The 57,671-nt window shown below is 45.6% G+C and carries 48 protein-coding genes, 1 tRNA gene, 1 other RNA gene and 2 pseudogenes (1 of these 52 running past the window's edge); 14 read left to right on the top strand and 38 right to left on the bottom strand.

Features of this window, described 5'->3' with window-relative positions; all coding sequences use genetic code 11:
* The 13 genes from L6H65_RS19705 to L6H65_RS19645 all read right to left on the bottom strand — a co-directional run.
* Nucleotides 1-1,277, bottom strand: the 5' portion of a protein-coding gene (locus L6H65_RS19705; RefSeq protein WP_236344368.1) for a transposase. The gene continues 223 nt to the left of window position 1, outside the view; the window shows 1,277 of its 1,500 coding nt (coding positions 1-1,277); its start codon is at nt 1,275-1,277; its stop codon lies off the left edge, out of view.
* A 303-nt stretch (nt 1,278-1,580) separates the two neighbouring features.
* Nucleotides 1,581-2,288 carry an HNH endonuclease gene (locus tag L6H65_RS19700; protein WP_236344367.1) on the bottom strand — a complete coding sequence of 236 codons (708 nt, stop codon included), beginning with the start codon at nt 2,286-2,288 and terminating at the stop codon, nt 1,581-1,583.
* Entirely contained in the window at nt 2,285-3,589 is a 1,305-nt protein-coding gene (locus tag L6H65_RS19695) for an AAA family ATPase (RefSeq protein ID WP_236344366.1), read from the bottom strand. Before L6H65_RS19695 ends, L6H65_RS19700 begins: the two co-directional genes overlap by 4 nt.
* Nucleotides 3,590-4,552: 963 nt before the next feature.
* Nucleotides 4,553-4,882: a helix-turn-helix domain-containing protein gene (locus L6H65_RS19690; RefSeq protein ID WP_236344365.1), complete on the bottom strand. Its 330-nt coding sequence runs from the start codon at nt 4,880-4,882 to the stop codon at nt 4,553-4,555.
* A gap of 138 nt (nt 4,883-5,020) precedes the next feature.
* Nucleotides 5,021-7,450: a DEAD/DEAH box helicase family protein gene (locus L6H65_RS19685; RefSeq protein ID WP_236344400.1), complete on the bottom strand. Its 2,430-nt coding sequence runs from the start codon at nt 7,448-7,450 to the stop codon at nt 5,021-5,023.
* A 29-nt stretch (nt 7,451-7,479) separates the two neighbouring features.
* Nucleotides 7,480-7,845 carry a helix-turn-helix domain-containing protein gene (locus L6H65_RS19680; RefSeq protein WP_236344364.1) on the bottom strand — a complete coding sequence of 122 codons (366 nt, stop codon included), beginning with the start codon at nt 7,843-7,845 and terminating at the stop codon, nt 7,480-7,482.
* A 101-nt stretch (nt 7,846-7,946) separates the two neighbouring features.
* On the bottom strand, nt 7,947-8,357 hold the full coding sequence (locus tag L6H65_RS19675; RefSeq protein ID WP_236344363.1) for a L5-gp82 domain-containing phage-derived protein: 411 nt from the start codon (nt 8,355-8,357) through the stop codon (nt 7,947-7,949).
* Nucleotides 8,358-8,439: 82 nt separating this feature from the next.
* A complete protein-coding gene (locus L6H65_RS19670; RefSeq protein WP_236344362.1) occupies nt 8,440-9,237 on the bottom strand; it encodes a phosphoadenosine phosphosulfate reductase domain-containing protein in 798 nt (265 codons plus the stop codon).
* A 23-nt stretch (nt 9,238-9,260) separates the two neighbouring features.
* The gene (locus L6H65_RS19665) at nt 9,261-12,602 is read right to left on the bottom strand and encodes a DUF6079 family protein (protein ID WP_236344361.1); all 3,342 of its coding nucleotides are present in this window, start codon (nt 12,600-12,602) and stop codon (nt 9,261-9,263) included.
* Nucleotides 12,603-13,478, bottom strand: coding sequence for a DUF4007 family protein (locus tag L6H65_RS19660; protein ID WP_236344360.1), 876 nt, complete (start codon nt 13,476-13,478; stop codon nt 12,603-12,605).
* Between the two features lie 27 nt (nt 13,479-13,505).
* Nucleotides 13,506-18,596 carry an FtsK/SpoIIIE domain-containing protein gene (locus L6H65_RS19655; RefSeq protein WP_236344359.1) on the bottom strand — a complete coding sequence of 1,697 codons (5,091 nt, stop codon included), beginning with the start codon at nt 18,594-18,596 and terminating at the stop codon, nt 13,506-13,508.
* On the bottom strand, nt 18,589-20,178 hold the full coding sequence (locus L6H65_RS19650; protein ID WP_236344358.1) for a hypothetical protein: 1,590 nt from the start codon (nt 20,176-20,178) through the stop codon (nt 18,589-18,591). The genes L6H65_RS19655 and L6H65_RS19650 overlap by 8 nt, the downstream gene beginning before the upstream one ends.
* Nucleotides 20,179-20,195: 17 nt before the next feature.
* Nucleotides 20,196-21,872, bottom strand: a complete 1,677-nt coding sequence (locus L6H65_RS19645) for a hypothetical protein (protein ID WP_236344357.1) — start codon at nt 21,870-21,872, stop codon at nt 20,196-20,198.
* Nucleotides 21,873-22,190: 318 nt separating this feature from the next.
* On the opposite strand from L6H65_RS19645, the gene L6H65_RS19640 reads away from it, so the two are divergent.
* Nucleotides 22,191-22,436: a hypothetical protein gene (locus L6H65_RS19640; protein ID WP_236344356.1), complete on the top strand. Its 246-nt coding sequence runs from the start codon at nt 22,191-22,193 to the stop codon at nt 22,434-22,436.
* Between the two features lie 115 nt (nt 22,437-22,551).
* Here the strand turns inward: L6H65_RS19640 and L6H65_RS19635 are convergent, their stop codons facing one another.
* Nucleotides 22,552-23,187 (bottom strand): FMN-dependent NADH-azoreductase, encoded by a 636-nt coding sequence (locus L6H65_RS19635; protein WP_236344355.1) that lies wholly within the window; start codon nt 23,185-23,187, stop codon nt 22,552-22,554.
* Nucleotides 23,188-23,557: 370 nt separating this feature from the next.
* On the opposite strand from L6H65_RS19635, the gene L6H65_RS19630 reads away from it, so the two are divergent.
* The 3 genes from L6H65_RS19630 (at nt 23,558) to L6H65_RS19625 (ending at nt 24,837) form a co-directional block, all read left to right on the top strand.
* Nucleotides 23,558-23,953, top strand: coding sequence for a VOC family protein (locus L6H65_RS19630; protein WP_236344354.1), 396 nt, complete (start codon nt 23,558-23,560; stop codon nt 23,951-23,953).
* A gap of 298 nt (nt 23,954-24,251) precedes the next feature.
* Complete coding sequence (locus L6H65_RS26845; RefSeq protein ID WP_371877740.1) at nt 24,252-24,509, top strand: hypothetical protein; 258 nt, start codon at nt 24,252-24,254, stop codon at nt 24,507-24,509.
* Complete coding sequence (locus L6H65_RS19625) at nt 24,499-24,837, top strand: hypothetical protein (protein WP_236344353.1); 339 nt, start codon at nt 24,499-24,501, stop codon at nt 24,835-24,837. Before L6H65_RS26845 ends, L6H65_RS19625 begins: the two co-directional genes overlap by 11 nt.
* Before the next feature lie 279 nt (nt 24,838-25,116).
* Here L6H65_RS19625 and L6H65_RS19620 read toward each other — a convergent pair whose 3' ends face one another.
* From L6H65_RS19620 to L6H65_RS19595, 6 genes are all read right to left on the bottom strand, one after another.
* Entirely contained in the window at nt 25,117-26,838 is a 1,722-nt protein-coding gene (locus tag L6H65_RS19620; protein WP_236344352.1) for an ABC transporter ATP-binding protein, read from the bottom strand.
* A gap of 582 nt (nt 26,839-27,420) precedes the next feature.
* A complete protein-coding gene (locus L6H65_RS19615) occupies nt 27,421-27,975 on the bottom strand; it encodes a hypothetical protein (RefSeq protein ID WP_236344351.1) in 555 nt (184 codons plus the stop codon).
* Nucleotides 27,968-29,248 (bottom strand): hypothetical protein, encoded by a 1,281-nt coding sequence (locus tag L6H65_RS19610; protein ID WP_236344350.1) that lies wholly within the window; start codon nt 29,246-29,248, stop codon nt 27,968-27,970. The genes L6H65_RS19615 and L6H65_RS19610 overlap by 8 nt, the downstream gene beginning before the upstream one ends.
* Nucleotides 29,249-30,049, bottom strand: a complete 801-nt coding sequence (locus tag L6H65_RS19605) for a hypothetical protein (RefSeq protein WP_236344349.1) — start codon at nt 30,047-30,049, stop codon at nt 29,249-29,251. It abuts the gene before it with no gap.
* 379 nt (nt 30,050-30,428) lie between these two features.
* The gene (locus L6H65_RS19600; RefSeq protein WP_236344348.1) at nt 30,429-30,707 is read right to left on the bottom strand and encodes a recombinase family protein; all 279 of its coding nucleotides are present in this window, start codon (nt 30,705-30,707) and stop codon (nt 30,429-30,431) included.
* A gap of 80 nt (nt 30,708-30,787) precedes the next feature.
* Nucleotides 30,788-31,639, bottom strand: coding sequence for a recombinase family protein (locus L6H65_RS19595; protein WP_236344347.1), 852 nt, complete (start codon nt 31,637-31,639; stop codon nt 30,788-30,790).
* A 356-nt stretch (nt 31,640-31,995) separates the two neighbouring features.
* Here L6H65_RS19595 and L6H65_RS19590 point away from each other — a divergent pair, with 356 nt between their 5' ends.
* Complete coding sequence (locus tag L6H65_RS19590) at nt 31,996-32,586, top strand: hypothetical protein (protein ID WP_236344346.1); 591 nt, start codon at nt 31,996-31,998, stop codon at nt 32,584-32,586.
* Nucleotides 32,587-33,221: 635 nt separating this feature from the next.
* Here the strand turns inward: L6H65_RS19590 and radC are convergent.
* The 4 genes and pseudogenes from radC to L6H65_RS19570 all read right to left on the bottom strand — a co-directional run bounded on the left by radC (nt 33,222) and on the right by L6H65_RS19570 (nt 35,417).
* Nucleotides 33,222-33,828, bottom strand: a pseudogene (radC, locus tag L6H65_RS19585) (RadC family protein).
* 296 nt (nt 33,829-34,124) lie between these two features.
* On the bottom strand, nt 34,125-34,508 hold the full coding sequence (locus tag L6H65_RS19580; RefSeq protein WP_236344345.1) for a recombinase family protein: 384 nt from the start codon (nt 34,506-34,508) through the stop codon (nt 34,125-34,127).
* Nucleotides 34,509-34,538: 30 nt separating this feature from the next.
* Nucleotides 34,539-34,757, bottom strand: coding sequence for a hypothetical protein (locus L6H65_RS19575; protein ID WP_236344344.1), 219 nt, complete (start codon nt 34,755-34,757; stop codon nt 34,539-34,541).
* 297 nt (nt 34,758-35,054) lie between these two features.
* Entirely contained in the window at nt 35,055-35,417 is a 363-nt protein-coding gene (locus L6H65_RS19570) for a helix-turn-helix domain-containing protein (protein WP_236344343.1), read from the bottom strand.
* A 167-nt stretch (nt 35,418-35,584) separates the two neighbouring features.
* Between L6H65_RS19570 and L6H65_RS19565 the strand changes: the two genes are divergently transcribed.
* Nucleotides 35,585-35,728 carry a hypothetical protein gene (locus L6H65_RS19565; RefSeq protein ID WP_236344342.1) on the top strand — a complete coding sequence of 48 codons (144 nt, stop codon included), beginning with the start codon at nt 35,585-35,587 and terminating at the stop codon, nt 35,726-35,728.
* A 104-nt stretch (nt 35,729-35,832) separates the two neighbouring features.
* On the opposite strand, the gene L6H65_RS19560 is transcribed toward L6H65_RS19565, so the two are convergent.
* Complete coding sequence (locus L6H65_RS19560; RefSeq protein ID WP_290370458.1) at nt 35,833-36,318, bottom strand: recombinase family protein; 486 nt, start codon at nt 36,316-36,318, stop codon at nt 35,833-35,835.
* A 115-nt stretch (nt 36,319-36,433) separates the two neighbouring features.
* On the opposite strand from L6H65_RS19560, the gene L6H65_RS19555 reads away from it, so the two are divergent.
* The 5 genes and pseudogenes from L6H65_RS19555 (at nt 36,434) to L6H65_RS19540 (ending at nt 39,404) form a co-directional block, all read left to right on the top strand.
* Nucleotides 36,434-36,805: a hypothetical protein gene (locus tag L6H65_RS19555; RefSeq protein ID WP_236344340.1), complete on the top strand. Its 372-nt coding sequence runs from the start codon at nt 36,434-36,436 to the stop codon at nt 36,803-36,805.
* 372 nt (nt 36,806-37,177) lie between these two features.
* Nucleotides 37,178-37,258 (top strand): annotated as a pseudogene (locus L6H65_RS26840) (hypothetical protein); the annotation flags it as partial.
* A gap of 33 nt (nt 37,259-37,291) precedes the next feature.
* A complete protein-coding gene (locus tag L6H65_RS26835; RefSeq protein ID WP_371877739.1) occupies nt 37,292-38,386 on the top strand; it encodes a hypothetical protein in 1,095 nt (364 codons plus the stop codon).
* Between the two features lie 122 nt (nt 38,387-38,508).
* Nucleotides 38,509-38,700 carry a hypothetical protein gene (locus L6H65_RS19545; RefSeq protein ID WP_236344338.1) on the top strand — a complete coding sequence of 64 codons (192 nt, stop codon included), beginning with the start codon at nt 38,509-38,511 and terminating at the stop codon, nt 38,698-38,700.
* A 59-nt stretch (nt 38,701-38,759) separates the two neighbouring features.
* Complete coding sequence (locus L6H65_RS19540) at nt 38,760-39,404, top strand: ankyrin repeat domain-containing protein (protein ID WP_236344337.1); 645 nt, start codon at nt 38,760-38,762, stop codon at nt 39,402-39,404.
* A gap of 333 nt (nt 39,405-39,737) precedes the next feature.
* Here the strand turns inward: L6H65_RS19540 and L6H65_RS19535 are convergent, their stop codons facing one another.
* The 5 genes from L6H65_RS19535 to L6H65_RS19515 form a co-directional block, all read right to left on the bottom strand.
* Nucleotides 39,738-41,453, bottom strand: coding sequence for a hypothetical protein (locus tag L6H65_RS19535; protein ID WP_236344336.1), 1,716 nt, complete (start codon nt 41,451-41,453; stop codon nt 39,738-39,740).
* A 342-nt stretch (nt 41,454-41,795) separates the two neighbouring features.
* Nucleotides 41,796-42,159, bottom strand: a transfer-messenger RNA (tmRNA) gene (gene ssrA / locus L6H65_RS19530).
* A 255-nt stretch (nt 42,160-42,414) separates the two neighbouring features.
* Nucleotides 42,415-42,894 (bottom strand): SsrA-binding protein SmpB, encoded by a 480-nt coding sequence (gene smpB, locus L6H65_RS19525; protein ID WP_219875078.1) that lies wholly within the window; start codon nt 42,892-42,894, stop codon nt 42,415-42,417.
* Between the two features lie 190 nt (nt 42,895-43,084).
* Entirely contained in the window at nt 43,085-46,213 is a 3,129-nt protein-coding gene (gene rnr, locus L6H65_RS19520; RefSeq protein ID WP_236344399.1) for a ribonuclease R, read from the bottom strand.
* 154 nt (nt 46,214-46,367) lie between these two features.
* Entirely contained in the window at nt 46,368-46,583 is a 216-nt protein-coding gene (locus tag L6H65_RS19515) for a hypothetical protein (RefSeq protein ID WP_236344335.1), read from the bottom strand.
* Nucleotides 46,584-46,630: 47 nt separating this feature from the next.
* Here L6H65_RS19515 and L6H65_RS19510 point away from each other — a divergent pair, with 47 nt between their 5' ends.
* Entirely contained in the window at nt 46,631-47,113 is a 483-nt protein-coding gene (locus tag L6H65_RS19510) for a DinB family protein (protein ID WP_236344334.1), read from the top strand.
* A 71-nt stretch (nt 47,114-47,184) separates the two neighbouring features.
* On the opposite strand, the gene secG is transcribed toward L6H65_RS19510, so the two are convergent.
* From secG to L6H65_RS19470, 8 genes are all read right to left on the bottom strand, one after another.
* Nucleotides 47,185-47,424 carry a preprotein translocase subunit SecG gene (gene secG / locus L6H65_RS19505; RefSeq protein ID WP_236344333.1) on the bottom strand — a complete coding sequence of 80 codons (240 nt, stop codon included), beginning with the start codon at nt 47,422-47,424 and terminating at the stop codon, nt 47,185-47,187.
* A 154-nt stretch (nt 47,425-47,578) separates the two neighbouring features.
* On the bottom strand, nt 47,579-48,352 hold the full coding sequence (locus L6H65_RS19500) for a sugar phosphate isomerase/epimerase family protein (RefSeq protein WP_236344332.1): 774 nt from the start codon (nt 48,350-48,352) through the stop codon (nt 47,579-47,581).
* 287 nt (nt 48,353-48,639) lie between these two features.
* The gene (gene eno, locus L6H65_RS19495; RefSeq protein WP_236344331.1) at nt 48,640-49,932 is read right to left on the bottom strand and encodes a phosphopyruvate hydratase; all 1,293 of its coding nucleotides are present in this window, start codon (nt 49,930-49,932) and stop codon (nt 48,640-48,642) included.
* Nucleotides 49,933-49,985: 53 nt separating this feature from the next.
* A complete protein-coding gene (gene gpmI, locus L6H65_RS19490; protein ID WP_236344330.1) occupies nt 49,986-51,527 on the bottom strand; it encodes a 2,3-bisphosphoglycerate-independent phosphoglycerate mutase in 1,542 nt (513 codons plus the stop codon).
* 1 nt (nt 51,528) lies between these two features.
* Nucleotides 51,529-52,281, bottom strand: coding sequence for a triose-phosphate isomerase (gene tpiA, locus L6H65_RS19485; RefSeq protein WP_236344329.1), 753 nt, complete (start codon nt 52,279-52,281; stop codon nt 51,529-51,531).
* Between the two features lie 45 nt (nt 52,282-52,326).
* Entirely contained in the window at nt 52,327-53,508 is a 1,182-nt protein-coding gene (locus tag L6H65_RS19480; RefSeq protein ID WP_236344328.1) for a phosphoglycerate kinase, read from the bottom strand.
* A gap of 285 nt (nt 53,509-53,793) precedes the next feature.
* Nucleotides 53,794-54,798 (bottom strand): type I glyceraldehyde-3-phosphate dehydrogenase, encoded by a 1,005-nt coding sequence (gap, locus tag L6H65_RS19475; RefSeq protein ID WP_236344327.1) that lies wholly within the window; start codon nt 54,796-54,798, stop codon nt 53,794-53,796.
* A gap of 111 nt (nt 54,799-54,909) precedes the next feature.
* Nucleotides 54,910-55,941, bottom strand: a complete 1,032-nt coding sequence (locus L6H65_RS19470; RefSeq protein ID WP_236344326.1) for a sugar-binding transcriptional regulator — start codon at nt 55,939-55,941, stop codon at nt 54,910-54,912.
* 227 nt (nt 55,942-56,168) lie between these two features.
* Here L6H65_RS19470 and L6H65_RS19465 point away from each other — a divergent pair.
* Nucleotides 56,169-56,243, top strand: a tRNA-Arg gene (locus L6H65_RS19465).
* A 356-nt stretch (nt 56,244-56,599) separates the two neighbouring features.
* Entirely contained in the window at nt 56,600-57,181 is a 582-nt protein-coding gene (gene clpP, locus L6H65_RS19460) for an ATP-dependent Clp endopeptidase proteolytic subunit ClpP (RefSeq protein ID WP_236344398.1), read from the top strand.
* The last annotated feature ends 490 nt before the right edge of the window (nt 57,182-57,671 follow it).

Below are 57,671 nucleotides of genomic sequence, written 5' to 3'. Positions count from 1 at the left end.
TCACTCGTTTTTTCTTTGTTTACCTGCCATAAAGCATAGGCAAGTAGTGTTTCGGCCGCGAAGAGCATTTCCAAATGGGCAAGCTGGTGAGCTTCGGACGTCGAATGGCACTGTTCAAAACCAAGTTCTTGTTTGGCTATCCGAAAGAAAACCTCAATCCGCCAACGTTTCCCGTAAACGGTAAGCGCTTCGAGCGGTGCATCATGACGATTGCTCAAGATCAAGTAAGCCCCTTTGTAGGCCGCTGCGTCCTCATCTCCAGCACCTTCCGTTGCTGCGTTCGTATCTTCACGCAATCGCATGGCGGCAACGACTGCGATCGGTACAAGACGTTGTTTGGTGACTACCTGTCCTTTGCGGCCATGCGTTTCATAAGGAAGTTTCATATAGATGCCTTCCATCGCAATCGCAGAGAGACCGCTACCAGCCACAAGACGCTTGTACGCTTCACGAATCAGCTGCCGTGGCGATACGGGAACATAGCGTTCCCAGCGACCAGCCTCTGTGACCTTGCGGTACAGGGATGTGTTTCGTTTTGCCTTGGTCACCCAATCAAAATTATGCGCCTGTAGAAAGACGAAGAAATCCTTGCACAAATACCAACGATCCATGGCCATCCATAGCCGGCAAGTGACGGATTCGCGCAGCATCAGCAGCATCTGCCGGGCGAGATCGAGCTTGGTCAAGCCTACCCCGTCCTGCTCGTGCTTTCGCCAAACGCTGTAGAAGAGCGGATATTCCAAGCCATTTCGCAGCACAGCTTGAAGTACGACGACATTCATGCACCAACCGAACGTTTTGGTGGAAGCGTCGAACAACCAAGACAGATAAGGAAGCTTTTTCGCATAGGGATGTGCGCAATGTGTATCGTCAAGATTAATAACGTCGCCTTCGCGCAGCATCGTATCCGGGTCGCGCTGAAGCCGCCGTACGCGTTTCTTCCCGAATGATCGCCAAGCATAAGGCGTGGTGAAGAAACGACTGAGGGTATATTGTGCCAGCTTGTAGGTCTTGAACATGAGTTCAAGAAGCGCATCCTTGCCCGCGAGTTGCGAGATTTGATTGACGGCTGTGCAGCCCGAAATGAGTCCAACGACATACATAAAACAGAGCATCCAAGCAGGTGCGCCGCTGCGTTTAAAGATGCCGGACTGCGTGAGAAGCAGAGAAAAATCGAAACGATCCCATAAGGTTCGCAGAATAGGCGCTCCAGCACATTCTCCGTGCATGAGTTTACGGAAACGCGGCTTTTCCAGTGATGGCTTCAAAAAAATCACCCAAAATTCTCTAAGATATACCCGGTTGAAAGGGGTATCCTTCGTGATTATTTGGGCCATTCTTAGTTGTCAAGATATTTATGTGATAATAGCGTACAATTTAGCGAATGTGTAAGAGGTTTCTAGTATTTGGAGTCAACTGCATAAGTCATGTTATATCTATAACGGAAGCTTATCCTATAAGGCCTCGCGGCATCTCATTGATTTCTTGTCCCGTTTAATATTGCCTCGATTTATTCTGTAATATTACTTTGGTCTACATTGTGTCCACAAAAATCGGACAAGGGTTTCGAACAAGTAGGATTATATAACTCCATTTGGCCTTGGTATTGGAACGCAACTTGCATCATAACAACAAGAGCTAGTTCCAGGAAATGCGCCTATGAATCTAGTCATTATATTAACATCATCTTTAAACACACTCATCCAAACTGAAAAGAAGCCAGTAGCAGTCGCTGATTCCACGATCTGTTCTCTCATTTCATTCGTATTACATGTTGCTAATCTTCTCTTTGCACGTTCCGCCATATCATATGCCGTTCTACGTTCTCTCCAACGGCGGTCTTTAGCTTCCGGGTTGATTAAAGGATCCGAACTTGGAACACGATCAAGACCAGTTAATTTAATTGTATTTATTGCCATTTGAGATTGCGGAGCATTAAGCGCTTGATTGGGGGATATGGTTGCTCCTGTCGAGTATTCAAATGCCCTTGCCGTATTGTCACTATCAGGCCAGAAATAATCAGTCATGACAATTTGTTTATCTGCTTTTATCGAATTACAATTACCACAGGCAAGGAGAAAGTTATTCCAGGATAAGGATAAACCTGGAGCTTTGGATTTAGGTTGGATATGCTCAACAGCAATATTCCCGCCAAGCGCTCTTTCACAATAAGAGCAATAGGTCCCCAGTCTTTCAATTAAGTGCCCTCTTGCCTCTTGGTATTTTGTTAGTTGAATTTGGAGACCGTTAGCACCACTAGGGATTGATCCTTTTTCTATTGGCCTCATTCACCATCTCTCCCTAATCCCGCAGCCAATCTTTCCATTTCTAAAAATGCGTAATACGCTACTTCCGAACTGTATAATGATTCTAAAGCATCTAATTGCTGCTTTAGTTCCTCAAGTTCCTTACCTGAGGAATTTTTGCCTCGTTCGAGTAAAGAATAATATAATTTTGCTACTCTATACATTTCATTCAGTTTTTCACTGCGTTGCACTCCTTCAATCCCCATAGCACTTTCCGAAATATCCTCAATACTTTTATTAACAAAATCATCACTCATAACCTCTTCATTATCATCCACCTCATGGAGACGACGAAGTTCTCCCTCCTCAAGGGATTGAATAATAAATGGAGAATGAGATGTTACAATAAACTGTACTCTTGGAAAAGTACGTTTTAAGTCATTCACTATAGTGCGTTGCCATTTTGGATGAAGATGAAGGTCTAACTCATCAATAAGCACTACGCCAGGAGTCTCTCTCACCACACTGGTTTCCAAGGCAGGGTTTAATTGCGCCATCCGATGTGCTATATCCGCTACCATCCCAATCATGTTACGAACACCGTCACTTAACAGGCGAAATGGTAATATTGTGCCATCTTCCCTTATAGCCCGCAGTTCTTCAGAATCTACATCAAACTCTATCGTTTTCCAAGTTTTCATGCATACACTTACTGCATCACGTACAGCTTCTAGAACAGATGGCGCTTGTTTCCTTTGCAGTTCGATATACGTCATCTTCTCCATCCATCGAGTAAAATGTTTTTCACTAGATGCGGGATCAAGACAAAATGAATAACCACCTAAACGATCAGTCCTTATTTTATATTCACTACGTTCCTTTTTTTGAACCCACAACCTTCCAGTTCCATAGTAAGATATAAGTGGTAATATTGCGGGCTTCCCCTCACTAACCATTTTTTGCAAGCTACTAGCGTACTCCATAATTGATTTTGCTTCTTTGCTAGTAGTAGCACCATGCTTTCCGTTTAGCGCTCTTGACCAAGTTATTTCCTTTCCATCAATATTCCCCAAACATGTGATTTTTACAGGGTATTGTAATTGAATGTCTGTTAATCCACCCTGAAGAAACGTTTTTCTGTGAACTTCATCTCTTCTAATATGTCTAGAGTGCACCCCATTAAATCCACTAAGAAAAGATCCCAAGGCAATTGCTAACCCATCCAAAACGGCTGTTTTCCCAGTACCATTATCTCCAATTAAGACTGTAAATTGATCAGAAAATGCTATCTCTCTTTTTTTAAAACCATGGAAGTTCTCCATTTTTAATTCGTGAATAATCACTCTGATCAACCTCCGTTGATACATATCTAATTAATAGTTTCTCCCTATTTCTTCAATTTCAATCACTAAGAATACACCGAACTAATTACTTTAATTATATCATATTTCCTTGTTTTTTGATTTCACGTATCAGTAATGGCTACTCCTATTTTTGCCCCCCGCAACGCTTTGCTCATCACGCTTAGAGTAGCCTTATGAGTTTTATCGAACTTACAGGCATATACGGCGATTCGGCAGCGAATTGACCTACAATGCAAGCTGCCTCATCTCGAACGGGCGCAGACTGGAGCGTATATTCAGCGAGATATGACGTATGCAGTAGCCACGCATGATGTTTTTTCTGACGGTGCGCAGAACAAACATCGCATCATCGACAATCATATGATCAAACGCGTCATCCAGGGGGGAATTGTCATGATTCCCTCTTCTTTCTTACTCAGACCGGACAGCCTATCCGTCATCCGCAGGACAACTTACGCCGTCAACCGGTGGACAAGATAAACACTGCTGTATGTCGAAGGTGAAAATCAAGAGCTGTGTTAGTCATGTTATTCCACTCACCTTATTTTCAGCTTTATTGTAGTGCGACTGGAGGAATATCACAATACAATAAATAGTGTACAAGAAAAAACAGAGAAATACCTGCATATTCATGCTGGTTTCTCTGTTTGAATGTGATTAGCTAGTTCTATTCTAGTCTGAATCGAACTAACTACATATTAGTATTGTGTTGATTCATAATCTTATGGATTGCAGGCACATCAGCGGGAGCCCAGTCTTATGTATCTAGCTCCGTTGTATGGTAACCACTTGATCGACGCATGCTCCGTCAATGTAGGTGTTCCTTCCATAAGTTTGCAAATTTCACGCTGGAGCGCATATCCAAATGTTTTACTGCTATTATCATACTTGTCATAAGAGATGGGAGCAAGTTTTTGAGGGAGAGAGGAGCCCGGCAACTCGTCAACCTCTATACTCGACAATCGACTTAATTATCTGTGTGATCAATTTGATTTTGGCGGGTGAACAGCCTTGAAGCATCTCAATAATTTCATTGCGCAGATAACCATCTGAAGAGGTACTCGTTCCGCTTAGAATAAATTCAATGGATGTATCTAGAACTTCACAAATTTTATCTAAATTATCAAGATTAACAGATGTTCTTCCTCGCTCAATTTTGCTAATATAGGCATTGGAAACATCCATCGATTCCGCAAGCAGTTCTTGTGTGATCCCCTTATCTTCGCGCGCCTTGCGAATCCTGCCGCCAATGACTTGATAATCAATACTCAATATTCATCACCCAACCCGAATATACCAAGCTTGCATTCTCCATAACATGCACCATAGGTCAACTTTAACCAATAGGTTTAAACTGACTGTCGATTTGTATATACGTCAGGCGGGATGTGAAAAAAACTCTACGGAGTATTATGCTTTACGCTCAAAGTATGTCTGCAATCGGTACAAACAGATTTCTCGTGTCCACTCGTAAACGACAACGGAATCTGTTGCTGCCTCTCTTGCCAATGACATCGTACCATTCTCGTATGTGATTAAACCATTCGAGCTTCCGCTCCAATTGGTCATCGGCATGCGTGCAATCAGCGCTGCCATTTTAATTTCATTATAATTTTCGGCCAACCGCCCTGTTTCTTTATCTGAAAAATCTATCCTTCTGCGATATTCTTTCTCCATCATGTATCGATAAAAAAGAGGTGCTGCCTCTCGAGAAGTGATTGGATCCCGCCAGCGTTCCGCTCCACGTTCAAGCATGATGAATAGAAGCACCATTTTGTAACTCCTACTCATAACTGTGCTCTCGACCTCTTGCAGCCATCTCTCCGATTGAATATACGCATTGCGTTCTTCAGCCGTTAGCTCATCTGCCCAGAGCAGAAATCCGATGTAGGATTTGAACTCCTGACGATACTCCCGGCTTGGAGCAGCTCCATACAAATGGAGTTCCATATAAGTTGGACGCCTTCCAAGCTCTCTTTTTAATTCCCTATAGGAAGTCAATAGCTTTTCTTTGCGTGGCTGCTTCCTCGCCAGTAACGTTTCAAACAAATTGACAACTCCGGTTTCAAGCTCAATGATGCATCCGGAAGGAGCATCCGTAACTGCTGTCGAAGCCACTGACTGCCGTCTGCTTGACGGCTCACTAGCATTTCGTTGAAAGAGAGACATCTTCAATTCAGCATTCCTGTAATTTCCAATCAGATCGATTATCACACAATGAGACTTTCCATCGGCAAGTCGAAGTCCACGACCTACCTGCTGGGTGAAGACTGTGATAGATTCCGTCGGCCGTACAAATAACAGCGTGTCGACGGTTGGAATATCTACACCTTCATTAAACAAATCTACTGTAAAAACAATCTCCAATTCACCTTCAGTCAAAGCATGTATAGCTTCTGAGCGTGTCATTTCTGTCGTCCGTGAATGCAAGCTGAGCGAGCGTATTCCCTGCTCTTTGAAAAACATGGCCAAAAAATCCGCCTGCTGAATCGACGAACAAAATCCGAGCGAACGCGTCTGTTTATATCTTTCCCAACTTTTCAAAATCATAGCCGCGCGGTCTTTCCTCAGCTGTGCAGCTATCAGCTCTTTCTCGTCATAACGTGAACCGAGCCAGGGTATGCTGGAATAGTCTATATCATCGTATACGCCATAATAATGAAATGGACTTAACCATCCACGTGATATTGCCTCGATAAAATGAATCTGATAGGCTACATTACCATCACATAAAGCATATACGTCTCGCCCATCCATTCGCTCTGGTGTCGCTGTAATGCCAAGAAAAAAATCCGGCTTGAAGTAGTTCAAGACTGTTGCGTAAGATTGTGCCGCAGCATGGTGGACCTCATCAACAATTATCAGATCGAAATCTTCAGGAGCAAATCGTTTCTGATGTTTCCTTATCCCCAACGTATAAATAGAGGCAAATACCAGGTCCGAAGAACTATCTTTCTCTGTTCCGTTGTAGAGACCACTGCTTCGGTCAGGCATGACTGACTGGAACGATCGCTGAGCTTGCAGCAATATTTCCTCCCGATGCGCTATGAACAACACACGTCTGAAGGATTTGGCGAAGAAGCCGGCTAAGTAAGTCTTTCCGAGACCCGTAGCCATAATTACCATTGCCTTATCATGGCCTTCTTCCCAAGTGGCATGAATGGCGTCCAAAGCCGCTTGTTGTGCAGGTCTTGGATGAATGATACTATTTACACCGAAATCATTGAAATCGGAGCTGGCCGCTTTAGAGACCTTGACCGGCATCATGAGCTCCGACTCTTCCGTCTCCGAAACCACTCGTGCGAGCTCCGGGAATTTACTGTGGTATTTCCAATAATCTCGTTCATACTCCTTCACGGATTCTGCATGCAACGTGCAAGTCTGATCGTGATAAAAGCTCTTCATAAATTGGCCAAGCGCTTGTTGGAAAGTAAAAGGTTCTGCCTCAGCGTTTACTGCCAGATTCCATTCATAGCCGAGCCGGAAAGCAGACAACGAGAAATTGGAGGAGCCCACGATCATTAAGCCCTGCCCCTGATCATAGTCGAACAGATAGGCCTTTGGATGGAAAGAAGCACCATAGCTTCTCCACAGACGCGCTTCTATCCGTTCATCAATTGCAAGCAGCCTTTGCAATGCTTGCGGCTGCGTCACAAACAAATAGTCTCCGGCCAAAACCTTAATATCCGCACCACGATCCGCTGCACTTTTCAGATGAGGCTGCAGCAGGCGCACACCCGAATCCATGACAAAAGACGTCAGGATATAAATTCCTGTCGCCTTTTGAATACCTGGTATAAGCTCATCTGCCAAATTTTCCGTGATCAATTTAATATCCATCACTGTGCTGCCTCATTTCAATAACGGCCCTAATCAAGTCTTCCCTTATAATCAACAATCGGCTTGATCACTTGTGCGATCAACTTGATCTTGTCAGGAGAACAGCCTTCAAGCATCTCGATGATTTCATTGTGCATATAGTCTTCTGCGGCCGTACTTGTTCCCGTTAGTATGTATTCAGTGGAAGTTTCGAGCACTTCACAAATTTTACTTAAATTATCCAAATTGATAGGCGTCTTGCCTCGTTCAATTTTACTTATATAAGCGTTAGATACCTTCATTGCTTTTGCAAGCATGTCCTGTGTGATTCCTTTCGCTTCCCGCGCCTTGCGGATTCGGTTGCCAATAATCTGAAAGTCGTATCCCAATGCTATCACCCAATCTGAATATACCAATCTCCCTGACTTCTTTACATGCACAAAAAAATAACTTGAACCAATAGGTTCAAGTTAAAGGTATAAAAATATAATTCGCCCTGAGCTCCGAACTCAGTTCGTCATCCATGCGCGATGGTATAGTAAACCCTTCCTTTATCGAGAATAGCTATTTGTGCATCATGTATCGGCGTCATTGTCCTTTTATCCACGAATGTAGAAACTTTATAAGGGTTGTAATAGGCCTCCATGATATTTTCGTAGGCGAGATAAGCATGCTGTAGATCAGCTTGATACTCACCTTGAACAAAAGCATGAATATTCTTCATCTTCTCACGAAGTACACGTGCTCTGCCGGAATGGGATACAAGAAAACGGGCATTGCCTACGATAATTCTATCCGCATAGCCAATAACTTTCCGGGTATGAAAGCAGCGAATTGAAAAACATTTTTTATATAAGTGATAAGCAATTAATAAGGGTTGCCCATCAACTAGATTAAGGGGCTTATGAATTACGCTTTCTCTCCGCATACGCTTCATCCATTCTTTCGGTATTACTACTTAGTATGCGGAGAATGTTCAATTTTAGACTATAATATTTCCATTTCGTTTCCTATATGGTGCATACGCATGGAATAGTGTCATCTTGCACACCCAGATATCTTTCTAATCCTTCCTTCTCCAGAGTCGCACGATATTCACGAAGCGTGTAAGGACCTCCATTACGCTTCAGAATAGAAACATTCTTGTCGAAGTGCTTACGAAATTGCTCCTCCATTTCTTCCTGTTCCAGGTAGACTTCTGGCCATACTTGATATAATTGAGCATAATGCTGGAATCCCCCTCTTACGCATCTGCCGCCGCAATTGGCGTGAGAGAAACCGAGATCATACATAATCGGCAGCTTAATACCCCAATTCTCCTGTATGATCCGCTTGGCATCGATTTCCTCCCGAAATGTGGAAATTAACGGAAACCGCGTTTCTACCGGTTCAAGCGGAACATGGGCATAAAATTCTTTGAGATTCTCTGCCCGGTGCTGCTCATGTCGGCCAATGCCAAAGTAGAGAATAGGCTCCAGTCCGTGCTCATCTCTAAGCTCCTCAAGGAAAATAATCGTCTGCCTAACCTTCAGCTCTTCCGAACACTTCGCCAGACGGGAGTTACCCATAAACCTGTAATCATAAAACACCTGCTCAGGAGTCCTTCCATCCGTACGATAAGTAATTTCCATGCCCAGGTAATCAGCCACCTCATGCATAAACCGATAGTTGTCCTCATGTTCCCACAACGTATTGGTAAAGAAGAGCATACTATTCTCTCTCCCATAAGTTTGCACCATATGATAGGCTACATAAGCAGACGAAGCCCCCCCACTATACATAGCTATATGCACAGGCTTCCGTGACATAACAGCCTCCCCCTTCTCGGATTCTATTCTGTTTCCTGAAGCAGTTTGATGAGCAACTGTCTTATCTCCTGAGCCGAAATATCTCTTCCCGCGTATTTCAATATATTTTTTACGTTGGCATACAAGGTTTGAGACTTTTTTGAAAGCTGGACGTTCGACTCCGTAGAGAAATCTGATGTCACAGCAGGCTCGTTACTCATATGGAGCAGTTGCCATTCATACTTGATCTGACCCAAGAACAGATCCTGCGTTGCATCCGACCATTCCGTGCGATCAACGCCAACTAGATGCTCCGCCAATCGATCTATCGCTCCCGTCTCGCCATCAACTTTCGTCAAAGTCAAGAGCTTGCTGTTCTTGCTTATTGCTTCATCACGAAGTTTATTCACAACATTGAATAATTGCGAGAGTGACTCCAGCCCTGTCAGGCTTAGCACACTATGCTCCAGCTCGGTCTCGTTCCGCATCATGAAGGTTTCGAGCTCCCTCTTAGCCTCAGCCAGCACAGCGCCATTCGCCGCCAACTGCTTCATGTGCGAATACGGATCAATCTCCGACGCACGAATGCCATCCCTGATTCGCTGGGTAGCAGGTTGCAAACGCGAGGTGATCTGAGCATACTTGGGCAAGGTGCGCAACCAAAGCAGCAAGCCATCAGCGGCATGCACGAAACTTGCGCAAGCCCCAACAGAAAGCTCGAAATGCCGACCCAGTTCTTGCAGTTGATGCTGCTCCTCCGCAGTCCAACTATAGTAACGGTACTCATAAGCTTCCGAGAGCTCAATTAGCTCTAGCACCGCCCCACCTTTTAAATGAGTCGTCAACATATCATGAGCATAAAAGAGAAGTTGATCCCATCGGTCTCTGAGCAAAGCGACAAATAACAAAGGCACAACCGCTGCCCGAATGCCATAAGGCGGCAACTCCATGATGGAAATGAGGTCCGACAGCTTTCCCACTGGACGTTCGTCCAAAATTCGCAGTAGCTGACCCCTTAGCACTTCAAGCATTCCGTCACATTGCACACCGCTGCCCGCATCGAAAGAATAGCCGTTATTTTTTAGCACACTCGCATAAATGAGATAGTTGGGCCCATAACCCATAATACCCAGATTCGGTTCATTCGGCTGGTGGATGACGCGATCAATGACATCGATGAGCGCCCTCCGTTGTATGGCAGAAATACGGTTGCGATTAAACGCTTCATTGCGAATAATCGGCGTATTCTGATAGGTTTCTCTTAACCGTTCGGTCACCAGCCCTTCTAGCCCCCGGAAGTCTGTAATGAACCTTCGTTCCATTCCCCATCGCCAATCCAGCTCTTCAAAGAGGAAATAACGTTCAACGAAAGCTTTAATCCTCATGCTTGTCTCATGAAGCATGTAGATCAACTCATTTTTGACTCTCGCATCCTCAGCTAGAAATACCGGATCATTCAACAATTGATCAATAATTTTGTAATGCAACAGATTAGATCGAATACTTTCTGCGGTAAACCTTGGGAATACCATGCAATAGGGTGCCGCTAGCTCGCCCATAACCGTGTCAGGGTTCTCGATCTCATCCGCATCCATATACAGAACTAGCCAAACCCGATCATCCGCTGAAAAATTGGTGTGAATACCGGATTTCAGCTCGGCAAGGTTTGTAAATCGAACATCGGCATAACGAAGCATGTCCATGTCATCATTGTATTCATAGGGCATAATATACGTCACTGGAAGGTGCCGATCCAGCAAGGCGAGCATATCCCTCATATTCAGGGATGTGGAGGATATCCTCGCCGCTACGACCGCATTGACATCAATCGAGCTGCCATCATACAGCTCCCATAGATCGCGTATTCTATTGTGCCTTACAATTTTGGCTTGTGATAGCTGTTCCAAAGCCAGCCTGGTATCCTCCAGAGATTCCCCTAGTGCAAATGCCAGAAACGAAAGATTCGCAGACTGTTTCTGAGTCATTCTGGTAACCGTCCATAGTGTTAGCAGCTCAATTAGCCGATGCTGCATGTCATGGCTTCCGTCTAAATAAGGCGCAATCGTATGATAAAGCTGAAGGCCTGGCTGATCTCTATCCTCCGCCGAATCGACATTAAAGAAACGGAACAGTTGGTCCGCATAATAATAGCGATTGCCATTCTGTTGAAAGTGGTCGATTAGACTGTGACGCCCATTGTCGGTCAGAAAGGAATATAAAGTGCGCTCATTCTGCCCGAATATATTCGATAGCTGGGGGAGTAACTGAACGGCAACGGGATGAAGCGGGTACAAGGTTCGAATAATGCCATGTTCAAGCTGGTAAGAGGTGAATTCTGCGAAAAGGGGATGCCCCTGAAGCACCTCTAGCGATTCGAACTCACTTGCTAACTCCAGACACTGCCTATTCACTGGGGCGATTGCTTCTTGGGCAAGCCGCAAAAAGGTAGCGGAATCCGTCTCTAGACTATAAAACCGGAATCGCTTCTCTACCTTCTCAAATTCTCCGCGAATGCTTTCTCTGCTGTTTACAGCATATTGCCGAATATGCTTATGACCAACAACGAGCAGATGAATGTGATCTGAACGATCAACAAACTCGGTGAAATCCTGTAGATCCTGCATATTCTTAAGCGTATCGGTCCCTCCAAGGGATTGAAGGAACCGGCCAAATTCATCAAAAACGATAAACAAACCCCTGTTCATTGCAGCAAGCTCCGTGGATAACCTCTCAAGATTATCTACAAAATAGCTGCCATGCTCAAAAACCCAAGATGTGCCTGAAGTAACAGAAGGATAGAACGAGATAAAATCACGGGTGACAGCCTCCTGACAGCCCATAATCAATGAACGCCAATCCGCTTCCTCCCAATTGCATTCTGCTAAATGCCTCAGGAACATGGCATACGTGTCGGGATACGTGCTTTTCCAACGGTCGACTGTGTTTATAATGGAGATCGCTTCATTAGGAGTCGCAATTTCAATTCCTGCCTGATGAAGCGAACGGTAGATGGCTTGGTTGATAATGGTTCGCAAGCTGCCTGTCCTGCCATTAATAATAACGGGAATAAAGGTGATAGTAGTGCGCTCAACTTCGCTCAGATGAGCAGCCAGCCGTGAATCCATTCGTTTTGCTTGAACAAGCAGCTGCGATTGCCATTCACCGGAGAACGGTTTCGACAGTATTTGGCATAGGATGGTTGCAAGAAGAGACTTCCCCGTACCGTATGGACCAATGATTAGGTGGGCTTGCGCGGTGTTCTGCGTCACCCCTTCCAGAACACTGCGGAGTACCTCACAGTGAGAAGAAGTTAGTACATATTTGTGAAGCAAATCCTCATTAAGCAAATCGAGCTGCAGGTTAATGCTTGAGCGGAATCCTTGCATTTAATAAGCCGCCTTCCGTGCATATGCGTTCTGCAAGAAGACATACGCATTCTCTACATCTATGTTCAGACTGTAAATCTGATTAGTACGAACGAATTTAACCGGATATAACGTATCCGCATGAAGTAGCTCCAGATACTCTAATATTTGATTTGACGACAAATGGAACAGCTTGCCCCATAACATGGGCTTGACCTGTATTTCTTCCAACGTCAAGCTATTCACTTCATATTTCCCACAGTAATATAGCAAATTGAAATAAAGAGCATCAAGATCAATAAGATTCGGTTCCGGATTGCGTTTCACAAATTGTTCTCTTATATCATAGAGCAGCTTTAATCCGGATAAAGGACTTGCCACAATCTCTTCCGGATCATCCTCGCTGCCAGCTTGCACGGTGTACATCAACTTAAGGCAATCCAGGTCCCTCTTCAGCGTATTAACTGACACTTCCCGGTTATGATGCTGTCCTACCCACTCTGACAACGCCGCAAGCATTTCCTCATTCGTGCTTGAATGGTGGCTATGCTCGTTGAAAAACCAATACCAGGAAGTAGCCTGCTCCCTGTTCGAAGCCAGCAAACAATGCAGCACAGCGGCTGTCAGCGGCAACCTTATGAAGCGGTCGTTATCGAATACCAACCTTCCGAACTCAGTCAACTGGTGATACGACTTCCGTTCTTCATTTTTTGCTTCCTCCATCACGGATGTTGCCACAGCCCAGTATCTGAGGGACTTGACCATATTTCTGCCAAGCCCGATTCTCTCAAAACTGAATTCATCAAAAAAGAACTGAGGATCTTCATTTCGCATTTTCATCGCTTTGGAAAGCCAGTTCACCCGAAGATAGAAGCTTTGATGATGACCGAATTTCATGTTGTGCCTCCTTCCTGTCCAGCGAAGCTATTGCTGACTCCCACTGAAATATCCAAGCAATGCTCTTTTGACGCGAGGCGTCAAATAAGGGCTTTTTCCCCTGACGACTTCCGGTAAATCAATCTTCATCATAAAATCGCCTTTGCCGCCAAGCGTTTCGGCGCCTTCTTCACTAATAATAATTTTGGAGGCATGATGGTCGGCTGTCTTGAGCGCAAGCCTAGCTGGCAAATTGTTACGAATATTCGTCGGAACAATATCCGCCTTCGGATTCTGAGTGCAGATTATCAGATGTATGCCTGCCGCACGAGCCTTCGCCCCAAGCCGCAAAATTGCGCTCTCTACCCGCCCGCTTAGCGCTTTCTCGTGCTCCATGAAATCAGCGAATTCATCGAATACAACTACCAGCCTTGGTAGAGGAATCCCGGTCATCTCAACATATTGATCAATACTTTGTACGCCCTCAGGGGCGAACAGCCTATATCGCTGCTCCATTTCTTCCACCAATTGTTCTAATGCTACAATCGCTTCTTCGATTTCGGTAATAACCAGTCTCGTATGACTGCGATTCTCATAAGCCATAAACTCGACCTTCTTCGGATCAACAAATATAAATTGAACCTCATCAGGTCGGTACATACACATCATAGCCAGTATAATTGCGTTCATCGTGACGCTTTTGCCGCTGCCGGTCGTACCCCCGATTAATAGATGCGGTGTATTCGGGCTAGAAAAATCGACCGAAATTAACTCACGCAATTGCCCGATACCGACAGGGGCAATAAGCTTCCCTTTAAGCCGATCCGGCGGAAATTGTTCCCGGGCTTGCACCATAAAATGCTCAAAATAGATCGTTTCCGGCGTATCGCGATTAATATCTATATTGATTCGTCCATTTCGCAGTTGAATAAGCGGAACCGACGATAGCTGCAACCACAAATAAATATCCTTTGCACGGCTTTCGATGCTGCTATACGGCTTGTCTCCCGGTATTTCCAGAACGATGCGAAAAACACTGATACCTACGATCGAATCCACAACTTTAACTTGAATACCATTCTGGTTAAAGCTGTAGCGTAGCTTCTTCTTATAGCCCTCCACCAACTCAGCAATATCCTCCGAAGGCTCCTCCTCCGGGAGAGCCACATCAGCTAACGCCTCTTGCTCCGGGAATGCGGTTGCGGTTGCCGCTTCGACTATTACCTCTTTTTCCACCTCAATGAACGGCATGCTGTATGTCTCATCCCGTATTGTCTCCGGCTGCAGTACAACCGTTAATTGATCTTCAGCGTCAGGACCTATCGCAATCCAAATATTCTCAGCAGATTGAGTTCCTTGCGTATCGCCTTGAATCTCTGCTGCTCCATCCTGCTCAAGCCCAAGCTTGTTCGTAACGAAATCCGTCGCTTCCGGCAATGCTTCAAAGGCTGGAATGTTTTGTTCCTGCAGAGCACCCAATGCTTTCAAAATATAAGTGCGATTATAGATGTGATTGACGAATGTGTTCTGAAGCTGCTCTGTCTGATAGCCGTTCACATGACCTTCCATTATGCTAAGCTCAAGAAGATTCGACGTATACACGAAGGTATCGATTGCGCCTGAAATCAAGATTTCGATATTGGCAATCGGAATATCCTGAAGCTCCTTCAACAGCTTCGCATCCTGTATATCGTAGGTGTTATGCTCCAGCAAATAATAAATGAGCTCCTTCCGCCACAGTTCGGCGCTCGCTGGGTGCTCACCAAAGTGGAACCGACTCTGGTACAGCTCTATTCCCGCCTTGACTTGCTTAATCGCGTCATATCTTTCTTGTTCAAAAATGGTATGCTTTATGAACTTCAGCTCCACCAATTCGAAATGTAGACAAATCTGATCCCCATTGCGTCGAATTGACGTTCTTACGAGGTCAGGTCTGCGAACAGACCCATGAAACCATGGTAGTTCGTCGCACAGGGAGTATATGACCAGTTCCCCCGCTCCGGCCGGTCTCGTTTCCGTAGACAAATAGATGGCCATTAATTCATGGGCAAAGTGGCCGGGGCCGATGGCGCGAAGTACGATTCCACCTGATATATCCTTCACACGCTCAATGGCCTTCACAATCTTCTGCCGATCAATTTGGTCATTCTTGAGCAGCAGCGCAAATTTGTGATACAGCCTGTCATAATACTCATGATCAGACTGCTCATTAGCCAGTTTACGGATATACTTTGACGAGGATACTAGCGTTCTGAACCCTTTATCCTTGCCGGCATTCGATTTATACTTAATAATTTGCGCTTTGGAGGATACCTGCCGCAGCAGCGTTTTGTCCAAATAACGATCGATTATGAGCGACCAGTTAAAGCGCTCGTGCATAAAGTTGATCAGTTCAGCATCCGACTGTTTGGTCAGTGAGATGACATTCCGCAGCAAATAATGCTCTTCAGGCGCAAGAGCCTCGCCATTATGAAGCATATATTGCATTCTATAATAATATTGCATCAGCTTGGGCAGCTTCTCGCTGACCAGACTAACCCGCTTAATTGCATCCTCTTTCTTCAACGGCTCCCGATAGATCGTATCGAACCAGTCATCAGAATCCTTCACCGTCACCTTTTCCTGTCTATACTGGACACTGGACGACTGACCGAAATAGTTGACCAGCACACCGATGTCCGCATCAGGCAGTGACTCGGTTACAAATCTCATTACGGCATTAATCGACTGCTCGGCAATGGTCTGTATTTCAACCTTCGGAAAGCTGTTATGTCTTTCAGAATACTCCTCCTCCTGATTGATCCAGCTATTCAGTTCTTCATAAATTGCTGCTCCTCTTGACTCGCTATGAACAGCTACTTTCACCTTGCGGACATTTGTATGCCTGAAAATCTGCTCGACAGCGCGTTTGACATAATCCGCATGAGAGCAGTAGAGAAAAACAATGTCCAGACCATCACGAGCATACGGATACACCTCAAGATAAGTTTTGACCGTAGAGAGAAGCTCCTCGGCAAAGGTACCGACAAGTTGCTCCTCTCCACTGCTCCGACCATTCAAAGCGAATGTTCCTTCGCCCATTCTCTCTTGTCGCTCAATCAGATACTGATCCGGCCCGCCATTAACGGCAAAATAATGCGGAGACAGTCGTGAAGTACGCTCTTGCAGTTGCTGAAAATAGGCGTCCATCTCGCTGACATCATTCAAGGATGCCTGCTTGGGGAAAATCCAATGCATCAGTTCGGTTCGAATTAGTGAAATTCGCTTGGAATAGCCGAGCAGCCTAAGCGGATTCAGCAATGTAACCAACCGTTCTTGGGCAAAGCCCACCCTGTCCGTAACCTTGCAATTGTAGCTATCATATGCACCAAGACAGTCCACATGCTGATAGATATGTACCAATAACAGCGGTGATTGATTTGCCTTCTCCAGAATAAGTTCCAGTCGCTCTTCCAGCACATCAAATGCTATGCTGCATAATCCGTTTTGCAGCGCGCTTAATAGTTCGGCTGTGAAGAATTCAACAAATTCCCCAAATGCAGCTGCCGCCTCACTCATCTCCGTTTGGCCAAGCATCACATCACCGCTTACTCGCGCTTGGAGGACCTCTATCACATTGACCGATCTCACATCATCGCCATAATACTTTTGAACATAGGGCACATAGCCACAATCCTGGAATCGCTCCATCATCCCGCACAGCATGCCGGAAAAGGCTTGTATAAGCTTGAATTTGCTTCTATCCATCTCTTTTCCATCTATATACAAGACAAGCTGAAAAGCGATGTCATTCCCTGTCTTATCATTTGACTCATTTATTGAAGTTTCATTAAATGCAATATATCCAGTTAGTCGCTCTAACTGGAATAGATGGAACCTGAGCGCCTTCGCATTCTGCTCATTGACACTGGAATCCGTAACGCTAAGTACAAATTTCACGTCAGGTCCCAGTTCCTCGGCATACTTCTCAAGCAGCAGAATACTCTCCCTAAGAAGCGCATCGTTCAGCTCCGTATATTCCGCATGCTGTCTCTGCCTGACAATCGTTCTCTCAAGATCCTTGCGCAGCTTCGGATTATCCTGCAATTCACCGATGAACTCATCAAGGAACTCTTGTATTTTGTCAGGATCAGGGGTGTCATCCATGGCCTCAAGCGTCTCTGAAAGCAAGCCATCCCGATCCTCCGACCAAGCCCCTTTTGTTTCAACAAACTCCTTGAATTCATTGACACGCTCATTCAGTTTTTTCTTACCTGCCTTGAAATTGAGTGCAGCGGCAACATCATCGTATTCGTATTGAAACAGCTCGGCCGATTGGTTATGAATAAACGCAAGGACCTGCTGTCGGAACAATTCCGGGGCCACCTTTTGCCAGAGCTCGTGCTCATCCTGCTCATCCGTCGTCTTTTCGATATAATCATCAAGACTTTCAATAAACTCATGCTTTTGCGATGCTCGGCCTTCCTTCTCCAGCCGTGATAGTTGAAAATTGCGCTTGAGCCTAACATATCCTTCAGTAGTCTTGATAGTAAGCTTGGCGTCACGGAACAATAACAACTGATTCAGATTCCTCTGAACCTTGTCTACCATCGATAGCTGCTCATCCTCAATAATGGCCGACAGAAATGCAAGCACATTCTGTAACTGCGGCTCTGAAATCCGGCCGTATATACCCATAAACGTCTGTAACGTTTCGAGTTCTGTCCCATAGTATCTGTACGTCTCCGAGAGCAGCCGGTATAGTACCTCCAGTCCTTCCGCACTCAGAAGACGGGCCTCATCAATTGTGAAAATATTTTCCAGACTTTGTGCCTCTGCCGACCTTTCATTCATGAAAATAATTAGTGCGTCACCTGATGCATTATTGTTCCGTAGCCAAGTGCTCGTCTCATGCTCCTTGCACTGATAGCAGTCGAAACCTTCGACTCTCGTTAACGTTCGAAGAATCGGCCGATAGTACCCCCCCAGCTTATCTTCCGCCTGTTGAAATGCATGCAGCACATCGCTCCATGCTGTATCATCAATACCCGCAATCCTTGTGAACAGTTTATCGCTGTGTACGCTCCTCTGTTGGCCGAAATAGCCAAGCACCAGCGCCACGACCCACTCACCCAACAGCTGCCTGGCGGAGCTATGCATATTGGACCTCCTTTGGGCACTCCGTATAAGGATTCTGAATCATTGCCGTAGCATCGGAAAATTCCATCAGAAGACCGTTATGCCGCAGCTTCTCACGAAGCGCCTTCTCATTGTCCTGAAAATAGCGAATATTTAGCCTGGATTTCACATACAGGCCCGATAGCTTCGCCTGCGTTTCTCCTATCACAACTCCGTAATCGCGATACAATACTTCTAGAAAGTCATGATATTCCATCTTCTCGCCTGGCTTTACCTTTGTGAATACGAGCATTTGCAGAAATGAATCGGATATCGTATACCGATAATTGGAAGCTGATCCGCGCCGATAAGTTGCAAACCCTCCATCTCGTGACAGGACGCGTGTAATTTGAAGCTGCTTTAGCTGGGCGGCTACCGCTTCGCGAATACTGCTCTTCAGCCTGCTTAATACATCCTCCGCATTGCCGCAACGCAACAATACACGCTTGATAGCTTCCTTTCGGCTGCGCATTTTGCCAAGTCCCAGCTTCTCGAAGAATACATCAGGATTAGCCTTCCAGTGCGGCAGTTGCTGCTCAATATTGTCAGGAGTCCCAAACACCTCCTCAGCCTTGCGCTCTAATTCATCCTCGAATCTCGCTTTAATCAGGCTCTCGTGCTGCTCATAGCTGCTGGCGGCAAGCTGCGAGATTTGGCGGTTCTTTCCATCCATGCAATCGAAGAAATAAATCAACGGCCCGGGCTCAAGAAGCGCCCGTTCATGCATGTAACGGCCCAGTTGAAAGCAAATGAGCGATATAAGCAGGTAGAACATTTCATGGATGTCCAGATCAAGGAGTAGCAGCCCTTGAAGTTCATCTCCGAACGCTTCGAATAAAGGACCGTTAGTCTGCGGGGCGTTTGCCGGCAATATGGGCACATTCCCATCTTGTGTTGTGGTACGAAGCTTGCAGGGACGATCATTATAAGGTTCTGATTCTTCGAAAACGGATGTAATTTTATTAACCACTTTCTCAATAATCTTGTTTCTCGTCAGCAACTGTCGGAAGCGGCTCTCAATAAATTGCCTTCTCTCTCTGTGCTTATCTGTGCCGTGGGCAAGCATTAGAAAATACAGTTCCCCGCCTCTAGCAAAAAAATTGCGTTCGAACGAGAGATTGTCACCCTTCTTACGAAGCTCGACGTATAACAACGATTCATGTAGCGGATAGAGCGACCTCGCAAACCAGGAACGATCGGCCTCCTTACCATCCGTGTCATACAGCACAACTTCTAAATTGCGTAGAAATTGCTTTAGCACTAAATAGTTGCTTTCCTGAACCGACTGAACCAGCTTCTCTTTCTTCTCTTCTGCCACAGCTAGAATAGTATTAGATCCCTTGCCTTCCTTAACGCCTTCAAAAATAAACTCCCGTAAGCCTACCGACCGCTTGCGGCTGTATTCATCGTCATCAAAGGAATACTTGGCGCCAAACAACACGTTCAAGAATTCCAGTACATACTCAGGCCCACGCTGTCCATCTTTAAACCGATGTCCCCAAATATCTGACGATAGCTGTGAAGTGAAATCTTCCCGCTTATTTGTAGCTTCAACTGTAGACATATCGCAGCGCCTCCGCGTCAAATATTAATATCGTGGCGCTTGTATACGCCTTTGTTCGAATCCATAGCCAGCACTTGCAGCATGAACTCATCCAGTTCACTGCGGTTAATCAGATCATTTCTGAATGTACCCAGCAATATATCCACTTCCTGCTTCAGCGTAACGTACAGCCCGCCACTTGCCAGCCGTAGCAAATATTCAAAAACCGGCAGCTTCACTTCCAGCTTCGGTCCATGGTTGACCGTAATAAACAACTTTGATGGTTTATAATCAATATCCGAGCGTTCCGGTTCAACATTTAAAACTGTCTGACTGGTCGAAAAGGACTCGTGGATCAGCAAATTTTCGTTTACCGCGAACAACTGGCTTTCAGCCCGATCAATCAGCTTTTTGGAAAAAGCATGATTTAATCCATGAATCAATTCCTTGCGAATAGCGGATTGCTTCTGACGATTGATGAGACTTTCTGTAAACGTGTGAAAGTGCAGATATGGAACCAACTTCCTACGGTTGCCGACATCCCCCTCATCAGATTCAAAAAAATATTTGCGTCTGAAACCAGGCATCAGCTCCACGATTTTGCCGGAATCTCTGTTCGCATCCTGACTGCGGTACATCTCAATCTGCTTGCGATAATAGCCGAACAACAAGTCGATCTCTTCATCAAACAGCCGGGCATGCTTGTCTACAATCTCACCCTCACCGCTAATATCTCCATTAAGTAAATAATCGTCAATGGAGGATACAGATAACCGGCCGGGATCTAGTTCTCGGAAATATTGTACTGCCCCCTGCTCAATTGAACCTCCATCCGGAAGCTCAGCCCCATAAAAGTTATTATAGTAAACACGCTTGGCTTGCTTCTCAATCGCTTTGTAGTCCGCATTCAGTACTTGATCACAAGTTAGACCGCCTGTCAGGACGTAGCTCATATGAATGAGAATCTCGCGCATCGTAACATGAACGCCGAGACAGTCCAGCAATCGGTACTGTTCAGCAAGCCTTTCTCTAACACTCTCTTGGGACATTCTGCGATGATTCAGGCGGATGACACAATTAGCCGATTTTCTGCAAGTGTCGCAATCCGCCCAATTCTCCTCCCGATTCCATTCCTCCATAATACGAGCGGCGTAGATAGAAGAGGTTACATCCTGCAAATTGACAAGATATAGGTTCTGGTCATTCTTTGTATGATCCATGAACCGATCTTTGACCAACCCAGATAAATCCTGAAGCGAACTATTCTGGGATAGAAATTTTGTTAGCTTCCCCTCATTAGCTGCGATGAGATAATAGATATTTCGAGCATGATCTCCCCTAATCTCGTTCTGTAGCTGAGTCAGATTCTCGTATATAACTGCCTCTGTAAGCTCAGACAAATCCTTCACGATAATAAGCGTGCCCTGATTAAATGAAATTTCCATCATTCCACTTTCCGGCCATTGCTGCAGGGGCTGCCCGGTTAATGACTCATACACCGTTCTGCACAATCTGGTCTTTCCGTCACCCGCGTTCCCGGTCATAATGATGCTGCGCGGCGCATCCTTGAATATCGACAGCAGAAATTGCTCTATTCTCGTTTGGATAGAGAGTCGATAGGCATCCGCGCTACTTGTATATTCATCGTATATTTTGGCGTGATTTGGCGACAGAACGTTAAATTGGTCCAGGTATTGAACAAATGAATTCATCATTTCCCCCCAATTAGCTACTCAAGTCCTAAATCTATGAATCAATAGTCACCTTTTCCATATTTTCTATCATACATAATTTAACCTATAAGTTCAATTGTATGAATTGAATAAATCTGTTTTGAAGTTTTATTCTAAATTACAGATAGACTACGAAAAATGTTGAGTGATTTGGCAATAAAAAAGAACAGCATCGTGCAGGAGATTCCCCCCAAGCTGTTCGGATAGCAAAATTATTAGTACACCTGGTTGACCGTTCAGGACTGCAGCACGATCGCCTCTCGTATCGGATATCTGAAACTCATTATTGGAGGAACCTTCATGGAAGGAGTTCGCGTCCTCTTTCTTACAGTACTAAAGGAGGGGAGCGGGTACCTCACGTACGTTTGGTCCCTTGCACTCGTCGGCATCGGTGCTTCTTTCATCGGAGCCGCTTCGACAATCGCGCTCATCGATGCCGTTCCGCCTAAACGCGTTGTCGCTGCATATGGTGTCACTAATGGCTCCAGAAATATTTGTCTTCCTAAGCTGTTCTATATGCCCCTGCATTCCGAACGAGGATCGTGAACAATGAATCATCTGTCTACAGAATGTTCCTTCAAAATATGTGCAGCAGTCTTAATCTAAAAAAACTGCCAAGACAATATCTTGGCAGTTTTTTGTATGCTATCCATTATAGAACTTAGAAGCTGGCTGCAACCTCTTTTGCTTTAACAATCGCTTTCTCTTTGATCGCTTGGCCTTGATCTTGCGATAAAGCCATACCTTCTACAAAAAGGGGTTCAAAGGAAGGAATTCCGTAGAACAGCGAGATTTTCTTCAGGTAGCTAAAACCGCTTTCCATCACAGCAGCAGGCCCCTCCGAATATACTCCGCCACTAGCTTGAATATGCAATCCTTTTTTGTCAGTAAGCAGACCTACAGGACCCTCTGGCGTATATTTGAACGTTTTACCCGCAACGGAAACAGCATCAATGTATGCTTTCAAAACTGGCGGGAATGAGAAATTCCACATTGGGGAAACAAAAACATACTTGTCCGCAGCAACAAACTGATCCACGATTTCACCTAAACGTGCTACTTTTGCTTGTTCAGCATCTGATAGTTGGTCAAATGCACTTCCTGATTGAAGTTTTCCCCAACCACTAAATACATCAGCATCAATTGCAGGAATATCCAGATTGAATAGATCAAGACGAATGACTTTATCTGTAGGGTTTGCTTCGCTATAAGCGTTAATAAACTCCTCACCTACAGCGAGACTAAACGATGTTGAGTGATCATGCGGGTGTGCAGTAATATACAGTACAGTTGACATAATTATAACTTCCCTCCAAGTTTAATGGTTACAGTAATATTTACTTACTTATCTATTATAACTTTTTTTAAGTTAATTTCAATTAGTAATTTGCTAATTTAACTTGTCGTTCGAATTTGACACGAATTTAACGTTATCTCCAATAAGACCGGGTATAATGGGTATAACGGTATACCCCTGCAGTACTGGACACTCTCGTTCCCCGCGATAACAAGGACAGCCTCGACCAATGATGGAAATGATTCCGTTTCCAATGGACTATGTTATGAAAATGTATACTTCACACAAAACCAAAATACTAAAGCAGGAAAATCCAATGGAAAACAAAATTAATTAAAGGGGTACTAAAATCAGTACACAGGAGGTAATTATGGGCAGATTAGTTCATTTTGAGATTCATGTTGATGACATGGAGCGTGCCAAGACGTTTTATGGAGAGGTATTCGGATGGACGTTTGAGGACTGGAGCAGCTATGCGGGAATGCCCTATTTTGGAGCTGTGACGGGTGATGCCAACGAGCCGGGAATTAACGGAGCTTTGGTGAAGCGCCAAGGCCCTTCCCCGGAGCCAGGCCAGCCCTTGAATGGCTATGCATGCACCTTGGGAGTAGGGGACTACGATGCTACGGAAGCGAACATTGTTAATCATGGAGGCAAAGTCGCATTACCCAAGTATGCCCTTCCTGGAATGGCGTGGCAAGGCTATTATATCGACACGGAAGGCAATATTTTTGGCATCCATCAGCCAGATGAGAACGCCAAATAGACTTTCTTTCCTTGTATCTTTCTCACCAAAACCCAGTCCGCATATGGACTGGGTTGCTCTTTTTCAAATTCTGATATTTGCATGAGTAAGTCCTCATTTCGACTAAAAATTGTTGTTTTATCGTACCCGCACTTCACAAATATGCTATCAATGGTCTCCTTCAACTCTCTTGCGGGGATCTTGTAATTCTCCATTATATTTTCTCTACTGTAGCCATCAATAAACATCTAAATGACTTTTTGCTCTTGTTGCGACGCCTCGTCCTTAATTTCAATTTGAAAATAATCCTAATAATCCTTTGGAAAAGGGTTACGACCACGAAAGAATCAAGGAAGAACTAAACAAGCTAAATTCACTAGTATATTATTGCATGGCAGATGAAGCCGGACAAACGCATCATACCCACATTTATATTGTCTGCTCTAGTGCAATCCGATTTAGCACTTTGAAGAATAGATTCCCTGAAGCGCATTTAGAGATCGCTAGAGGAACCTCCGAACAAAACCGGGACTATAATACCCGGCACTTTCGAGGAGTATGGAGAAATGCCCGTTGAGAGGCCTGGTGCAAGAAACGACCTTGCCGATCTTTATGACCTTATAAAGTCGGGAGCATCAAACTATGAAATCATGGAACAATCCCCTGAGTACCTCCTTCATACAGACAAGATAGAGAGGGTCAGACAGATTATCAAAGCCGAACAATTTAAAGAAGTCTTTCGAGAATTAGAAGTGACATACATGTGGGGCAAAACAGGCATCGGCAAAACAAGGCATGTGATGGAGAGTATATACATCCCTTCGATAGTTATAAAGGCGAAGATGTTATTTTATTCGATGAATTTCGTGGTCAATTCAAAATCCATGATATGCTCAACTATTTAGACGGTTATCCGCTGGAACTGCCTTGCAGATATAGCAACAAACAAGCCTGCTACACCAAGGTCTATATTATTTCAAATATTAGATTTGAACAACAATATCCAAATATAAAATCTGAACAGCCCGAGACTTGGCTTGCATTGAAACGCAGAATTCATAACTATTATTCGGACAGCAAGCAGCAAAGGATATCTTGGAAATGTTATCAAAAGGCAACTTGGAAAACTTATTAAGAAGAAGTGAGGAAAGAGATGATGTCACGAAACATCATCTCTTACTACATCAACAATCATTCGATTCTGACTTGTTTTGGACTCCTCTATTCCATAGCTCTTGGAAATAGACGCTACTGTTGATTAAATATTCAAAGTCACCTTCATCTACAATTTGCCCGTCTTTAACCAGTAATATCTTGTCCACATGTTTGATGAAATGCAATCTGTGTGCGATGACAATTAACGTCTTACCAGTAAACATCTTTAACATACTGTTCATAATACTTTTCTCGGTAATATTATCAAGTGCCGAGACTGGTTCATCAAGTATAACAATGTTTCTTTGCTGAGCAATGATTCTAGCGAAAGCTAACCGCTGCCTCTCGCCTCCGGATAATTTTAATCCTCTTTCTCCAACCATAGTGTCCAGTCGGTTTGGAAAACTCACTACTTTTTCCTTCAAGTGAACTCTTTCCAATATCCCGTAAATCTGATCATCAGCTATTTCATTATCAAAGACAATGTTTTCCCTTATGGTTGTATCAAATATCGGTGCTTCTTGAGATATATAGGATACATGATCGTATAAACTGTTCAGTTTTATCTCATCAATATCGATTCCATCATATAATACATGTCCAGATTTTTTCTTTAGGAGTCCTAGCATTAATTTGATAATTGTTGACTTCCCACTACCACTTAATCCAACAATTGCAATGTAACTCCCTTGTTTCACAGAAAAAGTAATATTGCTTAATTGCCTAGAATCTCCGTAACTAAAATCCACATTTTTAAACTCGATATTTCCATTTAGGGATTTAACTTCTCTTCCCTTTTCTAAGTTTAAGTCTTCTGGTGCATTCAAAAACTCTTCAAATCGGGTATAGGTAACCCGATTCAGCTTGTAATCCACATAAAGCACGTTAAATATTGCTATAGGAGTATAGACTTGATCAATTAACATGATCAGCGCTATAATAACGCCTATTGAAGATTCACCGGACAAAACACTTTTAACCCCATAAACTAAAACGAATATCTTGATAATATTCACCAACAAAGCAAATATGGAGAAAAATGATTCATGGATCATTCTAATTTGTGTACTCTTCTTGACGATGTCATCCGCCTTATTGTGTAAACGCCTAATCTCTTTCTCGTATCTCTTATTTAGCCTAAATACAACTAACTCCATAAACCCTCGGATTGAGTATTTAGACATTTTCTCTTGACTTTCAAGTAAAGATGACTTTATTTGATATAACATTCGTAGAAGTAAATTATTTAAGAAGAAAATGACAACATAGCCAGCCGCAATAATTAACATAGCATTCAAGTTATAAAGGCTTATAAAAAATAAACTGAATATGATAGTCGGCAACAATTCATGCAGTATTCTCAAGTAGAATGAATGGATGATATTCATTCCAGCTGATGCACCATTTTCGATAACTTTGATCATTTCTCCTGTGCCAATGTTTTGGTACGCAGAGTAGTCGATCTTAGAAACTTTAGAAAGTGCCATGACCTTTAACTTTTCCAATATACTGTTTGACAAATAGGTGTGAGGATATTCCAAGAGATAGTTAACTATTACCGCCCCTGCTAACAACGCTCCATATAATACGATATACGATGCAACATCGTTGAAACTTACGGACAAAACCACTTTGTCGACAAGTTCTTGAAATGTCCTGATGCCAAAAGCAATAAAAAACTGAACCAGAAAACCCAGTACTACATATATCAATATCATCCATTTGAACATAAATAAGCATTTTTTCAACATAATTCTGCCTCCAAAAAGAGATAATTGAAAAAGCCAAGAGGCACTTGTTTGTCGTGAACAGGAATCAATGAGCATTTCATTAATCCCCGCCTCAGACAATCGGTGTGCCTTTTGGCTTTATTAAGAGAAATGATGTCGATTGATATCGTTCATAGTATAGTTTTCGTATACTCAAAAGGGCAGACTCCTCCCCTTGATAGCCGGTACGCGTTTTTTCCGGCCCGAAAACTACCTACCTCGAACGATACGGAATGACATCCATTTCACCTCATTTTGGAAGATGTAACAATTATATCGCCTTATCTAAGATCAATCAAGTTTCAGCTAAAACGACAAAAAGGATGGCAAAGTTGCCATCCCTATGTAAAATACTTTGAATTTCATTCAGAACCAAACAGTAACTGAAAATCCTTGACCACCAAAATATATGGTGTTCGTTTTTAGTAAGGTTGGTGGAGGCGAGGGGATTTGAACCCCTGTCCGAAGACATCGCCACATAGGCATCTACGGGTGTAGTCACGGATTTGATGTCACCCGAGGGACTGCTTACAATAACCCTTAGTGTGAACTATACATAGACGACTATATATCATTCATTTCTTTAACTAAAGATACTAAGCAATTCATGCCGAGTTCGATCAGAATATACGATCTGCTCTCCCATTCTAAATATTTTTCATCATCACAACCATGAAAAGCATCATTTCTTAAATTCTTTATATCAATAAGATATGTGTAAACTGCATCAGTAATATACTTCTTTTTTAATTTTAGTTTGTGACCGTTCTTAGTAACTTCCTGCTGGTTAAGAAAACTCAGCCTATCTTTTTGATTCCCCTCAACTAGTACTCTTCTAATATTCGAAATAGGCCAACTAGCAGTATTTACCGACAGTTTTCGTTTATTGCTTATTTTTCTTTCACAGTACTCTTTAGTACAGTTCTCCAATGCTCTCCCTAAAATACCAGCGGCAGTGACTGGATAATCAATATCCAAAATGTTGAAGCATTCTGTAACATCTTTCGCGTAATTGTCACCAACGTAATCCTCAATTGATTGAGCAGCACCAAGTCTCTTTTCTAATCTGGCTCTAATAACAGCTGAACTATAATAGTTGGGCTCGGGTATATTAGTCATTATTCGAGTTATCCTCATCTATTTCATATGTTCTAGGTCTAGTTGCATTTATTTTAATTCTACCTTCTTTTTCAAGTTTGGTCAGTAGTGATGTTGGTGGTGTTTTGGGATAAATGTCTTTTAAATTATCATCTTCCTCGAGGATCTCATGCCATGTCATCGGCGAAACAGTATTCTTTAATACACTCACAATCAACTTAGCTGGATCCAATTCGCTTTTAACAGAACGCATTGTTCCATTTGATGATCTAACATTAGAGATAACATCAGCCCATGTCTTTAGTTTATTCTCATCAATCTGATCAATTAACGATTCTACCAGAGCTTGATCGCCGGGTTGAAGCAAATAATTTATTTCCTCAAGTCGATCTATACAAAAGTGAACACTGTCTTCTTTTGTCTTTGGAACCTTTAAAACAATCATTCGGTCTTTAAACCGTCTTTCAAATGCTGTTTGATTAGATAGAACATCCCATGCTTCCGGAGTTGCACCAACAGTTATAGCACCCGATATTCCTCTTCGGTTCAGACTATCAAACAGACTACGATAAGCAGACAGAATCTTTGTTCCCACCCTCGTTATAGTTACGGTATTTGTTTCAGAAGAATATACTTTATCAACTTCGTCAAAGAACAATAATATTGATTTACTCGTAACAATCTGGATAAATTGAAGTGCATCACCGATATATTGAGAAAAATCATTTTCATTATTAATAAAATTTTTCTTAGCACCGAATTTAGTCCGCAAATACTTTAATTGATCTGGAAATAAATCTTTATTGGAGAAGTAATCAAGTACTAATTCCATTTCTTCTGAATTGTCACATGCTAATAAGTACCTGATCAATTCATTCGGAACTTCTTCAGGCATTTTTGCTTCAGGATTTTTGGTATACTCTTTCCAATCAGAAAGATAGTCCTTTAATGATTTATTTCCTGAACCTACAAATAATGATTTATAAATACTATTTAAAGCATTAACTAGAGGGCCTCCAACGAACATATCTGGCACATATATACCTACGTAGTTCTCTTTTTTTTCAATATATTCTCGTCGCATGTACCGAAGAAAGTGTGTTTTACCATTTCCAACTTGCCCCAAGACAACCGCACCAATAATTCCATTTTCACCGCTCTGTATATTATTCACCCAAGAATTAAACACCGCTATTGAATTGTCTTCACCTATAATATAGTTCGGATCGGTAATAGGGACTGTTCGATTTAACGCTCTTTTCAAGATATCAATTACATTTTCAGTGTGGCTCATTTAAAATCTCCCCTTCTTAATGATAAGCGTCATAATGTACTCTCCATACAGATTTTTTATTTCTCCTTGGTTTTTATATAAACTACTCTTTGTCCAGATGTATCTATCTATTTCATATGACGATACACAGCTTAGAATATCATCAGCAGCAGGCTTATCAAAAAACTTCAGCATGTAATTTGTGACACTTTTTATATTAATTACTTCAGTATCAAACAATTCTTCTATCCCAATAATATCATTGGTTAAAAAATCAGAATGTAATGATGATTCAGTTAAAACAAGTTCATCTTTTTCTCTTTTTACTAATCCAAGCATAGTAAGAAATGAAAAATAGGCTCTTAGATTCCTACCTACTGAAGATTGAGCACTTGGATCTATGCGATTCTTTCCAAGTAGTGAGAAGATCGTATACAATGTCTTCATTTTTAAGGAAGGATTAAAAATTTTAAGTAAATAAATGATGATATGCATGGTTTTGTATACGTCCGAGTTTCCAACAATTAAATTATGCATGAACTCAGTAAAATCAATTCTCTTATGAAAATAACTTAGTGAAACAGATGATAACCTATATACATTGTCGCTCCTGTCGAGTACTCCCACAAGAAAACTGTGATTGAGCATTTTTCTAAATGTTTCTCTTGAGTAATCAAATATACTGTTGAATTCACGATGTACCATCTCATCATTTGAATAGTATTGTTCACCAAACATGTTTATAAGAAGGTCCATTCTTTCTTCACTAGAAGGTATGTTTGAAATATTCAGAACTTCAAAATCATATTTATGAAATGTCACTTCTCTCACTCCTCTACATAGGATCCAGTATTAACAATTACTATTGAGAATATTCTGGATCCTATATTATTATTACATATCTTTTTTCTTATGCATAGTTAGATCTACATAGTGAAAACCCCTTTTTTTATTCCAAGATCAATTTTAGACTAAGATTCATGAACACTAGAACTTCCACTCTGCAACAAGTGTTCTGTCGAATATGGCTGTATCGTCGGATTTGAACTGTATTGTAAAGTACACCTTCTTTGTTTCTCTCTGAATGAACATTGTTAACACGAATCTACTTATCAGTTGATGTAACATCTTCGGATTCTACGAACATCAGATGCTGTCAGCCGAATTGCATGAGGTCGATGTGTCGGAAGAGTACATAGCATCAGTGAAGTATGACATTCAAACGCTGATCGGATTGCTGGATGCAGAGGTGCACAACAGCATCAAATGGTCGATTGGAACGTTTGGCTAATGTAATCATCTTCTGGAACTCAGGACGATCATCCGTCTTTGCCGACTTCCCTTTTTCAATGAACTCATTGACGATGATCCACCCTTTGTCCAGACAATATTGCTGAATGGCCTTAACCTGTGCTGGAATGGACAATTCCTTCTCTGCTTGACGATCTGAAGACACACGGGCATAAATAGCTACTTTCATTAAATACCTCTCCCTTTTCTTGTTTTTGGGCATAAAAAAGCAGGCACACCGTTTTGGCGTACCTGCGATGAAACTGCATGTTATTGTGGTTTATTGATCTTTCGTGCGGTCAACGATGCCTGAGCGGCATCCCAAAGCTGTTGATCGACAATAGCTGGATGTACATTCTCTGCGATGATCCATTCAGACGCATCATTCCGCTTTCCATTCGCATCTGATTTCTTATTCCATACACGCTTGCCGAGATAGACTGGATTGCTGAGAATAGCAAGCACCGTGGACGGAGCCCACCTTTTTCCTTCAATAATGCTTTGTTGATTCAATTGACGGGCAATTCGCTTGCCTCCATGGCCTCCTGCGGCCATCTGGAACATCTGCCGGACTAATTTGACCTCATCGTTCGTTCCAAGCCCATACGCAACCTTTAGGCCCGTCTGAATACGCCGATAACCGAAGGGCACTCTGCCGCCGCAATGAAATCCTTGAGAGGCATTTTCCCGCATCCCCTTAAACGTCTCGTGACGCAGATTAACGTTGTAGAACTCGCTGATGACTTCGAGCATCGACTCCAACAGAAAACCATGTGGCGTATCCGCATCAACAGGCTCGGATGCAGATACAACGGTAACACCATGTTTTTTCAACAGTGCTTTGTATACAGCATGATCTGCACGATTGCGGCTGAACCGATCAAACTTGTGGACGACAATCGCATCAAAGTGTGTATCTGTTTTCTGAGCATCTGCAATCATTCGTTGAAAATCTGGTCTTGCATCTGTCTTTGCAGATTTCGCTTCATCTACATATTCACCGACAATAGACCATCCACGTTCATCCGCATATCGTTGCAGTGCTTCCCGTTGAGCCGGGATGGATAATTCACGTTCTGCTTGTTGCTCGGATGATACACGAAGATAGATAACAATGTTCATTGTTGATATTCTCCTTCTGTTCAGTTGAGTTGATTGGTTTTTTAAAACTCAAAAAGCCCGATCCGTGTTGGATCAGGCGAATCAATGAAGTAATACTGTTGCGAATTGTCAACCAGGCATGGTAGCCTATAAGATATACATTAAACTTTAATTTCTGATTTATATGCTACACATAGCTTAGAATCCTGTTATTCTGCTAGGTCGTAGATATGGTATAGCGGCTTCCATGCTTAGTAGTGTGTTGTACATTAGACCCTCTGTGTTCACACTATGATGCTTGCTGTACTACAAGGGGGTTAGGCTACAACAGTCAATCCAAGGCCCACTGGGTTCACCCAGTGGGGGAAGTCTTCGCATTGATAATATCTAAAGCATGGAAACGTAAAGTTCAGAACAGCAAGACATTACTACGACAATACCGCCACCTATTTGAAATGAGTACTCCGTATCAGACCAGCGTAATTGATGGTCTGCATCTGCTTTCCTATAATCCGCTAGAGCCTGCCTTCTTATCTTTGATGCAATCATACGGGAAGCACAACTACCCAACTAAAGGTCCTTACGCTGAAAGCTACAGCCTTGGTTGTGTTACGCTATTGTTTGGCCCGCGATTCCCTAAGGTCGCTCCCTACAAGATTAAGATCAATCCATCTGAGGGTGGACTTTCCCTACAACAAGTGTTGGATTGGGCTACATTTGCATCGGGCAATGCCAACAACCTGCATGTACGACGTGTTGACTTCAAGGTGGATCTTTTCAATTATAATCCAGTCCATTGCATGAACCGCATATGGGCATCTGGCTTCAGAACTTTGGACGACCGCTTCAAAGATGAATCCTTATATCTGGGGGCAAACGTAGTGCCAAAACGATTCTCATCTATGATAAAGCTACTCAGCAGAAAATTCCGAAGAACATCCACCTTGATTGGACGAGAGTCGAAGTAAGGGAGAAGTACGACAAACAGAATCAACTATCGCTCCCTGTGTTCTTGCAGAATCTTAGGTTAATTTGTCCTTTCCAGGACCTTGTCATGATTGATGCAGATCAAGCAGAACTGGATGCCCTCCTCGTTAAATACAAAAAGTCAGTTATTGCGGATAGTGTAGTGAAGACACTAAAAGCACTGAACACTTACCAAAAGAAAGTTATATTGAAGAAGCTCGATGGTATGAGCAAGTTATCGTATCTTACAACCGACTATGATAAACAGTTACAAGATTGGCTCATCTACTGACCTTCACTATCCGCCACAAGCAACAACGAGCTAACCTCATGTCCTTAGCAGTAATGTTTGCCTTGTTTGCTGGTGACGAGTTCAATGTCAGCGTCAAGGCCGAGGCGAAGCCGAGCTTGTTTCAGCCTTGACGCTGCTCGTTACACCAACACTGTATTCTGTCCTCAGCGTTAGCGAGGACACGCCAAACGGCGAGTGAAGGGTGCAGGGCGTTAGTCTTGCGGGCCCCTCAGGGGCGGTGGGGTGGCTTATAAATTGCACGCATGATGCCGGGCCGCGAGCGAAAGCGAGCGGCCAAATCACTCCATCGTACTTCAAGTCATACAATTAATTCGTCTATACGGTCTACATGAACCCTTGTTCTTTCAGGGACATAAATCTACCGTCACCCAGCACAAGATGGTCCAGAACGTCCACCCCAACAATACTTCCACTCTCCACCAAGCGTTTTGTTAGCTGGATGTCCTCAGGTGATGGGGTAGGATCACCTGACGGATGGTTATGCACGCAAATAACAGAAGCCGCAGAACGCTTCACAGCGGCACGAAATACCATATGAGGCGTGACTATAGCGGCATTGAGTGAACCGATAGAGAGCGTCTCTGGCTGTCCTATGAGGTTGTTCTTGGTCGATAAGAATAACCCGACGAACCTCTCCTGTTGCAGATATCTCATCTCCGTCATCAGCAGGTCAACTGCATCCTGCGGTCTGCGGAATGGTGTCGGCAGGTCTGCCCAATCTGCGAGCTAATTGCAACGCGGCGATGATCTGGCGAGCCTTTACTTTGCCAATACCCTTAATGGATAACAACTCAAACTCGGTGACGTTCATCAGTTCCTGTATGGTGGGGAAGCGGTCAAAGATTTCATCAACAATATAGGAGCCGGGCCTTTCAGCGAGTGTGTCACCCAGCAATGATTTGATTGTAGACAGTTCGTTGGTAAAGATCATATTTATTCCCTCCTGTAAACGCAAAAAGGAGAAGCCAGATTCGACTTCTCCCGTTGCATGATATGATGTTGTTCAGTATGATGAATACAAGGTTATTTTTCTTGAGTCGCCTCATTTGTGGGCGGCTTCTTTTTCTATTTCCTCAATCCGCATGTTAATCAGAACAAGCCTTACAAGAGTTTGAGCGTATATCCTACCATCCTCTGAATCGAATGGGGCATCTGCGTCCATCATCTGCATTGCGGCCTGTAGACGGGCTTTCTGAGTGAATAAGTACTAGAGCTTTTCCAAGTTGTTCACCTCCTTTCGTAGCAATAAAAAAATAGCCTGCTGTCGTCCTCAGACGATGCGGCCATCTGCAAGAATCCCTGTTTTGCGTTCTGCGTCATCCCCTTCCTTACCTCAGTCGCCAAATTTGCATTGAAAAACTCCGAAATGACCTCCAGCATCCCTTCCAGCAACATATCCTGCGGTGTCTCCGCTTCGGTCTGCTCCGTAACCGAGATGACCTTCACCCCGCATTGATTGAGTAATGCTTTGTAGATGACATGGTCGTCCCTCTTACGTGAGAACCGATCAAACTTGTAAACAGCCAACTGCACACTGTAGATGAATCCCTTCTGCTCGCAAAACCCTAAAAACTTTTTGGAACTGTTGCTCTTAAAAGCCTTATAGCTCATGATTCAATCTTCCTCTCTGAATGTAATGGGTCACACCTTGAAAATGCGATCTTGATGCCGTTGTAACTTTTGTGGAAACTCACGACGAAAGTATGCTGTCATCCAGCGTGCGGCAGTGTCTTCATCCACCTGATACGTCCGACGGCAATACACATACAACACCGTTCCAGCCATGCGGAGGCCTCCATTCATTACCAGTTGTTTCAATAACTCTTCCATCTCCGAAGACAGACCTTTCTTAACAACCATCTGCATTCATCTCCTTTGTCCGGCATCATCTCACAGCCGATAATTTTGTCTCTGTCGGGCAACGACGAATAGCCCACTCATCGTGTGAGAGGGCTTCTTTGCATGTGTTGCTGTTCGAGGTAATGATTTGGATCACAGCCAGCAACAGCAACATGAATGAAAACAAAAAAAGGACTGCTACTACTGTATCAACAGCAGAAGCAGTCCATATGGGGAGGGGTGGGGCATGAAACGGCGGGCCCACCCCTTTGTTATTTAAGGCGTGGTGCCTCGGGGAAATTTGTATATTTTTTTGGCCTATATGCGGCGGCTATCAACTTTTTCAAAGGTATCCACGAACTCTTGAACAATCTTAAGCAAAAACCTGATTTCTTGAATATCACGATCAACGAGTAATGGCTGAAACATTTTAATTAACTTTTGCTTATCCTCACTTATTGTGTTGGTGTCTTCATAGAGAAAAAGTTCATGTGGTTTGATCTTTAACGCCTGCATAATCTTCTCAAGCGATTCCAACGAGATATTGCGTGACCCTCGCTCTGTATCTGATAGATACTTCTCACTCAATCCCGACAATTCGGAAAGTCTCTCTTGTGTTATTCCCTGTGCCTTACGGACAAGCCTGATCTTCTCACCTACCAGTTTCACAAACTCCGACATATCATCACCTCTACTATCAAGGGTAGAGGACATATCAAGACAGCATAACACCATTAAAGTTCATGTTAAGTACATTTATAAGTGACCTTTTGGGGCTTATATAGTAAAATATGCCTGATGATACTCATCAAAATAGATTTCAACATTAGTTGAGGGGGTACAACAGCATGATTAGAAAGCTTTTTATCGGAATGGCTGTAACGGCATTAGCTACAGGATTCATAGTAACCACCACTGTCTCAGCCGCATTGCCAACCTACGGAGAAGAATGGCAGAATGCAATGAAGGCAGATTTGCAGTTGTTGCACTGAACAACGGACAAGTGACGATGTTGATTCAATTCACTGTCCAGCCAAGTATCGTGCGGATGGAGGGTTAATCCATGCAATGCTTTGGCAACTGATTGTCCCTATGCTTAATCATCGTATATAGGAGTTGTGTAATAATATCGTTGACCGCCGCTCTTGGTACGTGTGGATGTTGAGTTGCCGACCATCCGTGATCCGCATTTATCGCATACCATAATTCCACGCAACCAGAAGGGCGAGATGGGCTTGGAGCCAAAAGGTTTATGCGTTTCACCCCCGCCGTTGTTGCGTTGCTTAGCGACGGTCTGACATTGCTCAAACAGTTCCTTGGTGATGAGAGCTGGATGAGCATTCTCCGTGATGATCCATTCCGAACGATCCCGCCATTTTTTACCCTTGGTCTGATAGTCCTGCTTGTTCCACACCTTGCTTCCGATGTAAGCTTCATTGAAGATAATGGCTCTTATTGTACTTGCCGACCATGTCCGCCCCTTCTGCGTCGGTATCTGCCTCTGATTCAGCTCAGACGCGATCTTGTGGTATCCCATCCCTTCATACGCATACTGATTGAAAATCCAGCGTACAACGTCGATTTCCTCCCTTGGCCCCGGTACCCATGTCGCCTTGGTGTTCTGATGCCCCAGAGCAATATGCTCCGTCCGGTATCCATACGGCGGCGTACCACCGTTACTAGTATGTGGTGGTTACATGCGGAAAGGTAAGGAGTTTTGTTCTTATGTAGGCTGGCGTAAAGAACGGGTTGAGGAAATTTTCACCAATAAGCTCAGAACGATTCTGTTACGGCTGTCGATGGGCAATCACTTGGAGGAAGAGATTCACATGTACCATAATGAGAAGAACAAGCATCTGATTACACAGGTATCCAGCTTAGCAGCGGAGATCGCATTTTTAGAGAAGCATGTGTATGCAGTTAAGAGTGATGTACAGGCTGGCAAAGGCAAGTCATTTCATCAAGAGATGTTGGATGAGATGCAAACAGAATTGATTGAGAAGAAGGAAAGAAACAACACAATCAAACGTCAGCTTCACCGATCTTCCATCGACGCATTGGGCCTATAGCTTTATAGCCGAGATGGTAAATCGTAAAGTCATCAGCGGCTATCCTGATGGCAAGTTCAGACCGAATAACACCATCACCCGGTCAGAGTTCGCCAAGATCATGATTACTGCATCCGGCATCACGCCCAAAAAGGTGAATTACTCTTCCTTCTCTGACATCGAGGCAACAAACTGGGCTTCTCCGTTCGTGGAATCCGTGAAGGACTACATGATGGGCTATCGTACCGCAGACGGCAAGTACATCTTCAATCCATCCGCACCAGCAACCCGTGAAGATGTGGCTGTCGCCCTCGTCAAGCTCAAAGGCTATGACGTCAATCGTCTGCCCGATCAAAGTACCATTGAAGCAATGTTCAAAGACTATGCTGGTATATCCGAATCCGCAAAGAGCTATGTTTCATTGGCAGTAGAGAATGGCTTGTATCTGGCTTCCAAGACGAGACATTCCGTCCACAAGCGACAATCACCCGTGCAGAAGCAACAGTTATGCTTTGGCGTGCCTATCAGTATGGCAATGACAACAAGGAGATTGGTGGAGGACAGACAACAACGAATCCAACACCCACAACTCCATCCGCACCAAGTCCAGCTACACCTGGTTCATCTGCACCGACCACACCTGTAGATCAAACACCTTCATCCACACCATCTGCGAAGTTTACGGTGGAGACATTGGTTGGCGGCTCAGGTGCTGGTGATGTGGATGGCCCTGTGCGGACAGCGAAGATTAACCAAGTTGACAGCATGATCGTGGACAAGAACAACAATGTCTACTTCCTCGACAGTCAGAAGTTGAAGATCCGCAAATTCAACAGCTCTAAAGGAACGGTAGAGACGTTCAAGACGATCAATCAGGACTTCAATTGGGATTACAAGGATGCGAATGGAAATGCAAAGCACTACGACTACAAAAATCTCATGCCGCTGAAGCTGGCTTACAATGTGGCTAGCAACAAGCTATACCTTGCGGCGAAGGTATCCGCACAAACAATCATCTACGACATCACAGGGGGAGTCAGCGTAGCGGCCTATGACTTTGACCATGAAGAAACCCGCTTCGTGGATTTTATCGCTTTTCCTGATGCGGAGAGTATCCTGTATGGCGTTACAGGCAGCCATGAGTCCCATGTCTATGAAGGCAAGCTGAATCAATCTCAGGTTGAGCGTATCGCCAGCAGTACAAGCTATACCGCTCTGGATTTGTCCGATTACTACGGCTACCCTCCTGTTGCCGCCGCTCATGCAACTGCGGACAAGCTATATGTGTTTGGTCGGAGCAAAATGTACAGTCTTCAACTATTTCCTGTGAAGGTGGACAAGGTTGCCGTGTATGAAGATACCCGATTTGATAGTGCATCTGCTCACAACGGGACTCACAACGGGAAATTGTATATGAGTATTGCAGGAACGGTCTACGAAATGGGCGAGGCCGGAAACATGACCACCTTCATCAACGAAAATGACTTGATTTACAAGGATGGATTGCAGATAAGACAAATGAAGCAGATGGTCTTCGACAACAACGGCAATGTCATCTTCTATGATGACAACAGCAAGTCCATCCGCAGAATCAATTTGTAATCATTCAAGAGTGGAGTCGAAGCTACTTGATCGACTTCGCTTTCTTCATTAAGGAAGATACGGCAAGGGGAGCAGGATAGATTTCATTACAACAGTACAAGGGGAAAGGACTGGATAAGCATATGGAAACAACCGCATTGATGCTGAAGATTATCGGAGCCATTATACAGATTACGAGCATTGCCTACACAATCACCGCGATAGCGAAGAAGAAACGTAAACACATCTGGATCGGCATTGCTTTGTTCGTTGTTGCATTCCTGTTGCTGAATCAGGCAACGCACATGGAGGATCGACTTCGCGGCGGCTATTGAGCCAATAAGGCTAATACAATGACTCTGCGAATAATCAGAGTTGGTCTGGAGGTGAAATGATGATGCGGAGGATATATGCAATTGGAGTCCTGTTACTTTGCCTGGTGGCTCTGACAGGATGCTCCATTGTAGAGCGTGTGTTGAATTCTCAGCAATCTGAACAGGTTAGAACGGATGGCATATTTACGGAGCTAAATGCGGCAATCAGGAAAGGCAATCTGAATGAGGTACAACGATTGCTGGATGAAGGAGCCTCGCCCAACATCGCGGCTGATTATGGAGTTGGAGCGGAGTCGATTCCTGTAGGCAACTTATCGTTGGCGGTCAACTTCAATGAAGACCCGGGGCCGATGGTGAAATTGTTGTTGGAAGCGGGGGCTGACCCATCAGAAGACTTTCCTGCCATGCATGATGCCATAGAGAAGGGTAATCTGGAGGTTGTGGAGTTGCTCATCCAATATGGTGCGGATGTAGATAGCGGTCTGCAATCGGCAGTAATGTTCGATCAGGTAGCTATTGTACGTCGGTTGCTGGATTATGGTGCTGATCCGAATAAAGGCGTGACGATAGCGAAGACGACCTACAACACAGATATACTGAAACTACTTGAAGACGCCGGAGCTACAATCGACAACAGGCCAAGGCATGAGACACATCCAGAGGATTATAAAACAGAGGACGGCGTGAGGGTGCGGATACGGTGATTCGGATGAACAATATGAACAGCGGAGAGGATGCAGTTGTCCTTTCCGCTGTTTGCTGTTTATTGTCTATCGCCGCGAGGCTGGGTATCCTGATTAACACATTTACAAATTGCATGTTACAGAATCACCATTTTAAGAATATATAGAATAGCTGACTAAACTGTATAAACCGAATCCTCATTGTTGGCTATAATAACCTGAGCAAATCCCAGCTAAAGCACTGATTAGACAAGGTACTGCGACAAAACTAAGTGTATTGACCAGAAGAACGCCCAATGTAAATTCCAACGTGTTAGGATAGACCATCTGCTTGAATCATTCCTTTGCAATAATTCAGGATTCTTCGCCTGGTGCATTGCTTTTCATAACTTCAATTACATAATCAAACCAATCATGAAATCGCTTCTTAGCTATAAAGGAGTGACTATGAGGTCTTCTAGCATATGCAAGGTAATCATGAAAAGAAATATATCTGTATCTGGAAGAGGCCTTTTGTGAAAATGTATTTACAAGGTTACATCCCTGCTCCATTAAACTCACTAATTCCTCAAATTCATTTACATCGAGAAGATGCCATTCAATCAAGGAGCCCCTATCATATAAGCCCTCATCACGTAGCCTTTGCTCTATTCTCTCATACACAATTTTCACACCCGATAGCGAACCTTGCGTGACTATGACAGCATGAATTTTTCTTGCTTTTGTAAAATCAATCGGCACATTCTCAATAGGTGCCTCGATAAACCTCTGAAGATGAGCATATATTTTCTTAGCAGGTTCAATAATTAATTGAGAAATATCCTTCTCAAACGACTCGATATTACCAGCTACAAGAGTTGTCTGCATGTTTAATCTTTTAGCTTTATAATCGAACACAATCAAATCGTTTTTATACTGAATAAAACCATCAGGCGATAGCAATTTATTTTTTGCATACTTATATTGAAACTCAGGAATATACCTAGCCATTTTTAGTGATGGCTCTGCATTAACTAGTAAATCGTGGCAATACAACTCAAATATGCGACCAACAAATATTCTAAACTTATTTGCTAGTTCTGGACTTAAACCATCAATAATTCTCCAATATAAGCCATCCCATATATTCTCAAGCACTAACTGACTATCAAGTGGATAAAAAACCTCCCCCTGACGTATAACTGGCTTCTTCCTAAAATAATTAAAATCCCATCTATGACATGTCGATTCTGCAAAACTCTGCTTAAATTCCTCCATGGAGATTGTCGTCATTTGAAATAGGTTGTGAATCTCATCCGTGTCTATACCAAGATATTGTACATACTTATTAACATCGTTCACCATTCTATTTGTCCATATAAAATCTCTGACATCGCCACTTGGATGAAATGATGCATTAATTGCAGTCATAAAAAATAAGTAAGCCTTTATGCTAACACCAGTATTGTTATAAAACAATTCTGCAATATCTACATACTCTTTAGTTTGAAATCTGTCCCTTTGAGAAGCTATATTCAAATAACATTCAATGCTTCTTTGTACAGTGTGCAGATAATTAATATTTCGATTAAAGTTCCCATTTTGCACACTTTCAAGTTCAATGATTTTCATGTCTGTAGGAATTTGATAAAAGCTAGAGAGCATGGTGGAAAGATGAAAACAATGCATGAATGCACTAGGGTTATTTATTTCAGGCACATCATTATAAGTTACCTCATCTGCTTGAACTAGTAACCACTTGACAGCATTTAATAGCATTTGCCTATTATTAAAAAACACATTAGGTTGCTTATATTGTAATATTCGTTCAATATAATCTTTATGTATTCCTTGTTCCCAGCACCGTATGATGACTTCATTTAAAACAGTATCAGTATCATCCATATGAGACGAGGCTATCAGCCGAGAGATCGCAGGCAAGAGGTTTCCTATACTTGCTTTTTTAAATTGAGCAATTATTTCTGTCTCTGTTGGAGAATATTGCATCATCTCATTGAAATCAGCAGATACCATTAAGTTCATACCTGTAGCAGGGACATCTAACCGTCTTTTCTTTTTACTGTGTGCCAAATGATCACCTCCCAAGTAAAGCAAACAATATGCTGCAATACTAATAATAGGTAATTATATATTAAATCTTGTGTTCACGCAGTGGGATACGCCGTCACCTCTCCGCCTGTGGCGAACGGAAGAAGACAAGCAGTCTGGCCTAAGAGAAAGCCGGTTGCAGGGCGTTTGCTCAGGTGACAACAAAACTGCTACATAGATAGGTACCGCCATGTACATCATCAGAAATATGTCGTATTCGACGTCAGAGAAGCCCGAAGCCTTAGAGCCGAAGCGGTTTACCCCACCCCTTCGAGTCCGAATGAGCAAAAACGGACACCGAATGGTGTCCGTCACTGATACTGCATATGGAGGCGAGGGGATTTGAACCCCTGTCCGAAGACATCGCCACATAGGCATCTACGGGTGTAGTCACAGATTTGATGTCACCTTAGCAAGCGCCCCGTAACCGGCTATCGCTAAGGTCAGCCTGATTGTCTTCTTCAGCACACCGCAGGCGGAGATGTGACAGCGTATCCCACTAAGAGTGAGCCCCTACATCTGGCACATGGGCGATGCAAGAGAGGAGCTTAGCATACAGTTTCTTAGGCTGCTGCTAAAGTTGTACGTTGGTTGCCGTTTAATAGGCTTTAGCGTTGATGAAGCGGACGCGTCCCCACTACCCGCAACCCATGCTCGAACTATCCCCGTCGAATCCATAAACGCCCCCAATTTAGCATAAACGGCCTCGGTTCCACTTAGCTCTAACAAGCTGTCATCGCGGTCGTCCGTTTAGCAGGTCTGACGTTAATCGACGCAGTTACCGACAAACTCCAAGCTTCATCGGTCATAAGCGTTTCGAGCAAAAGTTGTTGTTTCTTACTGCTCACTTAGTATAACACAGGATTGAATCAACAGGCGAAAGTCTTTCTGGAAGGAATGGCGGTGTTCGCCACATGAACCAGTTAGCAAGCTCGCTTGAAAATTACCGCGCTACCTTCTGCTTCTCACGCAGAGCACGCTGAATGTCACGCTGTGCATCTTTCTTCGCAGCGCTCTCGCGCTTGTCGTACTGCTTCTTACCTTTACCAAGTCCAATAAGCAGCTTGGCGTAGCCGTTCTTCACATAGATCTTGAGCGGCACAATCGCATATCCATCCTGCTTGGACAAGCCCAGCAGCTTATGAATCTGCTCCTTGTGCAGCAGCAGCTTGCGCGTTCTGGTCGGGTCAGTCGGATTGTGACGGTTGCCCTGTTCGAACGGGCTGATGTGCATATTGTGTATGAACATTTCACCATTCCGGATCGTTGCAAACGCATCGCTTATATTCGCTTTTCCCGTGCGCAGCGCCTTGATCTCGGTCCCCATCAGCACAATGCCCGCTTCATACGTATCCTCGATGAAATAGTCATGGGAAGCCTTCTTGTTCTGGGCGAGTTGTTTCCCGTCACTCTTCTTGCCCATGCCGATCACCTCTTTGTTTGTAGCGTTTGCATTACTGTCTGGAGCAAGCGGATGAAAATACGGACTCCTGACAGGCTTTGTCAGGAGTCCATTGTAACAACTTTACAAACCGAAATCAAGAATACTCTGTCTGCAGCGCCTTTTGGCCTGTAATCAACGTTCCTTGAACTCACGGTGTTTGCCTCAGCTTCTATTTCCGTTTCTTTCTGACAAAAGCAGCCGTTGCGTTACCGCCGCTCTTTTTCTTTCTTAAAGAGCCGGTTCCAGAATCGGGTTTCGCCGTAGCGCTCGCTCCACTTGCCCCTTCACCGGTTGGTGCTTTCTTTCTGCGGGAGCCTTTGCCATCACTACTGCTGCTCGCACTTGTTCTTCCTGCACCGCCGGATGAACCTTTGAAACCGCGATCCCCGCCGTTTCGGCCTCGCCCAGATCCACCATTCCTGCCTCTGTTGGAGGAGCGATCCGGGTCTTCACCATCATCGATAATGCCACCCGTGCCTCTGATTGGCAAACCCCACATATCCGTGCGAAGCGCACCACGGCGCGTTTCGCCTCCATTACCGCCGCCTTGCTCTGCGGATGCATCGGTACTGCGGGCATTGCCATCACCAAGAATCCGATCCAGATTGTAATCATCCTCAGGCTTCCACGCCCGTGCATCTGAACCACTTGCCTGTCCGCCACCGGTGCGTCTCACACCATCACCTGCTCGGTTTCGACCTTGACCATCTCGCTCATTCGCCCCGCCGCGCTTACGTCCGCCTCGCTCACTCGCTCCCGCACCACCGCGTCCGCCTCGCTCACTCGCTCCCGCAACACCGCGTCCGCCTCGCTCACTCGCTCCCGCAACACCACGTCCGCCTCGCTCACTCGCTCCCGCGCCACCGCGCCCGCCTCGCTCGCTCGCTCCCGCACCACCGCGTCCGCCTCGCTCACTCGCTCCCGCAACACCGCGTCCGCCTCGCTCACTCGCTCCCGCAACACCGCGTCCGCCTCGCTCACTCGCTCCCGCAACACCGCGTCCGCCTCGCTCACTCGCTCCCGCAACACCGCGCCCGCCTCGCTCGCTCGCTCCCGCGCCGCCACGGCCAACCCGCTCGCCGCCGCTGCGCCTGCGGCCGCCGCCACTGCGGCCGCTCAGAAACTCGCGGCCGCGCCCTACACCAGCGCCCTGCGCCTTATTCTCCACCATTGCAAAATCAATGGTGTGCTCATCCATATTCACGCGTTCCACGCGAATCTTCACTTCATCGCCAATGCGATACGTCTTGGACGTCCGCTCACCGATAAGCAGCATATGCTGCTCGTGAAAATGATAATAATCATCCACGAGATCACTAAGCCGGATGAGCCCTTCCACCGTGTTCTCCAGTTCCACGAAGATTCCGAAGCTTGTCACACTGCTAATAATACCGTCGAACTCCTCGCCGATCTTATCCAGCATGAACTCGCACTTCTTGAGCTTATCCGTATCACGCTCGGCCTCAACCGCGACACGCTCGCGCTCCGACGATTGCTGCGCAATATCCGGCATCCTGGCGGACAGCGCCTCAATACGAGCCTCTGACAGCGTCCCTCCGTTCTCGAACACCTCGCGCATCACGCGGTGAATAACAAGATCCGGATACCGCCGAATTGGCGATGTGAAGTGGGAATAGAACTCCGCAGCCAGCCCGAAGTGCCCAAGGCTCTGCGCCTCATACTTCGCCTGCTTCATCGACCGCAGCATGACGGTGGAGATCACCGTCTGCTCCTTCGTCCCACGGATTTCCTCCAGCAGCGTCTGCAACGCGCGCGGATGAATTTCACTGCCGCCCTTGCCTTTAATCGTGTATCCGAAATTCGCCGCGAACTGAACAAAATGCAGCAGCTTCTCCATATCCGGATTCTCATGCGTCCGATAAATAAACGGCACACGCAGCCAGTAGAAATGCTCGGCTACCGTCTCGTTAGCCGCAAGCATAAACTCCTCAATAATTTGCTCGGCCACCGAGCGTTCACGCTTCACAATATCGATTGCCTTGCCCTCGCTATCGACAATAACCTTTGATTCCACGAAGTCAAAATCAATCGCGCCCCGCTTCATCCGGTGCGACCGCAAACGCATCGCAAGCTCTTCCATCAGCTTGAACGTATCGACGAGCTCCGCGTAACGCTCCGTCACCTCGGGATCCTCGTCCTGTACGATTTTGCGCACATTCGTATACGTCATCCGTTCTTTCGTCCGGATCACGCTTGTGAACACATCATGGCGCACCCGCTTCAGCGTCTTCGCATCGAACTCCATCTCACAGGACATTGTCAGCCGATCCACCTGCGGGTTCAGAGAACAGATTCCGTTCGAGAGCCGGTGAGGCAGCATCGGAATAACCCGGTCGACCAGGTACACACTGCAGCCGCGGCGGTACGCCTCTTGATCCAGCGCAGACTTCTCCCGCACATAATAGCCGACATCGGCAATATGGACACCCAGCACATAGTTTCCATTCTCCAGACGCTCCACATTGACCGCATCATCAAGATCCTTCGCGTCCTCGCCGTCAATCGTCACAATGACCTTATCCCGCAGATCGCGGCGTCCCTGCCGCACAATCTCTTCCTCCGTAATTGCATCCGGCGCTGCCTCCGCTTCCTCCATTACATCATCAGGGAAGCCCTCAGGCAACTGATGCTTGCGGATAATGGAGAGAATATCGACGCCCGGATCATCCTTATGTCCAAGCACCTCAATAATCTCGCCCTCTGCAGCCGAGCGTCCTTCCGGATATGAGATAATGCGTACGACAACCTTTTGACCCGAGACGACACCTTGAAACTGACCTTTAGGTATGAAAATATCCCGATTAATCCGTTTGTCATCCGGCAGCACGAATCCATACGTATCATGATTGTCGAAAGTGCCGACAATTTGCGTGACCGCCCGCTCCACAACACGAATGACTTCGCCTTCCATTCGGCCGCCGCCCTCGCTCTTGGAGGTAATGCACACGAGCACTATGTCGCCATTCATCGCGCTTTTAAGATCATTGGCATGCAAATAAACGTCCGGATGCCCCTTATCCTCAGGCAGCAGGAACGCAAACCCTTTCGCATGCGCTTGAATGCGGCCGCGCAGCAGATTCATCCGCTCCGGCACACCATAGCGGTCATTCCGAGTCCGAATGATCTTTCCCTCATCCTCAAGACCATTCAACATCACCAGAAAAGTCTTATAAGACTCGGCGTCTCCCCTGCCAAGCTGCTCATCCAATTCCTGGTACGTCATTGGCTTGTACGCCTGTTCTCGCATAAAATCAAGAAGCTGCTGCTCCGTCACCATATCTCTCACCTCATGTACCGCGATGCCGTCTATCGAATATGCAGCAGTCGGTTGATAGATTCCTATATACCATATAGTATACACGAAACTAAGCATTACCATCCGCACTTGCTGAAAAGCCACCCAAAATTCCTAATAAAACAACAAAATTTTTCTAAAATCCATCATGAACGTACCCTCTGGCGGCTAAGAAGCCCGTAACCGCTTCACAATACCCCCCCTTTCCGATCCCTGCCTTCGCCTGTGACAGCAACGCAATGACTTGAATAACATCGTTGATGGTTAGGAACACATGTTCTATAATAAGAAATACAACCTGCATAAATGCGGCGGCGACATAGCCGAATAGCGCAGCATCAGCATCAACCACGCGTCTGTGTATTCCATCTGTTACTATCTGATAAGGGAGCGGTTAAGTTGATAAAGTTGTTTCAGTATAATTGGATGGTAAGGGATGAATGGTTCGAACTGTTCAAGCAGGTCTCTACGGAGGAATTGACGCGCAAGCGAAATGGCGGGGCAGGCTCTATTCTTTATACACTTTTCCATGTTTTGGACGTGGAATATAGTTGGATTCGTGGCGTACAAGGCAAACCGGAAATTCTGGTACAATTTGAGGACTATGAGACACTCGATCAAATAAAGGAGCTTTCCGATTCGTGGCTTAATGAAACAAGGGCGTTCTTGCATACATGGTCAAATGATTTTGAACACGAAACTGTGACCGTACCGTGGACCGAAGGACATTTTGTCAAAGGTGAAATATTACGCCATATCATTACACATGAAATTCATCATATGGGTCAGCTATCCGTATGGGCAAGAGAGATTGGGCTTCAACCAGCATCAGCGAATGTAATAGGCAGAGGATTGTTGAGTGTAGACTTGCCGCCTGTTTAGTTAGCGATTGAGACGAAATAGCCCCTGAAAAATTAAAAAAAGCGGGAATCATCCCGCTTTTCGCATGTTGCCTATACAGGCTTTACCAGGTAGGCAACAACCAGTGCCGTCACGAAAAATCCAACCGCGACGCCAATTGTCAGACGTTGCAAGAACAAGTCCAAACCGCGCGCTTTCTGTTTGCCGAACAAATGCTCAGCACCGCCGGAGATAGCACCCGCCAGTCCCGCACTTTTCCCCTTTTGAAGAAGAACGACCGTAATTAAGGTCAACGAGAAAACAGTAAGCAAAATTCTGAATGTAATTTCCACAGTTCCACCTCCTGCATAAGGAGCATCTCATTTGCCGCTGCCCTGTCACGCAAGGAGACAAGACCTAAAAACAGCATTTTTATTGTAGCACAAATAATAAATAAATTCAAGAATAATTAGTATATTCGAGAATCCAGCTCTGCATGCCGGATCTTTATTGCAAGACCCCATTCTCTCGAAAGAATGCCAGAGAATTCTTCACGCTTTCCAGCGACGATGTACTATATTCCTCCTGCTCGACAAAATAATATTGAATACCCGCTGGCTCGGCTGCCTTCAGAACTCCCTTAAGGTCAACCATCCCTTTGCCGATCTCAGTATCGCGGCGCCCCTTAGCGAAATCCTTAAAGTGAACAAGCGGCACTCTGCCTGCGTAGCGCATCACATATTCAACAGGATTCTGCCCGCCCATATAGATCCAGCCAAGATCGAATTCCGCGACCAAATATTTTGCTGGTATGCGCTCTAGAAGCATATCAATAACCGGCTTATCCCCGACCAGCTTGAATTCAAACTCATGATTATGATAGCCGTACTGCAATCCTGACGCATGAACTTGTTTCCCGATAAGCTCCAGCAAATTGGCAAGCGTATTCACATCTTCGTCGGTAGGGTTGTCAGGAAGCGGCACCCACGGTGTGACCAGATATTCCAGCCCGACGAGGTTCGCATATTCAATCTGTCTGGCGACATTGGCTTTAATTTTCTTCCGATCATCATCAAAATGAATGCTCATATGAGCAGAAGGGGCCTTCAGCCCAATGCTGTCCAGTACAGACCTAAGCTCCTTTGCAGGCGTATCGTAGTAGCCTGCGAATTCCACCGCCTGATAACCTATATCCGCCACCTTGCGCAGCGTCCCGATAAAATCCTTCTCCGCCAGGTCCCGCAAGGAGTACATCTGCAAACCAACCATTGGTGGCGCCACCCGATTCACTCCTCAACATTCTCTGCTTAGCTTCACGAATACGCTTCTCTCTCATTTTCTACTTGCGGCAGAAAGCCGGCTTCGAAAGCATTCACTTCGTTGCTTAGCTATTGGCTAATGCTTTACTTTCCTTATCTGCATTAAGTTTTTACGATATACCCCCTTTTTATTCTCCGTAAAATGAAGAAAGGGAGAGCAACGCTTCGATCAAGCGTTGTCTCTCCCTTAGTATGCCGTTGATGATCTCACAGCGAGCCGTGGATCAGCCAGCTCATGCCGTACCTCTATTACTTGAAGCTTTTCAAGTTATAGAATGCGCTTTTGCCTGCATATTGAGCCGTGGAGCCCAGTTGGTCTTCAATGCGAAGCAGTTGGTTGTATTTCGCCACACGGTCCGTACGGGACGGAGCGCCGGTTTTGATTTGACCAGCATTCGTAGCTACAGCGATATCAGCGATCGTGCTGTCCTCGGACTCACCGGAGCGGTGGGAGATAACAGCCGTGTAGCCTGCGCGCTTAGCCATTTCGATTGCGTCGAAAGTTTCTGTAAGCGAACCGATTTGGTTTACTTTTACAAGGATGGAGTTGCCCACGCCTTTTTCGATACCATCGGACAGACGCTCGGTGTTCGTTACGAACAGATCGTCGCCAACGAGTTGGATTTTGCCGCCCAATTTATCAGTGAGCAGCTTCCAGCCTTCCCAATCGTCCTCGGAGCAGCCGTCTTCGATTGTGATGATCGGATATTTATCCACCCATGAAGCAAGCAGGTCAACGAACTCAGCAGGCGTGAAGGATTTGCCTTCGCCTTCGAGGTGATATTTGCCGTCTTTGAAGAACTCAGTGGAAGCAACGTCCATGCCAAGGAATACGTCTACGCCTGGCTTGTAGCCTGCGCGCTCGATAGCAGCAAGGATCGTCGTGATTGCTTCTTCATTGGAACCAAGGTTAGGAGCGAAGCCGCCTTCGTCGCCAACTGCAGTGTTCAGTCCTTTTTCTTTCAGAACCGATTTCAGGTTGTGGAAGATTTCTGTGCCGATGCGGAGAGCTTCCTTGAAGTTCTCAGCGCCTACTGGCAGAACCATGAACTCTTGCACATCGATATTGTTGTCAGCGTGCTCGCCGCCGTTAACGATGTTCATCATAGGTACTGGAAGCGTCTTAGCGTTGAAGCCGCCAAGATAAGTATAAAGCGGCACATCCAGAGCGTCTGCAGCTGCGCGAGCAACTGCCATTGATACAGCTAGAATCGCGTTAGCGCCGAGCTTCGCTTTGTTAGGCGTACCGTCAAGCGCGATCATCGTACGGTCGATCAATACTTGATCAAGCGCGTCCAGACCGATAATTTCAGGAGCGATAATCGCGTTCACGTTATCAACAGCTTTCAGAACGCCTTTGCCAAGGTAACGGCCTTTGTCGCCGTCACGAAGCTCAACAGCCTCGTATGCGCCAGTGGATGCGCCGGATGGTACGATTGCGCTGCCTTTGCCGCCGGACTCAAGAACTACTTCTACTTCTACAGTCGGGTTGCCGCGAGAATCAAGCACTTCGCGTGCATATACGTCAGTAATGATAGACATTGAATAGAACACTCCTTTAATATTTTTGGATAAACTGATGTCTCAGCTATACATTATACCTCATTTATAAGCGTTGCACCCGTCATTTCAGCAGGTTTGGCCAGTTCGAGCAGCGACAGCACCGTTGGAGCCAGATCTGCCAGAATTCCGCCCTCGCGCAGCGTAACGCCTTGCTTCGTGACGATAAGCGGAACCGGATTCGTCGTATGCGCCGTGAATGGACGTCCAAGCTCATCAATAACCATATCCGCATTGCCGTGATCCGCCGTAATCAAGCATACGCCGCCCTTGGCAAGAACAGCATCAACTACTTTGCCCAGACATTCGTCCGTCGCTTCTACCGCCTTGATCGTTGGCAGCAGCATGCCGGAATGTCCAACCATATCCGGATTCGCGAAATTCAGAATAATCGCGTCATGCTTGTCCGACTCGATCTCCTTCACTGCCGCTTCAGCCACTTCGTAAGCGCTCATCTCAGGCTGCAGATCATAAGTAGCAACCTTAGGGGAGCTAATAAGAATACGCGTCTCTCCCGGCAGCTCTACATCGCGTCCGCCGCTGAAGAAGAAGGTGACATGCGGGTATTTCTCTGTTTCAGCAATACGAAGCTGCGCTTTGCCGTTCTGCACGAGCACTTCGCCAAGCGTGTTGTCGAGGTTCTTAGGCGAGTATGCGACATAGCCGCCAACCGTCTCGCTGAACAACGTCAGACATACAAAGTGAAGATTCATCGGAATTTTCAGCCCGCGGTCAAATCCACGAAAATCCTGGTTGGTGAATACCTGCGACAATTGAATGGCGCGGTCAGGACGGAAGTTGAAGAATACGATAGAATCATCGGATTCAACCAGACCTACCGGCTTGCCGTCTTCGCCCACGATGACAGTCGGCATAACGAACTCGTCGTACACAGACTTCTCATAGGATTCCACGACCGCCTGAATCGGGTCCGTATATTGCGGACCATCGCCATATACCATAGCGCGGTAGGATTTCTCCGTACGCTCCCAGCGCTTGTCGCGGTCCATAGCATAGTAGCGGCCTTGTACCGTTGCGATGCGTCCTACGCCAACCTCGGCGATTTTCGCTTGAAGCTGCTCCAGATAACCTTTGGCGCTATCCGGCGATACATCACGGCCATCCAGGAAGGCGTGAATATACACTTCGGACAGGTCTTCCTTCTTCGCCAAATCAAGCAGCGCGAACAGATGCGCGATATGGCTATGAACGCCGCCATCCGACAGGAGACCATAGAGATGGAGCTTCGTGCCGTTTGATTTCGCATGACGAACTGCGCCAAGCAGCGTCTCATTGTCGTAAAACTCGCCGTCACGAATAGACTTGCTGATCCGGGTCAGATCCTGATAAACAATCCGGCCAGCGCCGATGTTAAGGTGGCCGACCTCGGAATTGCCCATCTGGCCTTCCGGCAAACCAACGGCTTCGCCGCATGCCGTCAGCGTCGTATTGGGGTATTGCGCCATATAACGGTCATAATTCGGCTTGTTTGCTTGCGCCACCGCATTGCCCGTTACATCGCTGCGAAGGCCGAAGCCATCGAGAATAATAAGCGCTACCGGTTTAGGGACCGACATCTTACTTCGCCCCCTCGACAAGCTGAATGTAGGAAGCTGCCTCAAGGCTAGCGCCGCCCACTAGAGCACCGTCGATGTTGGGTTGCCCCATGTATTCACTTACATTGTTCGGTTTCACGCTGCCGCCGTATTGAATACGGACAGCATTAGCCGTTTCAGCGCCATACAGCCCTTCAACAATGCCGCGAATGTAAGCAATAACATCCTCTGCATCCTCGGAGGTAGAGGATTTCCCAGTACCAATCGCCCAGATTGGCTCATAGGCAATAACAACCTCAGCCGCTTGCGCTGCGGACAGACCTTGGAAAGCCGCTTCGGTTTGCACCTTGCAGACATCCTTCGTTTGACCCGCTTCACGCTCTTCGAGCTTCTCGCCGACACAGATGATCGGAGTCAGACCATGCTTGAAAGCCGCTTGCGCTTTCTTGTTCACGATCTCATCACTTTCTGCAAAATAAGCGCGGCGCTCGGAGTGGCCGATAATCACATATTTCACGCCCAGATCCTTCAGCATAATACCGCTGATCTCGCCTGTGAATGCGCCATTGTCTTCGAAATGCACGTTCTGTGCGCCGATCGCAATTGTCGTGCCTTTAGCCGCTTCTACAAGCGCCGGCAATGCTGTGAAAGGTGCGCAGATGACAGCCTCAACACCGTCAACCTCCGCTTTGCCCTTCACATCTGCGAAGAACGATGTCGCTTCGGAAACCGTTTTGAACATTTTCCAGTTACCCGCAATAATGGGTTTACGCATAGTTGTCAGCTCCTTTTCTACCGCTTTATTAGCTTAATGCCGTTATTATTTATCGTTCAGTGCAACAACGCCCGGGAGCGCCTTGCCTTCCATGAATTCCAGAGAAGCTCCGCCGCCGGTGGAGATGTGATCCATCTTGTCAGCAAGGCCGAATTTCTCAGCTGCCGCCGCAGAATCGCCGCCGCCGATAACGGTGTAACCGGATGTTTCCGCGCATGCGCGGGCAACTGCTTGCGTACCGTGGGAGAAAGGCTCGATTTCGAATACGCCCATCGGTCCGTTCCATACGACAAGCTTCGAGTTTTTAATGACATCCGCATAAATTTCACGCGTCTTGGGACCGATGTCAATGCCTTCCCAATCAGCAGGAATGCCGCTAATGTCAACGATTTGCGTGTTCGCTTTCGCGCTGAAATCATCGGACACAACAATATCAACCGGAAGCAGGAAGTTCTTGCCAAGCTTCTTCGCTTTCTCAATGAAACCAAGCGCCAGATCAAGCTTCTCATTGTCCACAAGGGATTGACCGATTTCGTGGCCTTGCGCCTTGAAGAACGTGTAGGAGAGACCGCCGCCGATGATGATGTTGTCAGCGATTTCGATCATTTTGTTAATAACGTCGATTTTGTCCTTAACCTTGGAGCCGCCGACAATTGCAGTGAACGGACGCTCAGGGTTCAGAAGCGCTTTGCCGAGAACATCCAGCTCTTTCTCCACAAGCAGACCGGAAACAGCAGGCAGATGGTGAGCGATGCCTTCCGTCGAAGCGTGTGCACGGTGAGCAGCGCCGAATGCGTCGTTAACGAACAGATCAGCCAGCCCGGCAAAAGCTTTCGCCAATTCCGCATCATTCTTCTCTTCACCAGCGTTGAAACGAACATTCTCAAGCAGCAGCACATCGCCGTTGTTAAGCGCAGCGACTTGTGCTTGTACAGCTTCGCCAATCGATTCGTTTGCTTTCACAACCGGCTTGCCGAGCAGGTCAGATAGACGGTTCGCTGCTGGAGTAAGACGCAGCTCTTCAACAACTTGACCATTCGGACGGCCCATGTGGCTAGCAAGAATAACTTTAGCGCCATTCTCGATCAAATACTTGATCGTTGGCAGCGTCTCGCGAATACGAGTATCGTCAGTAATAGCGCCATTTTCCAGCGGCACGTTAAAATCTACACGTACAAATACACGCTTGCCCGATACTTCAACATCACGCACACTCTTCTTATTCATCCGTTTAGCCTCCCGTAGTTGACCCTTTGGCGCTCACCACAGCGAGCGCCAAAGGGTCCTGTCTATTCAAATCTCTTCCAATCCTATCCGTCCCGCAATCCGCACATCGCAGTTCATTACGTACTGTTCGTCCGCCTGCAGGCTCTATATCTATATAAATTTCTGCACAAACCGCCACGAAGGAGCTACTACAAGCAGCTCCTTCGCGAATATAAGGGTATCCAGAGGGCTAAGCCCGTAGGTGGGGTCCCCTAAAGGTTTTCGCCAAGGAAAACCTGTTCGAACTTACAGTCCTTTAGAAGCAATGTAGCCGCAAAGGTCAACTACGCGGTTGGAGTAGCCCCACTCATTGTCATACCAGGAAATGATTTTAACCATGTTGCCTTCAACAACCATCGTCGACAGCGCGTCGATAGCGGAAGAAGCAGGGTCGCCATTGTAGTCGCTGGATACAAGCGGCTCTTCAGAGAATTTAAGAATGCCTTTCAGCGGGCCTTCAGCAGCAGCTTTCAGCGCATTGTTTACTTCTTCAACCGTTACGTTTACTTTCAGCTCAGCAACGAGGTCAGTAACCGATACGTTAGGCGTAGGAACACGCATTGCCATACCGTTCAATTTGCCTTTCAGCTCAGGCAGAACGAGGGAAACAGCTTTTGCCGCGCCAGTGGACGAAGGAATGATGTTCTCAGCAGCCGCGCGAGCACGACGCAGGTCTTTATGAGGAACGTCCAGAACGGACTGATCGTTTGTATAGGAGTGAATCGTCGTCATCATACCTTTGACGATACCGAATTTGTCGTTAATAACTTTTGCAAAAGGCGCAAGGCAGTTCGTCGTACAAGAAGCGTTGGAGATTACAGTGTGAGCAGAAGCATCGTATTTGTCTTCGTTAACGCCCATAACGATCGTGATGTCTTCGTTCGTAGCAGGTGCGGAGATGATAACTTTCTTCGCGCCGCCTTTCAAGTGAAGCTCAGCTTTTTCTTTAGCTGTGAAGATACCTGTGGATTCAATAACGATTTCTACGCCTTCTTGTCCCCAAGGGAGGTTTTCCGGGTTGCGCTCGGCAAATACTTTGATTTCGCGTCCGTTAACAACGAGCGCGCCTTCTTTAGCTTCAACTTTAGCATCAAGCGTACCATGAGTCGTGTCATACTTGAGCAGGTGAGCAAGCGTGTTCGTGTCTGTCAAATCATTAACAGCCACCACTTGTACATCCGGATTGTTCAAAGCTGCGCGGAATACGTTGCGTCCGATACGTCCAAAACCATTAATGCCTACTTTTACCATTTAAAATTCCTCCTAAGCGTATTTTTAAAATTTAATATATCTCAAGACGATCTGGAGCCGGCAATTTTGCCACTCGCATTCGTCAAGATCACAAAGCTGCATATCCAATTGCTATTCTCGATCCATAATGGCTGCGATTTCCAGTGCTGCAGCTTCATCTGTTACAAGCATATCGTCATGCCCGAAGCGCATAACCGCCGCAATAGCCTCGCCCTTGCTTCGGCCGCCTGCTATCGCAATAACAACTTCCGTCTCCACAATGTCCTCAAGTCTGAGGCCTGCGGTGGACATCTTATGCACGACTTCACCATTGCGGTCAAAATAATAACCGAACGCTTCCGCCAATGCCTTCTCCGCTTCCATTGCCTGAATAACCGATTCGTCCACGCGCCGTCTACGCGCCATCACCATAGCATCTCCGATGCCGTGCACCACAATTCTGGCACTTCGGATGACTTCAACAATTTCTCTGACGTTAGGCTCCTGCATAAGCGACATGTAAGCTTCATCACTGAGATGATCGGGCACATGAAGCAGCCTGTACTGCGCGCCAGTGCGTTTGGCCAGCGTTGAAGCAATCGTATTGGCCTGATAATCAAGACTTTCGCCAAGACCGCCGCGCGCCGGAACGAACCAATTGCTCTTCAGCGGCGCCTGCGTCATCATCTGGCCAGCCAGATTCGCAAGTGTTGACCCTCCAGTTACAGCCACTACATCATCTTTACCCATAACCTTGCGCAATGCAGCACATCCAGCTCGCCCAAGCTCGCGTTTCGTATACGGGGAAGTGTCAGAGTCGCCGGGAACGATCGATACCCCTTTAAGGCCGAAGCGTTCGCGTATCCGTTCTTCCAGATCCGATAAGCCGAACATCGTCTTGTACAAGGGCTCCATATTCTCCAGCAGCCGTCTTCCTGCGTCACTGATGCGCATGCCAGCAGCATCGATGAGAAGAAGGCCCTGTCCCTTCAGGAAATCAGTCTCCGCACGCAGCACACGTTCTGTCAGATTCAGCGATGCGGCAAGCGTTCGCCTGCCAATCATGTCAGAGAGCATAACCTGACGCAGAATAAGATACCGCTTCTTCATGACAACAAGTAAATCCGGCAAAAGCTGCTGTTGTATATCAATGAGAGATTGCATTGTTCAACATCATCTCCGTTTGCCGAATAAGCTGCAATTACATTGGACCAATAACGTCCCGCTTGCACGTTTTGAGTCCCACACTTATTGTACTGCAACTCTTGCCATCAAGCAAGAATGCTTTTTGCTATGTAAACGTTTTCTGTCACGATTTGCACAAATTTTTATTTTGTTTAGATATTGCTTTTTCATTTAATATAATATACAATAAATATCGCTATCATTTTGCGCCCGTGGTCCAATGGATATGACGTAGGCCTCCGGAGCCTGAGATCGAGGTTCGATCCCTCGCGGGCGCGCCATAATTGCAACTAACAGAGATCGTCCCCGCAAGGGACGGTCTTTTTTGCTTCTACAGATCGTCATTACACACACTTTGAGCCAATGTTCTGCACCGCGTTCTGCACCGCGTTCTGCACCGCGCGCAGCTCCCAGCGCACGTTGGGGCGATGCGTGTTGGGTTGGCAGTCAACCACCGAGACTTTCCTGCATGCGTGACTTCCATCCGGGATTTTCGAGCATGCTGTGAATTTCGAGACTTCTAACTCAGCCTTCAGGCATACAGATCAAGAATTTTGACCTTCTTTGACTTTCATAGTTTAATCCGTTATTATGGTAATACATCGCTTATCAATTGAAGGAGGGACTTACATTGGAAATGAATTTCGTACCTATGGTTATTGAGCAGAACAATCGAGGCGAGCGTGCATATGACATTTATTCCCGGCTGCTTAAGGATCGTATCGTCTTTCTCGGAACGCCCGTGAATGATATCGTCGCCAACTCCATCATCGCGCAGCTGTTGTTCCTTGCGGCGGATGATCCTGAGAAGGATATTTCACTCTACATCAACAGCCCTGGCGGTTCAGTTTCCGCAGGTCTTGCTATCTTCGATACGATGCAGTTCATTAAACCGGACGTCTCCACCATATGTGTGGGTATGGCCGCTTCCATGGGCGCATTCCTGCTCGCTGCAGGCGCCAAGGGCAAGCGATTGGCGCTGCCTAATAGTGAGGTCATGATTCATCAGCCGCTCGGCGGCGCGCAAGGCCAGGCAACCGACATCGAGATTCGCGCCAAGCATATCCTCAAGACGCGCGATACATTGAATAAAATACTATCCGAACGCACCGGACAACCGCTTGAGAAGATTGAACGCGATACCGACCGCGACTACTTCATGTCCGCAGCTGAAGCGCAGGCATATGGATTAGTCGACAAAGTTATTGAGAAATTGTAATCGTTAATTTCGGCCCTCATATCGAGTCTTCATAAGAAAATCCACGGGACAACTCCCGTGGATTTTCTGCTTCAATCGTGTTGCTCTCACTTTCGCTGCTGCAAAATCGCGGACTGTTGAGAAAGTCCAACGGACATCCGTTCACTCTGACTGTAAGACTGTTTTTCATGCTTCCACGACCGTTTCCGCATCATTCGGCAGCTGGAAGCCGTTTTTTCACGCTTACAGTCATTATTGGTGCACCTTTCATCCGTCTTCTTGAGCTGTAAGACTGTTTTTCATGCTTCCACGACCGTTTCCGCATCTTTCGGCAGCTGGAAGCCGTTTTTTCATGCTTACAGTCATTATTGGTGCACCTTTCATCCGTCCTCTTGAGCTGTAAGACTGTTTTTCATGCTTCCACGACCGTTTCCGCATCTTTCGGCAGCTGGAAGCCGTTATTTCACGCTTACAGTTTGGGTTTGGGTTTGGGTTTGGGTTTGGGTTTGGG

Source organism: Paenibacillus plantiphilus, assembly GCF_927798095.1.
GTDB lineage: Bacteria > Bacillota > Bacilli > Paenibacillales > Paenibacillaceae > Paenibacillus_Z > Paenibacillus_Z plantiphilus.
This window is presented reverse-complemented; position numbering and strand designations above follow the sequence as displayed.

What these genes read in the sequence shown, in the direction of transcription:
- L6H65_RS19575 (WP_236344344.1), bottom strand. Translation starts at nt 34,757, where the DNA reads ATGGTTGTTAAGAAAGGTCTGTCTTCGGAGATGGAAGAGTTATTGAAA.
- L6H65_RS19615 (WP_236344351.1), bottom strand. Translation starts at nt 27,975, where the DNA reads ATGACTAATATACCCGAGCCCAACTATTATAGTTCAGCTGTTATTAGA.
- L6H65_RS19675 (WP_236344363.1), bottom strand. Translation starts at nt 8,357, where the DNA reads ATGCGGAGAGAAAGCGTAATTCATAAGCCCCTTAATCTAGTTGATGGG.
- L6H65_RS19635 (WP_236344355.1), bottom strand. Translation starts at nt 23,187, where the DNA reads ATGTCAACTGTACTGTATATTACTGCACACCCGCATGATCACTCAACA.
- L6H65_RS19580 (WP_236344345.1), bottom strand. Translation starts at nt 34,508, where the DNA reads ATGAGCTATAAGGCTTTTAAGAGCAACAGTTCCAAAAAGTTTTTAGGG.
- L6H65_RS19660 (WP_236344360.1), bottom strand. Translation starts at nt 13,478, where the DNA reads ATGAAATTCGGTCATCATCAAAGCTTCTATCTTCGGGTGAACTGGCTT.
- L6H65_RS19470 (WP_236344326.1), bottom strand. Translation starts at nt 55,941, where the DNA reads ATGCAATCTCTCATTGATATACAACAGCAGCTTTTGCCGGATTTACTT.
- L6H65_RS19645 (WP_236344357.1), bottom strand. Translation starts at nt 21,872, where the DNA reads ATGATGAATTCATTTGTTCAATACCTGGACCAATTTAACGTTCTGTCG.
- L6H65_RS19545 (WP_236344338.1), top strand. Translation starts at nt 38,509, where the DNA reads ATGGAAACAACCGCATTGATGCTGAAGATTATCGGAGCCATTATACAG.
- L6H65_RS19555 (WP_236344340.1), top strand. Translation starts at nt 36,434, where the DNA reads ATGCGGAAAGGTAAGGAGTTTTGTTCTTATGTAGGCTGGCGTAAAGAA.
- tpiA (WP_236344329.1), bottom strand. Translation starts at nt 52,281, where the DNA reads ATGCGTAAACCCATTATTGCGGGTAACTGGAAAATGTTCAAAACGGTT.
- gpmI (WP_236344330.1), bottom strand. Translation starts at nt 51,527, where the DNA reads ATGTCGGTCCCTAAACCGGTAGCGCTTATTATTCTCGATGGCTTCGGC.
- L6H65_RS19480 (WP_236344328.1), bottom strand. Translation starts at nt 53,508, where the DNA reads ATGAATAAGAAGAGTGTGCGTGATGTTGAAGTATCGGGCAAGCGTGTA.
- L6H65_RS19570 (WP_236344343.1), bottom strand. Translation starts at nt 35,417, where the DNA reads ATGTCGGAGTTTGTGAAACTGGTAGGTGAGAAGATCAGGCTTGTCCGT.
- L6H65_RS26835 (WP_371877739.1), top strand. Translation starts at nt 37,292, where the DNA reads ATGCTTTGGCGTGCCTATCAGTATGGCAATGACAACAAGGAGATTGGT.
- gap (WP_236344327.1), bottom strand. Translation starts at nt 54,798, where the DNA reads ATGGTAAAAGTAGGCATTAATGGTTTTGGACGTATCGGACGCAACGTA.
- L6H65_RS19565 (WP_236344342.1), top strand. Translation starts at nt 35,585, where the DNA reads ATGATTAGAAAGCTTTTTATCGGAATGGCTGTAACGGCATTAGCTACA.
- L6H65_RS19700 (WP_236344367.1), bottom strand. Translation starts at nt 2,288, where the DNA reads ATGAGGCCAATAGAAAAAGGATCAATCCCTAGTGGTGCTAACGGTCTC.
- L6H65_RS19640 (WP_236344356.1), top strand. Translation starts at nt 22,191, where the DNA reads ATGGAAGGAGTTCGCGTCCTCTTTCTTACAGTACTAAAGGAGGGGAGC.
- L6H65_RS19685 (WP_236344400.1), bottom strand. Translation starts at nt 7,450, where the DNA reads ATGGATATTAAATTGATCACGGAAAATTTGGCAGATGAGCTTATACCA.
- L6H65_RS19665 (WP_236344361.1), bottom strand. Translation starts at nt 12,602, where the DNA reads ATGCAAGGATTCCGCTCAAGCATTAACCTGCAGCTCGATTTGCTTAAT.
- clpP (WP_236344398.1), top strand. Translation starts at nt 56,600, where the DNA reads ATGAATTTCGTACCTATGGTTATTGAGCAGAACAATCGAGGCGAGCGT.
- L6H65_RS19600 (WP_236344348.1), bottom strand. Translation starts at nt 30,707, where the DNA reads ATGAAAGTAGCTATTTATGCCCGTGTGTCTTCAGATCGTCAAGCAGAG.
- L6H65_RS19650 (WP_236344358.1), bottom strand. Translation starts at nt 20,178, where the DNA reads ATGTCTACAGTTGAAGCTACAAATAAGCGGGAAGATTTCACTTCACAG.
- L6H65_RS19620 (WP_236344352.1), bottom strand. Translation starts at nt 26,838, where the DNA reads ATGTTGAAAAAATGCTTATTTATGTTCAAATGGATGATATTGATATAT.
- L6H65_RS19595 (WP_236344347.1), bottom strand. Translation starts at nt 31,639, where the DNA reads ATGAACATTGTTATCTATCTTCGTGTATCATCCGAGCAACAAGCAGAA.
- L6H65_RS19625 (WP_236344353.1), top strand. Translation starts at nt 24,499, where the DNA reads ATGCCCGTTGAGAGGCCTGGTGCAAGAAACGACCTTGCCGATCTTTAT.
- L6H65_RS19610 (WP_236344350.1), bottom strand. Translation starts at nt 29,248, where the DNA reads ATGAGCCACACTGAAAATGTAATTGATATCTTGAAAAGAGCGTTAAAT.
- L6H65_RS19540 (WP_236344337.1), top strand. Translation starts at nt 38,760, where the DNA reads ATGATGCGGAGGATATATGCAATTGGAGTCCTGTTACTTTGCCTGGTG.
- rnr (WP_236344399.1), bottom strand. Translation starts at nt 46,213, where the DNA reads ATGGTGACGGAGCAGCAGCTTCTTGATTTTATGCGAGAACAGGCGTAC.
- L6H65_RS19655 (WP_236344359.1), bottom strand. Translation starts at nt 18,596, where the DNA reads ATGCATAGCTCCGCCAGGCAGCTGTTGGGTGAGTGGGTCGTGGCGCTG.
- L6H65_RS19670 (WP_236344362.1), bottom strand. Translation starts at nt 9,237, where the DNA reads ATGTCACGGAAGCCTGTGCATATAGCTATGTATAGTGGGGGGGCTTCG.
- eno (WP_236344331.1), bottom strand. Translation starts at nt 49,932, where the DNA reads ATGTCTATCATTACTGACGTATATGCACGCGAAGTGCTTGATTCTCGC.
- smpB (WP_219875078.1), bottom strand. Translation starts at nt 42,894, where the DNA reads ATGGGCAAGAAGAGTGACGGGAAACAACTCGCCCAGAACAAGAAGGCT.
- L6H65_RS19630 (WP_236344354.1), top strand. Translation starts at nt 23,558, where the DNA reads ATGGGCAGATTAGTTCATTTTGAGATTCATGTTGATGACATGGAGCGT.